Genomic DNA, 54574 nt, shown 5'->3' with positions numbered 1-54574 from the left:
ATGGGGAATGTGGCGGATCAGCGAGCCGAGGCGCGAAAGCCCGATCAGCGTCAGCATCGCGCCCGACAGCATCACGGTCACGAGCAGCCCGTTCAGACCGAACTTCGTCGTCGTGGCAGCCACCAGAACGATGAAGGCCCCCGCGGGTCCCCCGATCTGGTAGCGGCTCCCACCCAGCGCCGAGACGAGGAACCCGCCGATGATCGCTGTATATAGCCCTCGCTCGGGCGACACGCCGGAGGCTACGGCGATCGCCATCGACAGAGGCAGCGCCACGATCGCCACCGTCACCGCAGCGAGCACGTCCTTGCGCAACGACGAGAGGGAATAGCCTTCGCTCAGGGCCGTGACGAGCTTCGGCCGGAAGAGATGGGCTGTCGCCGTACCGTCAGGCATGCCTACGCCGCCGATGCATTGTCCTGCGTGCGCCGCACGGGCTCGCGCAAGGTCGGGCTGGTGGGATCGCGCAGCCGGACACCCCGCCCGCCGCTCGCGCTGATGCTATTCTCCCGGATCAGCTCGATCCCCTCGCGCTCAAGCGCATCGACCACCTTGGTCAGCGTATCCACCACGCCCCGGACATAGCCATCGCTGGTCGCTTCCATGCGCTGGATCGTTGGCAGCGAGACGCCGGCGCGCTCGGCGAGCGTGCGCTGGTCGATTCCGAGGAGCGCGCGCGCCGCGCGAAGCTGAGCTGGGGTGAGCATCGCCATGATGTAAAATACATCAGGAATGACGTCAAGGATTGCTCAGAAGCGAGGCTGACTATCTGAATAGCGATCCTAAACTTGCATCTGGCGTCCTCAAACTGCTAACGAACCGGGCATCAACCCCCTCGCAAACCGCGCGCGCTTGCCGCGACGCCCCAGTTATTCGGAGAGTTTCGATGTCGGACGCCCTTATCGCTGAAACGCTGGCGGCTCCGACTCGCCATCGCCGCCTCGCTGCCTGGGTCGACGAGATCGCCGCCCTCACCAAACCCGACCATATCCACTGGTGCGATGGCTCCGAGGCCGAATGGCATGCCCTGACCGAGCAGCTGGTCGCGGCCGGAACCCTGCGCCGCCTCGATCCCGCGAAGCGCCCCAACTCCTTCTGGGCCGCCTCGGACCCGCGCGATGTCGCGCGCGTCGAAAGCCGCACCTTCATCTGCGCCGAAAACGAGGCCGACGCCGGACCGACCAACAACTGGCGCGCGCCGGACGAGATGCGCGGCACGCTCAAGGACCTGTTCGACGGCTGCATGCGCGGGCGCACCATGTATGTCGTGCCCTTCTCCATGGGCCCGATCGGCTCGCCGATCAGCGCGCTCGGAGTGGAGATCACCGACAGCCCCTATGTCGTCCTCTCCATGCGCGTGATGACGCGGATGGGCACGCCCGCGCTCGACGCCTTGGGCGAGGACGGCGAATTCGTGCCCGCGGTCCATTCGGTCGGCGCGCCGCTCGCGCCCGGCGAGGCCGACGCCGCCTGGCCCTGCAACGAGACCAAATATATCGTCCACTTCCCCGAGACGCGCGAAATCTGGTCCTATGGATCGGGCTATGGCGGGAACGCCCTGCTCGGCAAGAAATGCTACGCCCTGCGCATCGCCTCGGTCATGGCCCGCGACGATGGCTGGCTTGCCGAGCATATGCTCATCCTCAAGCTGACCTCACCCGAGGGCCGCGTGCATTATGTCGCCGCCGCCTTCCCTTCGGCCTGCGGCAAGACCAACCTCGCCATGCTGCAGCCGACCATTCCGGGCTGGAAGGCCGAGACCATCGGCGACGACATCGCCTGGATGCGCTTCGGTGACGACGGCCGGCTCTACGCGATCAATCCCGAGGCCGGATTCTTCGGCGTCGCGCCGGGCACGAGCGCGACCACCAACGCCAATGCGCTCGCCAGCCTCGACGCGAACACCATCTTCACCAACACAGCGCTCACCGCCGATGGCGATGTCTGGTGGGAGGGCCTCACCAAGGAGCCGCCCGCCGGGCTGACCGACTGGCGCGGCCAGGCCTGGTCTCCCGATCTCGGCACGCCGGCTGCCCATCCCAATGCGCGCTTCGCCTGCCCCGCGGGGCAATGCCCGGCAATCGCGCCCGAATGGGAGGACCCCAGGGGCGTTCCGATCTCGGCCATTCTCTTCGGCGGCCGCCGAGCGACGACCGCTCCGCTCGTCACCGAGGCCTTCGACTGGCAGCACGGCGTGTTCCTGGCCTCCAACGTCGCGTCCGAGGGCACGGCCGCGGCCGAGACCAAGATCGGCGACGTGCGCCGCGATCCCTTCGCGATGCTGCCCTTCTGCGGCTATAATATGGGCGACTATTTCGCCCACTGGCTAAAGCTGGGCGCGGAGGCGTCGGACGCGGCCAAGCTGCCGCGCATCTTCTACGTCAACTGGTTCCGCAAGGATGTCGACGGCCGTTTCCTCTGGCCCGGCTTCGGCGACAATGCCCGCGTCCTCAAATGGATCGCCGATCGCCTGGACGGGCGCGTCGAGGCCGAGGACAAGGCCATCGGCCGCCTTCCCAGGATGGACGACCTCGATCTGGCGGGACTCGATCTCTCCGACGCAGCCGTGGCAGCCCTCCTCGCCGTCGATCACGACGAATGGCGCGCCGAGGCCGAGCGCATCCGCCGCGACTATGCACGCTTCGGCGACCGCCTGCCCGCGGCGCTGACCGCCGAACTCGGCGCGCTCGAAGCGCGTCTGGCCTGAAGGGCGCGACCGACCATGACCGATACCAGCGACGACTATGTCTATGACGAAGCCTCCGGCGAATGGATCAGTCCGGCCGAGGCCGCCGCGAATGCCCACGCCGCCGAGGCGATCGAAGTGCGCGATTCCGTCGGCAACCTTCTCGCCGATGGTGATAGCGTCATCACGATCAAGGATCTCAAAGTGAAGGGCGCAGGCCAGACCCTGCGCAAGGGCACCGTGATCAAATCGATCCGACTCACCGGCGACGCCCAGGAGATCGACTGTCGATACGATGGAATCAAGGGGCTGGTCTTGCGCGCAGAATTCGTCCGCAAGCATTGAACGGACGAGTACCGTTTGCCTTGGACAATTTGCCCCGCAATGCGGGACATTCTGTCGTTCGCCTGCGTTGAGCATCGCCGCATGTCGCTGACTATGCACGTGCATCGCTGGATCATGCCGGTGGCATGAGAGTTGCTTCGCGACCTCCGCCAATCAAGGAGAAACTAGCGATGGCTCACGACATCAAGGAAGGCATGGAAATCATCGGCGCCGATGGCGTCCATGTCGGCACCGTCGATCGTCTCGAGGGCGACCGGATCTAGCTCGGGAAACATGACAGCCACGGCGCCCACAGCGGCCACCACCACTATATCAGCATCGGCCTGGTCGCCGGTGTCGAAGGCGACCGCGTCCGCCTCTCCGCCAACGCCGACGTCGCGCTCTCCTTCGAAGAAGAAAAGTCCGGAAAGCCCGTCCAGGACTAGACCCGTTGTTGCACGCCCGCACGGGCGCTAGTCTTCAAGAAGCCCGCCCGGGTAGACGCACGACCTTTCCGTGCGTCCTCCTGTCATGGCGAGGCCGATCACAGGGGGATGCTCATGAACGACCGAGGGCTATTTCTCGCACGATTGTTCCTTGGCATCCCCTTCATCGTATGGGGTGCGATGAAGCTCATGGGCGGCGCGGCCGCCCTCGTTCCCGGACTTGCAGCCATCGGCCTGCCCGACCCCCTGATCTTCGCCTATCTGATCGGCCTTTGCGAGCTTGTCGGCGGGATCGCGATCGTCCTGGGTTATCCCGTCCGCACGGTTGGCATCCTGCTCGGGCTCTGGTGTCTCGCCACGGCCAAGCAGGCGCACATGGGCAATCTCACCGAAATCCTGAAGAACGCGACCATGGCGGGCGGCTTCTTCCTGATCGCCGCGACCGGCGCGGGCTCCCTCTCCCTGTTCCGCGGGATACCGCCAGGCCGGCTCGCCCGTCTGCGGTAGATAGCCTCGCCGTCCTTCCCGGCTTTCCTCGCCGATAGGCCGCATCGAGCCACCATCTTGGCGACAGGCGGGCCGGCCCGACCGCAGGAAGCGTCGCCGAGGTCTCTGCCTGCCGACCGCTGATATCGCTCGAGCCGGAGCACCCGTCGCCGTGCCGCGGTGCGCTGTCCTCTTGCCGGACGATCCAGCGCCATGCCCTTCCTCGTGCATGGCACTCGCCGACCGCTGGCCGGCATGACCTGATGGCATCTCGCCGTCCCGGACGCCGCGCCCTGTCGATCCCGCACACGAGGCCGTCCCCAGACCGCTCGGGCGAGGCCGACAATCCGACGCGCCGCCGCCGTGCAGGGCAGGTGTCTCGCTTTGGCTGACCCCGAGTGAAGACCGTCCATGGCGAGGGCCTTCGCGATATCGCCGGTGGGCCATCCGCTTGAGTGGATGAACGCTACGCCCGTGCGGGGCCTCCGCAACCCGCCATTTTCCGACCGTGTTGAGGCCTGGCGGCCTCTGCCCGCACCACTCGAAAAATGGGGGTTTCCCCTCGCTGGCGCTCGGGTGCGGTGTCCCCTCGATCACGGGCCTTCGGACAAGTTCATCCCAGCGGGATCGGCCCGCTGGCGTGAGACGCGAAAGGCATCAGGCCATGAACAAGGTTTTTCTCTCGGGCCGCATCACCTCGGACATCAGCCGCTTCGGCACGGACAGCAAGGGCGGCGTCAGCTTCAGCCTCGTCACCTCCAAGCCGGTCATCAAGGACGGCCAGGTCCAGAAGGACGACAACGGCTACACCGAGACCTACGACGAGTTCCACACGGTCAAGGCCTTCAACGGCCTCGGCAAGTCGGTCGCCAACCACAAGAAGAAGGGCGACAAGCTCCTGGTGGTCGGCGAGATCCGCTACAGCCGCAACGAGCGCGACGGTCGCACCTACTACAACACCGACATCGTCGCCGAGGAAATCGAATTCCTCTGACCGTCCTTCCGGGCGGTCGCGCGCGGCCGCCCTCCACCTTTCGATGGAGAGCACAAATGTTCACCCTCACCAGCTTCGACGACATCGCCGGCATCGCCCACGGCATCGAGACCACCAACCCCTGCATGGTCGAGCGCATCCGCCGCGCGGCCGACAGCATGGGCCGCCACGAGATCGCCGCCCGCCTTGGCCAGGCGATCACCGAGGCGACCGACGCCGCCCACGCCCGCGACTTCGAGCAGGCGCAGTTCGGCGAAGCCAGCGCCGACGCGATCGTCGACTGCGAATATTATGACGATCTTGCCGCGGCCTGGTCGCTGGTCGCCAGCGAGCACCAACTGATCGTCCCCCATTCCATCTTCGCGCACGACGGGTCGGTCCATTGACCCGTCGGCCTTCCAACAGGACAACGCTCATGCACGCACAATCCACGCCCGCCCGGTCCGCCGACCATTGCTTCGGCATCATCATGCACCACCGCCTCGCCTGGTGGCTGGTCGAATTTCCCGATCTCGATGCGACCCCGCTGCGCGCCCGCAAGCTTTCAGGCCGGCTCACGCCGGCCCTTGCCGACTGGCTACGCTGCGAGACCGGCGATCCGCGCCTCGGCGACGATATCGCCGCGCTCAATCCGGACAGCCGCTGCTGGTCCGGCGAATTCTCCTATGTGCCCGCGGCCGGCGCCGCCGATCTGTTCGACATCGATGCCCATCCCTGGGGCAGCGAGGCCAGCGAACTGGAGACCCGGCTCGCGCGCGCGATGATCGATGCGACACTGCACCCGATCCCCTCGGGCTTCATCTCGATCTTCGGTGCTTTGCCGCCCGAGAACCAGCCGGTGCTTGCGATCCGGTTGAGCGGCTATACCTGCTCCACATTCGAGCTGATGACGGTACGGTATATGCCGACCTACCGGCCGCGTTCGCCCTGGCGCGACATCTCCGGCGATGCCGTCGGTGACAGCGGCAGCGATATCCTTGGATGGCAGCTCGCCGCCGACTGGATCAGGCCGACCTGATGCCGGCGGCGAGGTCGGCACACGCCGGCCTCGCCCCGTGCCTAGGGCGAGCTTGCCACCCGCCCAGCATCCCCTGAAACTCGCGGCGCGGCGCCCTCGATGGCGGCGCGGGCATTTGCCGTGCTCACCCGCCTCTGACCGGACCGGGTTCAAAGCGAATGTCGCCTCGCGTCACGTCTGCGTGCCGCGCGGTGCTGCGTGCTGGCTGCGGCGTAAGTTGCTCGTGCTGCGGGATCTCACCGATCGATCAGACTTCGTCTGAAAACCGGGCTGTGTGGGGCCGGCGAGGTCCAGGTCATCGGTCCTGCGATAGGGCTGGCCAAGAAGGGTTGGCGCATCCCGCCCTTCGCTCGGGCGAAGGACGGGACCGGGGCTCTATTCGCTAAGCCGCCGCCCGCGCGTGCCGCGCGAGCCCCGGCTAAGCTCACGGAGCCGAAGCGGAGCTTCGTCTCCGCCCTGCCGGGTCACGATCCCACTTGCGGTTGACGAGCGGGGAAGGATTTTCATTCCTATTCCTCTCTTGTGTCTGCCTAGTGTGGCATGCGGGGTTGGCGGTCCGTCGAGCATGAGCGGTCCCCCCAATTTTTGCGTGCGCCCGCTGGCGCGGCCCCCCGAAAAAATCGGCTCCCCCGCTCCCCGCGCGGCGGCGTTAACCCGGGTCCGGCCGCGAGCGGCCGGCTTCCCGGTTAACGTGCCCGACCTCCCTGACCACCGCATGCCCTGAGCCAGGCCTCATCCCGAGGATGAGACATCCAGAACCCATGGAGGCTCACATGACCAAGTCTTTCTCGAACTTCGCAGATCTCGCCAGCTTCATCGCCAGCGAGACGGACAGCCACGACCGCGCCGCCACTTACGAACACGCTTTCATCGAGCATGACGAACGCGCGAAGCTCTCGCCGGTCGACGAGGCCGAGCAGCTCGACATGCCCGACCCGGAGCAGGCCCGTGTGGCCGTTGAGATGGTGATGGCGACGCTGTTCGATGTGTTCCGCGACACGCGCCTCGAACCCTATGCAGCCGATCTCGCCTGGGGCTTCGTGAACAGCTTCCACGTCGTCGCGAAGCGCATCAACGACCGAGAAGACGATGCCGCGAAGGAGCTTGGCGAACTCGCCCGCAACTTTGACCCGAGCGAGATCTACGCCGCGCAGCTCGAAGACGCCCAGCTTCTCTGCCAGACGCTGCAAGGGTGCCGCGATGCGATGGAGTGCATGCGCGACCACGCCTCCGAAGTCTATCGCGTCGAGACCGGACGGCCCTATTCGCCGACCCGCGGCAGCCGGGTGTCCCGAGGCGTCACCGCGTCGATGATCGATGCCCGCGACTATCTCGCTTCCCGAATTCGAGAGCGCCGCGAGCAGTTCGCGCCCGAAGGTCCGGTTGTCGCATTCTCCGGCGGGCAGGTCTGGGAAGACCATGAGGGTCTCTGGCGCGGGCTCGACTCGATCAAGGCGCGCATCCCGGAAATGATCCTCGCAACGACCGCCCAGACCAAGGGCTGCGATGCGATTGCGCAGGCATGGGCGGCAGCGCGCGGCGTGAAGGTCATTCTGTTCAAGCTCGACCGCCGGTTGGGCGCCAAGGCCGCCTTCGTCCGCAACGACCGGCTGCTGGCCCTGAGGCCGGTGGAAGCCGTCGTCTGCGAAGGCTCGGGCATCCAGATGAACCTCGCCCAGAAGCTGCGGCAGGCAGGCGTGCCTCTCCATGTCGTGAAGCTCGATGAGACCGTGAAGGCGCGGCTCGCCCAGCCCAAGACCGATCTCCCGAAGTCCCGCGACGAGTTCGATCCCTGGACGCAGGATGACTACTACCGCGACATGGTGAACGGCGGTCGCCAGCGTCGTCGCTGACGCACCCTCGAGAGGCTCCGGCATCCGCCGGAGCCTCTCTTCTTTCTTGCTGCGAGGAAGCGGCGCACGCGGGCATCGAACCCCCGTGCGCCGCGACTGCAGCGTCCCGCCAAGACGGGCCCGACAAGCTGACCGTGGGCGGCCGCCAGAAAGAGGAGAGGGGAGGGGCAAAGCGCCTTCAGTCGAGGAGACCAAGCCCGTGTCCATCCTGTTTCGCATCACCGAACCGGCCGACGATGCTCTCTCGCCCAGCGCTATCATCACGGCGCGGAAACTCGCGGCGCTCCGGCGGTTCCTCCGCTCCGAGGGAGACCGCATCGGCGTCGCGCTGCTTGAACCCGACGAGTATCTCGGCGACAGCTTCGAGGCGCGCGTCTGTCCGCTCGCGCTCGCCGCCATCACCAGCATCTTCGACCATGACGCCGCCGTGATCGCGGTCATCGAGGAAGCCCAGTTCAGAGGACGGCGCATCGCCATCCATCACTGCCCCGCCAGCGCCGAGATCACGCTGTGCGTCGCCCTCACATCGGATCAGGGCCTCGAACTCGATCTCGCCTATGGCAATGCCTATGCGCTGCTCGAAGCCCTCGCAATCGAGGCGGAAAGCGTCGGCGACATTCCCGTCGAGCTCCTCCGCGCCCGGCTGTCCGATCCGGCCACGCCGAGCCGGGCGGCACTGCGCGGCGTCGATCATTATCTGCCCCGGCTCGAGCGTCTCGTCGCGAGCGCGCCGGCGCATGATGACGCTCGGTTTGCGTGGGCCTGAACGGTCAGTTCGTCGCCGACGGAACGCCATCGACATAACGCTCGAGAAGGCTGTCGATCGCGGCCTGCAGATGACAACAGGCCCTGTCTTCTTCGGCCTCTTCGAGCGCCTTCATCGCCTGCCGCATCAGGACCAGAGCCAGCGCGCGCCGGATCTCCGGATCGTTTCTCAGATGGTCGATCGCGTCCGACGCTTCAGCCGCTCGCGATGCCATCTCCGGCGGACGAGACTCCACCTTCTGCCCTGACTTGCTCATCCCACGCTCCCCGGATGCGCAAGGGCCAAACCCTTGCCGAAACTCCCGCGCTCTGGGCGCGGGAGCCGGGGCTGGTAACACGTCGAGACATGCGCCTACGCTTTTAGCACCGAGGCACCTGGACATATGCGCAGGCACCCCGGCGTGAAACCACACCGAGCTGCCTTTCTCGACGGGATTACCAGTCCCGGCGCCACGGCCTTGGTGGCGCAAGCGCTCGCCTATCACAGAGATGGAACGACACCAAGTTGCCTCTGTGCGAGCCGCTCCTAGACGTGCGATGCGGTCCATCCGGACGCCCGCACGACGCTCGGGGGCAAAGCCAAACCACTCTCACATCTCGGCATCAGACGGAGCTTCATCGCCACAGTTTGACGCTGGGTGTCTCTCGGCCGTCAAGGATCAGCGGTCCCCCCAATTTTGCCGCCGATCCGCTCCGCTACCCGGCAACAAAATCGGCTCCCCCGCTGCCCGCTTCGCGGCGGCCATGCCGTCCCTGACCGCCTCAACACCGCGTCCCGATGAGCCCATCCTCATCGATGAGAGATGGGGAGCACGGCATCATCCTGATGGAGGCTCTTATGGACAACCTTTCCGACGATCTCCGGGCGCTGTTCAACGCTCCGATCTGCCCGTACTGCGCGACGCTCTACGATCCTGAGCATTATGACGAAGTCGATGAATGCGCCCGCTGTTCGAACTGCGGCAGGACATACCAGGTCGCAGCCGAACACCGCCCACAACAGGCGCACACTCCGCAGGACGATCCGCTATCCGCAGCCGCCCAATCGGATAGTCTGGCGCAGTTTCGGGAGGAGGCGGACCGCGTCTCGAAAGCGATGATGCACCAGACCGCCGGCGGCAGCTACGAGATGTATGAGCGGTGGTTCACGGAGGCGCTGGAGCCGACCATCGACAAGCTCGATCCGGCGCTCCGGTCACAGGCAATCGCGATCGCCACCGAGCTTGGCTATATCGACGATCCCGAGATCATGGCCGCCGGTTTCGGACCAGGCCTCTGCTCGATCAGCGGCATCGACGAGAACTACTGCCACTGCGGTCGTCATCCCTGACGCCATCCGGGACCGGGCCTCGCGCTCGGTCCCTTTTCTTTTGCCGCTGGCATCAAGTCCCGGCTCGCTCGCGTGCCGCGCGGACCCGTCGGTCCGCACGCCGCTACGCCTTGCCGGGGTCTCCCGACGAGAGGAAACATCTCTCACAGACTTCCCATTCTGTCGGACGCCCGAGACCGCCTCAAGGACGGCGGGGCCCCACCATTTTCTCCGGCGGATCAGGCGCGGCGCTTCTCCTTCGGCGTCCTGGCCGCCGAAGAAAATCGTGACCCCCACCGCCGCTTCGCGGTCGCTTCGCGATCCTTGACCCGGCCTCGGCCGCCCGACGCGCCGCTCCTGTCATTCAAGACAGACAGGAGCCTATCATGCAGATGATCTCGACCAGCGCCGCCGCCGACAACGCCGCCTTCTTCGCCGCCATCGCGAACGCCGAACGTCGCGCGCTTCACAGCTACTTCGACCAGCATGTCGTGGCGGACGAGGAGGCCGGCTACATCACCATCGACGAGGGGGATTACGGCGCGCTGCCGATGACGATCATCGACCGGATCGTCCATAGCGTGCCGGGCGGGCGGCTTGACGAATTCTGAGACAGACGGGGAGGGGCGCGGGCGCCTCTCCCCTTTTTTTGTGTGGCGATGTTACGGGCATGAGGGGCATCGAGCCCCCCATGCCCGTGCCGCGACAAGGGTCGCGGCGGGGGCTGTTCAGGCCGTCAGGCGCTTTTCCACTTCCTCGATTCCCAGCGACTTTATGCGGGCGACCAGCCCACTCAATCGCTTGCCGTCGAGCTTGAGAAGACCGGTCTTCTCGATCGCCTGTATCGCGGCCTCGCGTTCCTTCTCTTCCAGTCGTTGCCGCCGCTCTTCCAGCTTGCGGCCTTCTTCTTCAAGCGCGGCTCTTTCCTGTTCCAATGTGCGTGCCATGATGGGCCTCTTGGTTCACGCTGATCGGGCTATGAACGGTCCGACTATAGGCGCTCATCGAGCCTGCCGAAAGCGCTGAAACGCACCCGCGATCGCGTGGTCCGTCAATCGCCAGCCGGCATTTCCTTCCGACCGCAGGCCGGCACGGAGCCCCGCCGGAGGCGCTATCCCAACCATTCCGAACGCGTCCTGGACGCTCCGAGGGTCTGGACTCAGCCCTGGTGCAGAGAAGCACACCGAACGCACCTTCGGTGCATAGGTTCTGGAACAATTCCAACCGGTTATGGCGTTTCCGCTCGGTGGGACACTGTGGGACATGGTTTCGCCGTTCCCGAAACCCACGGAAATCCGCCATTTTCGCGTGTTACAGGCGCACACGCTTGCTGCGGGGAAGCCGATTTCCTTGCTCCACCACAGCGATTGCGCTATAACCCGGACCGGTTTCTGAGACCCCACCAGCCTCCCTGCTAGGAGGCTCGGTTTGACCATCCCCTACAAGCACTGCTCGGTCCGGCTCGACCGCGGCAAATATGATCGCCTCGTCGCGCTCGCGGCGGAACGCGGATGCACGCCATCGGACCTGCTGCGCGCGGCCGTCGATGCCTTCCTGGGATCGGGCCAGTTGCTGAGCTCCAGCCATCGCCGGATCGCCCGCATCAGCGAGTTCCAGCAGCTCGCGCTCGACATCATCATCCGCGAGCAATTCCCCGAATATCGCGATCGCATCATCGCCGAAACCGACAAGCGATTGGAGCAATATCATGGCGCGTGAGGACATCCGCACGGACGGGCGTCCCGTCCCGCTCACCCATCATTCCGCGCGCGGCCGCGTCCAGCGCAATGCCGGTAATTTCACCCGCGGCAGCCAGCTTCTTACCCACGAAATGCTGATGTGGTTCTCGGGCACGAAACTCCCCTTCATCCTGTGGTTCTTCGCCTTCCTCGCAGCCTGGTTCATCATCATGTCGATCAAGCTCGATGAGCATGGCTTCCAGCTCGTTTGCATGAAGATCTACGCGACGCTCTGGAACTGGGTCGATCTCAATCCGAGCAAGCGCGTCAACGTCACGCTTCCCAATGGCGAGATCCTGCGCACCGTGATGAAAGCGGTGCCCTATGTGCCCGAGGTCATCACCGCCTGGGCCGTCGCGATGCGCGGCCTCATCGGCGCCTTCCTCGTCTCGATCTTCATCACCATTCCGGCGGCCATCTGGTTCGTCGACATCTCGCACCGGCGGGGGCGTTCGATCCTTCAGGAACGCCATGAACGCGGGGCCATGCTGGTCGACCGCACCGTCCTCCTTGCAGAGATCAATGAGCACAACCGGATCAAGTTCGAAGAGGAAGCCGCCGACCTCTTCCCCAGCCTGTCCCCGCGGCAGGTTCTGGCGCTCCCGTTCCGCGCGCGCAAGGAAGCCGGCATCCATCATCCCTACACGCTCGCCGGCATCCCCTTTCCGCACCGCACCGAGCAGTCGCATGCCATGCTCATCGGCACCACCGGCTCGGGCAAGACGACGGAGCTGAGGAGCCTCGTCACCCAGATGCGGGAGCGTCAGGACACGGCGGTGATCTTCGACCTGACAGGGGCCTATGTCGAAGCCTTCTACGATCCCACGCGCGACACGATCCTCAATCCGATGGACGCGCGCTGCCCGGCCTGGTCGATCTTCAACGACTGCCGCACGCACAGCGAGTTCACCGCCGCCGCGGCGGCGCTGATCCCGTCTGACGGCGGCTCCTCCGAACCCTTCTGGGCGCTCGCCGCGCGCACGCTCTTCATCGAGATGTGCATCCGCCTCATGGAGCGGGGACAGACCAGCAACCTCGCGCTGTCCGAGAACCTGATGACGGCCGACCTGAAGCGCGTTCACCGCTTCCTCGCCAACACCATCGCCGATCCGCTGACCGCCCCAGAAGCGGCCCGCATGGCGGAATCGATCCGCGCCGTCTTCAACACCAACGCGCAGGTCCTGCGCTTCCTGCCGGACGAAGGTGAGCCCTTCTCGATCCGCGACTGGATCACCCGCGACAAGAAGCCCGGCTCGATCCTGTTCGTGACCTCGAACTATGTCGATCTGCCGATGAACCGGGCGCTGCTGACGCTCTGGATGGACCTCGCCATCAACCGGCTGATGACGCTGCCGCGCACGCGCAGCCTGCGCACATGGTTCATGTTCGACGAGCTCGGCGCTCTCCACCGCCTGCCCGCCATCGAGAATGGTCTTCAGACCGCCCGCGCGTTCGGCGGTGCTATGATCCTCGGCATCCATAGCTTCGAGAAACTGGTCGAAGTCTATGGCGAGCAAGGAGCGCGCAATCTCGCCTCGCTTGCCCGCTCCAAGCTTATCCTCGCGACCGCCGATCTCGACACGGCCGAGCAGTGCGCCCGCTACATCGGCAACCGCGAGGTTCGGCAGATGGATGAGGCCTATAGCTATGGCTACAACAACACCCGCGACGCCTCGACCCTGACCCCGCGCAAACAGGTCGAGCCGCTCGTCATCGCCGACGACATCACCAACCTGCCCTCGATGCACGGCTTCGTGAAGTTCCCCGACGGCTTTCCCGCGGCGCGGATCCTGCTCGAGTGGAAAGACTATCCCCAGGTCGCCCAGGGCTTCGTCCAACGGCCCGATGTCGGGCCGGTGCGGTCAAAGCGCGGAGAGGAAGCGTTCGACGAGGATGGGGCAGGGGAGGCAGGCGGGCGCGACGGCTCGTTGCAGGTGGTGGAAGAGGTGGCCGAGACCACCAATCTCGCCCGCGATCTGGCCGCGCGCATCCTGTCGGCCGAGGTCGAGGAGGAGGACGATGCCGCCCGGCGCGCGGCCCAGCGCGCCGACGATCGTGACGAACAGGCGACGCCCGGCACCCATGCGGCGGACAAGGCGGCAGCGGCGCGCACCGGCGGCGAAGAACAGCCGGTCTCCGCGCGCGACAGGGATGACCGCCGCGATGGTCATCGGCACGGCGAGACCAGCCCGCAGGTCGAGGATCTGACGCTGGTTGAGCTGCGCCAGGCTTTCGCCAGCGGCCGCGACGATGACGGCATGGATATGGGCATCTGATGCTCTCGGTCGCCGGCGTCCGCTCCGCTTCCGGTGCCGCGAACTATTTCGCGAAGGACGACTATTATACGGTCGAGGGATCCTCAGAGATCAGCCTGTGGGCGGGGGAGGGGTCGGAAGACCTCGGTCTGTCCGGCGAGGTGTCCAAGGACGCGTTCGAGGGCGTGCTCAATGGCATCCTTCCGAGCGGGGAAGCGGTCGCCCAGGTCGAGAACCGGCGCGCGGGCTACGACCTCACCTTCTCGATGCCGAAGTCGGCCTCGATCATGGCCTATGTCGCCGGCGACAAGCGCGTGCTTGAGGCCAATATGGCGGCCGTCAAGCAGACCATGGCGTGGGTCGAGAAGAACCTCGCCGAGGGGCGGCGCGACATCGAAGGCCGCAAGGTGCCGGTCCAGACCGGCAATCTCGTCTATGCGCTGTTCCAGCACGACACCAGCCGGGCGCTCGATCCCCAGGCGCATATCCATGCGGTGATCGCCAATCTCACGCGCATGCCCGACGGCAAATGGCAGGCGCTCCATGCCGACAAGCTCTGGAGCCACAACAGCATAATCGGCTCGATCTACCACGCCTTCCTGCGCGCCGGGCTCGAGCGGATCGGCTATCAGGTTGAGCTCAAGGGCAAGCATGGCACGTTCGAGATATCGGGTGTCCCCAAGGCTGTCATCGGCGAGTTCAGTCAGCGCCGCGAAGAGATCCTCGATCACGCGACGCGGTTGGGCATCAAGTCGCCCGAGGGCCTGCGCGAAATCACCAAGCGCTCGCGCGATCCCAAACTCGATGTCGAGGATCGCGCGGCGCTCAAGCAGGGCTGGATCGACCAGGCTGCGGCCCACGGCTTCGACGGCAAGGACCTGCGGGCGGCGGCCGAGGCGCGCGCAGGGCTAGCGGCTCCGGAAAGCGCCCTGGAGCGCGGCTACCGCGCCATCGTCGATGCCGTGGATGGCGCCCGCCAGACCCTGGGTGCGCTGCTTCGTCCCCAGGATCCTCTGGTGGACAACGCGCTCGCCCGGGCGGTCAAGTCGCCGGGAGAAGCACGCGCGCAGCTTGCGGTCGCGTCTGCCGTGCGCATGCTCTCCGAACGCGAAGCCGCCTGGCCCGTCAATCTGCTGAGCAAGACCGCGCTCGATCTCGGCCTCAAAGGCGTCACCGTCGACATGATCGAGAAGCGGATCGATCGGCTGGTGCAGAACCGTCAGCTCATCCCCGGCGTTGCGACCGCCGCGGATCGGACGGGCCGCATGGGCACCACGCAGGAGGCTCTGCGGACCGAAGAAAAGATCCTCGGTGCTGTCGAAGAAGGCAAAGGGAAAGCGGAGCCGATCGTGGCGGCAGCAGACGCGCCGCAGCGCTTGCAGGAAGCGGTGGCTCTGCCCCTCAATCCGGGTCAGCTTGCAGCGGCGACAATGATCCTGTCGTCGACAGATCGGACCGTGTCGGTCCAGGGCGTTGCGGGCGCGGGCAAGTCGACCATGCTCCAGGCGGTCGCCCGGGTCGCCGAAGCCGAAGGCCGATCGATCACCGGCCTCGCATTTCAGAACAAAATGGTGGCGGACCTCGGTGAAGGGGCGGGCATCAAGGCGCAGACGATCGCCTCCTTCGTCCTCGCCAATGAGCGTTTCATCACCGAGCGTGACACGCCCCGATATGACGCCGCGCGCGAGAAGCTCGCCGGCACCATGTTGCTGGTCGACGAGACGTCGATGGTCTCGAGCAACGACATGCTCAAGCTCCACCAGATCACGGCGGCCCTGGGTGTCGACAAGCTGGTGCTGGTCGGCGATCGCCAGCAGCTCTCCTCGATCGATGCCGGCAAGGCCTTCGCCATGATCCAGGTCGGCGGTGGCACCGTGGCGCGCATGGACCAGAATATCCGTCAGCGCACCGACCAGCTGCGCACGGTCGCCGCGCTCGCCAATATCGGCAAGGCCGGCGCGGCGATGAAGGTGCTGGGGGAGCGTGTCGTCGAGGCAGCCGACCCGGCGGCCGCTGCCGCCGACATGTGGCTCGGACTTGACCCGCAAGAGCGCGAGGCAACCGCCGTGTTCGCGTCGGGCCGCGATGCGCGCGCCATCATCAATCAGCGCATTCAGGACGGACTGATCGCCGAAGGCAGCGTCAAGGGCGAGGCGATCCACCTCACCGTATACGAGCGCGTCAATACGACCCGCGAGGAGCTGCGCTATGCGTCGACCTACTGGCCGGGCCAGACGCTGGAGGTCGGCCGCGGCGGTGCGCAGGACGTCGGCATCAAGGCGGGCCGCTACGACGTCCTGAAAGTCCATGCCAACGGAAAGGTTGAACTGTCGGACGGTCGCCGCAGGATCCGGTTCGATCCCCAGAAGCTTTCCCCGACCGAGCAGCGCGACCGGCTGCAGCTCTCCGAGAAGAAGGACCTTCAACTCCGCGAAGGCGACCGCATCCGCTGGACCGCCAACGACAAGGAACGCGGTATGCTCAACGCCGCTCTCGCCCGTGTCGTCGGCGTCGATGCCGATGGCGTGAAAGTAGAGACTGCAGACAAGGCGCTCGTGACGCTCGGCCTCGGTGACCCGATGCTGTCTCGGCTCGACCTTGCCTACAGCCTTAACATGCACATGGCGCAGGGGATCACCACCGACAAGGCGATCGGTGTGATGTCGTCATTCGAGCGTTTCCTGTCCAATCAGCGTCTGTTCAACGTCCTCGTCACCCGCGTGCGCGATGCCCTCACGATGGTGGTCGACGACAAGGAGAAGCTTGGCCGCCAGCTCGACATGAACCCCGGTGACAAGACCTCCTCCCTCGAGACGCTCGGTCGCCTCGACATCGACGGGAAGAAGGGACCGGGCGCTCAGACCCTCGAGAAATTCGACCCGGGCCCGATCGATGGTATCGACCTTTCGGACCTTCCACCGATTCCGACCGACCTCCCGCCGCTGCCCGATGGCGCCGCGCCCATGCCGGCCGCGAAGGCCCCGCCAGCGCCGTCCGATCTGAAGCCGGATCGCGGCGATCCATTGCCGCCGCTGCCCGAACGCAGCCTCGGCCTCGACTTGTGAATGGAGAAGCCGCCGGCGCGGTGCCGGCGGCCAAGAGAAGGAGATGAACAATGGGTTGGGAATTCGAGGAAGCCGGCAAGTTCGGCAGCGAGAAGGCGGCAAACGACTATGCCCGGCGAAACGGCCTCGATCCGCGCGACGTCCAGATCACCCGCAAGGGCGAAGAGGTCGAGCTCAACATCCGCCGCTCGGCGCTCGATGGCCGGAATCTGCGGGACAACGGGGAAGGTCGGCGCGACGGCTGGGGCTGAAGGAGAGAGCTGTGAACATGTTTCAACTTCTGGCCTCGCTCCTGCTGGTGAGCGGGCTCGTGGCGCTCGGCTGGTCGCGGCTGTCGGGCAATATTACCCCTCAGCAGCCTCTGGCGCCTGTCGCCAGGCCGTTCATGACGCAACGAGAACAGGCCATGCTGGCGGCGCTCGAACATGTGCTGCCCATGTACCGCATCCATGCACAGGTCGCGATGGGTGCGCTCCTCAAGGTGCCTTCCGTGCCTGGCCGGCGGGTCATCCCGGCAGACTGGAATCCCTTCGCGCGCAAGATCGTCGATTTCGTGGTGGAGGATCCCACCACAGGCAGGGTCATCGCTTTGATCGAGATCGACGACCGCTCGCATGATGCCGAAAAGGATCGGGAGCGCGACGCCATGACAGCCCGGGCCGGCTACCGGACCTTTCGGATTCCCGCCGGTACGGGACCGACCGTCCAGGCCGTATTCGGGGTGATCGGGCATCTTCGCGACGCGGCGCCGACCGCCGCGATCAACGGGTAGCCCGGCCATGGGACTCGATGATCGCGACTATATGCGCGAGCGCTATCGCGACCGTGCGAAGAAAACCCCGACCGGGCGGATGGAAGGCGCCTGGTTCGATTCCGTCAACCGCGGCTTCGACTATCAGCGTAGCCGGTACTGGAGCCTGCGCGGTAATGCCGGCGGGACACTGCGCTGGTTGCCCTTCGCGTTGAGCCTGCTCCTCATTGCCATTCCCTTTTTAGGGGAAGCCCAAAGGGCGGGATGGCTGCCTGACGGCGCGGCGGCAATGCCTTTCCCGGAATCGGGTTCGGTCACCGTCGAAAACGGGGTCACGCGCAAGCGCATTTCCAGCTTCCTCACCATCGAAACCGCGGATGCGAACGCGGTCGTGCAGCTCTTCGATCCGGCATCAGGCCGGCACATCATCTCGGTCTATGTCTCAAAAAACGACCGCATTCGCGTTCCGGTCCCGCAAGGCACCTTCAGGATGCGGCTGATCGAGGGCCAGAAATGGCATGGCCCGGCGCACTTTTTCGGATCGAACACATCCTATGAGACGGTTGCGGAGCTCATGAGCTTCGAGCCGCGGACCGGGCATATCATCGACCTGCATCGCCGGCCCGATGGCAATCTCAAGACGCGCATCATGCTTACCCGGCCTGAGAGCCTCTGATGGAGGCAGCAGAAGCCATACCCGTGTGTCGGGCATCCTTGTTCCGCTCCTGCCGCAGGCGCGACGAGATGGCCGGACTCCGCGAGGCGGGCCTTGCCCGAGGCATTCAAAAATTGTCGGCGCCCTTCAGGAGAAACAGAAATGACCAGACAACCACGCGCCTATGACGCACTGGCCGCCCATCTGGCTCCGGACGATCCGGGCGAGGGGGAGCGCCAGATCGACACGGCGATCCTCACCCTGCAACGCGCGCGCTATGGCCCGCTGAATCGCAGCCGCGCGCTATTCTGGCTTGGCCAGCTCCTGCTTGGGCTCAGCACGGTCATTCTGGGAGCGCGTTTTCTCTGCTGGTTCGAACCACAACTTTGGCAGACCTTCTTTGGGGTTCTTGCCGGCGCCGTTCCGACCGTGGTCGCCAAGGTCGTGTTCGTCGGCGCCTTCCTCCACTTCGTTTATCATTGCACCTTTGGGGCAGTGACGGATTACGGTCCGGCACCCACGCCGCCAGAACCGATTTACGAGTGGCTGGCCGCTCAAGGCAAATCGAACCTGACCTACTGGCACGAAATCTACTGGCCGTACCGCAAGCGTCAGGCGAACCGGAAAGAGATTCTGGGCTTTGTCATCTGGCGAAAGACGCCGTGTCCGCCGGACCGGTATCCGCCAACGCCGGTGCCGGTCGGGGCCGCGCCGGAGCCGGAGAACCCCCACATGGTGTATCTTGACAGCCCGCAGGGGCGTGCGGATCGGGAGGCCTTTCTGGTGACGTTCGAGCATCGGATGGATGACTGGTGGCGGCTCTCATTCAGGCTGACCCTCGCCGTGCTGATCATGCTGTTGGTCGTCATCTACCTCCCCGTCTATCCGGCGACACAGGCGGGCGATCTGATCCGCACCGGCGTGATGACGGCTTTCATTGCGGGGTGCATATTGGCGTTCTTCGGTTTCGGCAGAGTGCCGATGCGCTGGCTCCCTTACCCCGTCCGGCGCTACTGGTTTCGGGGGCTTCCACCCGAGGCAGCGCAATTTCGGGATCATATGATCGCGCGTTCGAACTGATTGCGTGGGCCGCGGCAGGAACAAGGTGCTGGCCACGAACAATGCCAGCCTGTTGAAACGCGCCATCGACGCCAAGTCGCGCGCGAAATTACTGTCTATCATTCATCCAATGAGGAGGGTCTACGACCGCCACGCAGGTACGGTGGCCCAGGAGCCGCAACTGGCATTTAGCCGGCTGTGCTGATGCTGTCCACGAAGTGCTGCTGTATGCTGGTTTCCCAAGGATCATCTTCTCTCGGGACAACGGCCTCAGACCATCCTTTGGGAAGCCGGTTCAGGGCTTTCAGCGCCCCAAGCGCGCGGGCCACGCGCTTGGGGCCGCCGGCACCGGTCATGTTTTTGATGGCCGTGCTCACGCGCTGGCTGCGCGCATGATGGCTCTGCTCTTTCGGATCGATGTCAGCCAGCACGCTACAGAAATCTCCCTCTTCGATTTTCAGTTGCGATAGTGCCCAGGACAGGATGCCCTCAAAGAAGTTCGCCTCCAGCTCGTGCCGCATTCGGACCTCGAGCGCGGCAATGTGTCTCTGCCCAGGGAGAAGATAGGCTGGAAGTCCCTTATTGCCGCTATCTTCCGGACGGGGCTTCCATCGACAGACAATCGTGTCTTCCCAGATCGGCCTGACGAACCAGGACAAGGTTCCGATGAGATTCTTGAGCAATGCCACGAGAGCTTCGCACTCAATGTCCAGAAGGAGCCGCTCCCTTGGCGACAGTTCCTCTGCTCGGTCCACGCGGTGCATCAGGCCGGCGAAATCCTCGATGAAATAGAGTTCATTGTCCGGCCGTTGCATAACCTGCGGGCCCAGGATCGGTGAACGGATCCAGTCCGTATCATCGTCCCCCTCGAAATCGAATCTGGCGATATTGCTATCGAAATCGCAACCGAATGGCTGCCATCGAACCGACAGATTCCCCGAGCGCAGGACGAGCGCATATACGCCGACGCGAGCCCTATCACGGTGAAGTTTCCGCAAATTCCAGTAAGGCATGCTGTGGGCCAGTGCCAAAGCCTGGGCAGAGGGTCCCGTCAGACATGCCTCGATCACCGGCGGTATATTCCAATCCCCCTTCACTCCAAGTTGGACGCGTTTCGCACAATAGAGGGCTGCGCAAGTACCGGCGGATTGTGCGTGGACCAAACCGTCATCGAGCGTGAACATTCCTTCCTCTATCCTTCGTCCGTTCGCTTCAGGCTGGGTTCGACACCGGGACCGTCTCAATCGCCGCCGCAAGACAGGCCCAGACCCGTTCTAGGTCATGTGATGGTCCTGTCAGGTATCCACTTGCCGCAACATGTGGCGCTGCGCTTCGGACGAGCCGTTCATTCGCTCTCGAGATCTTCGCCCCGCTTTTGGCGGGCGCGCTACACCTCATACCCGTGACCCGCGAGAAGTCGAGCCATGCCGGCACCTTCCCAGCTTCCGGGCCGGCGAATGACCATCGCCGCATCCTGCGCCAGCATCGTTAGAAGGTCCGCGGCACTCTCAAGTGGTCCATGAGTCGTTGCGCCATTTCGTGCTTGATCTGCATCGACACAACGCCGCGTAAGTTCGGCCAGGTTCGCCGAATCCTCTTTGCTCAATTCGATCGTGATGGTCGGCAAACTCATTCTCCTCGATTTCTTCGGAAACCGTCCTCGTCGGAGTCTCCAACAATATGAGAGTCTTTGCAAATCCGGCCTGGAAAGGCAGGGCTGGCAGCTCATTTACGGACCCGCGACAAGACGCGTGCGGCAACATTGCTGCGCACGGCGAGCTTGCGGCCATAGCGCAATGCGGTTGTTGGCGAACTCCAGCGCAGGGCCTGCGCGATGCCAGCGCCATCCTCTCCCGCCGCGAAGAGATCCTGGGTAAGGCCGACGCGCAGCGAATGTGTGGACAAGGCCTGGATCGCGTCGTCCAGCTTGCCAACAGCCAGCGTAACCAGTCCCTTGTCATAGGCCGTGAGCGCCACACGGCGGTAGATGCCGTTGACGCCCTGCCGGGTTAGAGATGTCGTTCCGATGGAATAGGTCGTTCGTGCGAGCGCAGTTTCCGGTACGGTTTCCCGTGCGCGACGTCGATCGACCCCGACCCTGCGGAACAGCGGGCCTTCTTCGATGCCGCTTGCAACCAGCCATGCGCCGACGCGCCGCATCGTCTCCGCGGAAAGCCATGCCCAGGCGCCTTCCTGTTCCTGGTCGGTCTTGGAGTAAGGGATGAAAAGCGTCGCCGAGCCATCCTCCTGTGGATCGATTTGTCTTGCCTCCACCATGGTGAGTTCGCTGACCCGCAGGCCGGCATCATAGCCGAGCGAAAGCAGGGCGGCATCCCGCAGCCCTTGCAAATCGCCGCCACAGGCATCGAGCAGCGCGGCAAGGGTAAAACCTTTGGCGGCATGAGGATCGAGTGCCTTGCCCAGCCGCAAGGGCGCTGCCTGGCGCTGGAGGGCACCTTTGCGCCTGCGGACGGCCTTGAGCGCTGCCCGCACCATCGGCGCGTCGGTGGGCGCGGCATCGCCCGTCAGTCCCATCATGCGGTGGACCGAACCGAGACTCGCGATACGTCGCGCGAGGGTCGCGGGCTTTTTCCCCCTGGCATCGAGCGCATTCACATAGCGCACCACATCTTCGGGATCGGCGGGCAGTGGTTTTCGGCTTTCCTCGCCGCACCAGTCACGCCAGCAATCGAGATCGGCGGCAATCGCCGCCTTGGTCGCGTCGGCCATGGCCGAAAGCGTCGTCTCGAGCCCGAGCTGGCTGATCGGCGGCAGATCTGTGGGAACGATGCCGCCGATCGTGCGGAGCAACCGCATATCGACCGTTTCGGCGTCCGCGTTCCGCGACCGCATCGGCAGTGCGGCGTCCTCGGTTCTGACGACGATGATTTCCATATCGGAGGATCTTGTGGAACTCTCAGCCATTGCTCGCTATATGTCATTCTGGAGGACATGATGCAGCTTAACTCGGCACAAGCCTTGAAACTGGGCCGCGAGGTCCATGAAACCTTCGGGAGCTGGAGGAAAGCGCGTGAGGCGGCCGTCCAGCGCAACGGCGTCTATGTCATCGACCGCGAGAAGATTCGCGCCGCCAGGGCCGAGAAGACCGCCGAAACGGCCTAAGCTGGCATGACCTTCGGATATGCGCTGCTCGGCGCGCTCGTTCTGCTGCTTCCGGGCTTCGCTGGTTATTTCGGACTTCGGATCGGGGAAGCGCGCGATTTTGTCTCGCCGCGACCGGATCGGCCGAACTCCAATCTCACTATCTTCCTGGTTGTGGCGCTGGCGCTGGGCGCGCATGTCTTCGGCGCTGGCATCTTCGCGCTCAACGAACTGATCGCGGCCTGGAAGCCACTCATCAGGCTGTCCTACGAACCCAACCCTTATAAGGCGCTGCTCAGCGGCCATGCGCCACAGGGGCTGTCCTCGCTTGCGATCGAACTGGAACTGCTGTTTTTCCTCGGACTGGCGGTGCTGATGGGCTGGATCTGTGAAACGATTGCCCGGACATCGCCGATTACGGCGAGGGCCGATCCGTTGCGCTTCGGATGGCTGTTGCCGATCGTCCAGAAGGTCGAGGCTGGCGGCCATGTCGCCGTCGGTTATGTGCGGACGACCAGCGGCCATGACGGAGCCTGGATCGCCTATGAAGGAAGCGTGCGTCGGCTGACGCTCGACGAGGATGACGGGATTCGCATGGTCGTGCTCGAGCAATGCGACCGCTTCCTGGTCCAGATGAAGGACGGGAAGATCGAGCGCGTTGATATGGAGAGCGCGCCGATCGCCATGATGCACCTGGCCGCCGACCAGATCGCGGATTTCGCGGTCGAACTGTTCGAGGTTCCTGAGTCCGACGCCGAGTGACGCCAGCCGCTCGGTCGCCTGCGGCACAATGCGCGGCACATTTGTGCCGCGTGATTGCTGCAATTTCTTCATCTGCGGAACTTGCCCCTTCCCTGCCGGTTTCGCGCTCCTATACTTACCATAATCTCCCATTATGGTAAGTGAGAAAATCACGCGGGGAGGGCGGTTTACGCGGAGAATCGGCCTTGCACATCCCGCCTGGCCGGATAGCGGATTGGCGCCGTTCTTGTTTTGATAACGCCGAAGCGCTATATGCGCTGAACGATCCACGAGATCATGGTACAGGTTAGAAATGGCAAAGGCGGTAAGCTTGGTGTTGGCGACGGTGAACGCTCCTTATGGGGCGAACCTTTCCGCGCATCAACTCGCTGCGCTGATCGCCGACCCAAAGAGCGCGAGCGATTTCAACGCGCCCGTGTTTTCCTTCTTCTCGGAAGTAAGCCCGGCTCTGCAGCTGCAGTTCGTCGAGGAAATGGGTGTCGACGCCGACAAGGTCTGCGCGGTCGCCGACCAGTTCTCCCACCTCTCGGGCTACGCGCTCCCGCTGGCGGCGTAACGCATGGTCGAGCGCGGCCCAAGCCAGTGGCCGGTCCTGTTCGATCTTGCGATGGAAATCTTCGCCCAATTCGAGGAGAACGTCGGCTTCGTGCCCTCGTGGAGCTTCGGCGGCGGGACGGCGCTCATGCTCCAGATCGATCATCGTGAAAGCCACGACATCGATATCTTCCTTGATGATCCGCAAATCCTGCCTTTTCTCAATCCAGAGATCCAGGATTTCGCAATGACCCGTCGGCCGGACGAATATAAGAGCGACGGGACGCAGGCGCTCAAACTCGCCTTTGACGAACTGGGTGAGATCGACTTCATTTGTTCGTCCGCCATCCTCGATGTTTCCAGTGAGCGCCACGATGTGAGGGGGCGGACGGTCGACCTTGAAACTCCGGCCGAGATTGCAGCGAAGAAAGTTTACTTCCGGGGCTGGAACTTGCAGCCACGCGACATGTTCGATCTTGCTGCCATCGCCGAGCACCATGGTGACGACTATGTCGTGTCAGCATTGCGTGAATGCGGCCATGAGCGATGCCGCAAGGCGCTGGAAGTCGTCGAGAAGGTCAACCCGAAGGCTGTCGAGACGGTGATTGGCCAGCTGCTGTACAGGGAAAAGAACAGCCATCTGGTCGCAGAGGCGCAGGCGATTACGCACCGAATTTTAGGGGCTTCACTTTCCGATTAAGACGGTCGCAGCACGGGCGCGAGGAGCCGTTCGGCACGAGCCGAACCGTATTCCTTCACCGCACGCGCGAGCTGCGCGCTATTCATCTCCCCTGCCTTGGCAAGCGCACGCGGCAGGATGGCCACCTTGTCCTCGGGCAGCCTGTCGATGTTATGGAGGAGGTCGACAAGCAGGACTTCCTTGGACAGCCGCCTGGGCACCGACGGCCGCATCCGGAAATCGTACATCCGGCCATCCAGTTTGAACCGGCCATGGCGTTTGCGATTATAGACCACGGGCTCGTTGTGGAGCTGGGTCGTGCACACGCCAAGCCCATTGAATGCGCTTGGAGAGACCAGCAGGAACCGATCGTCGCCGAGAAATGTGAAGCTGCGATCCTACCGCGCCGCAGCCGCTCGAGGCTGAGCGTGTGCGCCTCGTACATAAGGCTGCCGCCGGTTTTCGCTGGTCACGATGCTCGGCTGAAGCGCGGCGCGGACCGCATCCGTGACCGTATAGACCGCATGACGCTGCGCACCGCGGTTCTCATGGTCCACGAAAAAGCCCTGGTAATGCCGTCTGATCAGTCCTGCCTTCACCAACTCCGACACCGCCCGGCTGATCGCCGTCATGCCGGTTTCGCGGATGCGCTCGCTGAGTTCCGCGTCGACGCGGCGCGCGGCCTCCACCGGATCGCCCGGCAATTCTCCTTTGGCTGCGAGCGCAGCCCGGACCTTATCGGCGGTGGCCCGGCGCTGGTGGTGACGCGCGCCGCTCGGCGCAATCGCCGCGGCCAGCCATTCGCGGATGGGCACCAGAACCTCGCCTTCTCGAACCAGAGGCCCCGCCTCCCCGTTCGTCCGGGCGGCCCTGGCGATGAGATCGAGCACCATGAAGGTGTAGCGCGGCCGACCCGAGTGCTCCGCGATGATGCGCACGATATCCGGCAGGCCAACTACTGGTGCTGGCGCCGGGGTTGGGATCGATGGCGCGAAGAGATCGAACTGAAGCATGGAACGAATCAAGCACAAAGCACGACTCTTGTGAATCCCCCAATCGCTCACAGAAACGACCGAAAGACGTTTTGCCATCCGTGTCACTTTACCCGACCGGTACCTGAAGGGTAAAGTGACGCAGCCGTCATTGATCGATGCATCTGCCCCGTGGCCACAATCATTGACATTTTGTGGCCACGCCCTATAACCATCGTCATTGGCAGCGAAGGTTGGTTGGTATGGACGTGCAGCTTCTAGCCGGAATCGAGAGGATCTGCTCCCTTCCAGAGCATCAGCTAGAGGTTGAACTCGGCAAACTGCTCGAAGGTCGGGCTCCGATGGCCACTATCACCATTCGCGCCGCGCGTGACAGCTTCACCAAGCTGCTTGCGCGTGCGCGTGACGGATCGGTTCAGCTTGTCGGCAAAGACAAGGGAGAGCAGACCGTGATCCTCTCGGTTGCGGCTTTGGCGAATGTCATTAAGGCAGCCGCTGGCGGTATTTCCGCCGGAGAATTTCTTGCCGCCACGCAGTTCCAGCCGTCACGCGGAAAGCTCGTCCATGTCGAGAGCGACGACGACAGCAGCCAGGAATTCACTGTCCGATCCGGAGAAGCTTCCTGGCAGCAGGCCAGCGCCTAAGCGGCCATGTATCTTCTTTCGACCCAATGCCTGCTTGACCGGATCACGGGTCAGGCGCCGGCCTCGATCGATGCGCTGCCTGCCCGAGAGATCCACCTGAGCGCGGTTTCCCTCGGGCAGGCGCTGCTGGCCATCGAGCAAAGCCCGGCGGGTGAACGCCAAGGCCACCGCGATGCGCTGCGCGGCTATGTCGGCATGGTGCGCAGCTTCGATAATATCGTGCCGTTCGACGAAAAGGCCGCCATGCTGTGGCCTGGTCTGCGGGCTCAGAAGCTGATCGCCACCAACCCGGCCGGTGCCGTGATCCCGGTCAGCGAGGCGACGACGATGGTCGTTGCCTCGGCTCTCGCTACCAATCTTGTCTTCGTCGACTATCCGCAGCCCTACCATAGCGGCGTCAGCGGGCTGACGGTGGTGAACCCTTGATATGACCGAGAGCGACGTCGGGATCAGGGAAGGTGCGCGCGCGCAGCCGGCCAAACGGTTCCGCATTCTGGCGCTGACCGGAGGTGGGTATCGTGGCCTCTTTACCGTTCGGATCCTCGAACAGATCGAGCGGACGATCGGAAAGCCGATCAAAGACCATTTCGATATCATCGCCGGCACTTCGATCGGCGGCATCGTGGCCATCGGCCTGGCCCAAGGCATTCGCCCAGCCGTGATCGGCGCCGCGTTTGAGAAGCACGGCCAGGCGATCTTCCCGAAGCGGGGTTTACTCGGTCGCTGGGGGCTGGCGCGCTCGCGCTATGACGCGGCTGGCCTCGCGCAGACGATCGACGCCGTTCTTGGCGAAGCGGGAAAGACGCCCCTGTCCGGCCTGAAGACACCCCTGATCGTGACCGCGGTCGATTTCGGCGCCTGGGCGCCGGCAATATACGAAACCACTGGCATGTCACCGAAGCTCGAAGGAACCTCGCTACGGGACATTGCCCTCGCCACCTCCGCGGCGCCAACCTATTTCCCCGACCATGTGATCGACGGGCATTCCTATGTCGACGGCGGACTGATCGCGAACGCTCCGGATAGTATCGCCCTGATGCGGGCGCTTGGGCGCTATGGGCGCACGCCCCAGGAAATCGACCTCATCAGCGTCGGGACCGCAGGAGAGCTGCGATGGGATGTGCCGCGTGCGCCCAGGCGCCGCGGCGGTGTGATGCTGATCGCAAAAGACGAGCTCGTGTCGAGGACGATGAAGGCGCAGGAGAGCCTGTCGCTCGACCTCGTGCAGTCCGTCCTGGGCTCGAGCTACGTCCGCATCGATAGGGTGCCTTCGCTCCAGCAGCAGAAGGAACTTGCGCTCGATCGGGCAACCGACAAAGCGGCCGAGATCCTGGGACAGCTCGCGCGCGACGCCTATGCGGGAGCCTCGGCGAGCAGCACGTTCAAAGCGATGCTTCGATAGGGGACGGGTGGCGGACTGACCAAGCCTTACGTTCCAGAAAATGCTGCCTGTCCGTCAAGCATCTGCCCAACATGACCTCAACACGGATCTACTCTGACGATGGCGAAGAAAACGACCAAAAGAACGCCGAAGGTCTTCCTGGATGCGAACATCGTCATCAGTGCCGGCAAACCACCAGGCGGGCCTGAAATCGCCCGTGTCGTCGATCTTGTCGATGCCGGTCTGATAACGGTGTTGACCACCGATCTCACCATCACCGAGGTTGCCAAAAAGTACATCCAGAGTGATTTCGACGCGATCAAGGAGATCAGCCAGCCGCATTTCCGGAAGATTGTCGAGGGAGCGACCGGCGTTGCGCTTCCCGCGCTCAAGCGGCCGGAGCTTCGCGCAAAGCTGAAATCGATCTACGATGAGTCGACTACGCAGATGTTCGATGCGCTGGAGGCCAAGACGCTCCAGATCGACGAGGTGAAGCCGTCGGCAGTGTTCAGCGCCTATGCGGCAGGGGAAGGTTTCTTCTCAGGCGACGGCAAGAAGGACCAGTTCCCCGACGCCTTTGCCTTCGAGTGCCTCAAGAAGGAGGCGTCGAGAAATAGCCCGGTGATCATCGTTTCGAACGATGGCGACTTTGATGGCCCGGTCGGGTCTGCGAAGCATATTTCGCTGGTGAAGTCGTTGCCCGAACTGTTCGCGGCGCTTGGCCTCGAGATGGCCGCGCCGCAACTCGATCCCTTCCTGGAGACGCAGGAGGAACAGATCGTCGACCTCGTCAGTCAGGAACTTACGAATTGGGGACTGCACAGTAGCGACGTCATGGATGCGGAGATCGACGAGATCACCGTCAATTCGGTCGAAGTGAAAAAACTCACCGCCTTCAAACCAAGTGAGGCAGGTAAATCAATCCTTGTGGTCGGCACGATCGAGGTCGCAGCATTGGTGTCTTTCACTCATCCCAACTGGGATGAAGCGATGTATGATTCCGAGGACAAGGTGCTTATCCCGTTCGAGGATGAGAGCGGGGAGACCGAGATCGAGCTTACCATCGACGTCGCCATGTCGATCGCGGTCGACGAGGCAGGCAATCCCGAGGAGATTGAAGCCTTGCGGTTTCGCAACAGCGATTTTCAGTATGTGACGCTCTATCCACCCGACATGTACAAATAGGGTCCGTGGATGAGACGATTCGAGGTCGAGAAGCAGTTCTGCGACATGGTCAGCCGGATCACATCGTTCAGGTCGAGTCGGCGACTCTGTTTCGGGTAGAAAAAAGCCGCCCACAAGGAGGCGGCTTGATAGTTGGGAGAGGATGCCTGAAAGGCCCGTCTCTTGTGCATTGCATCATAGAATATTGCAACTGCGAAATTCGCAACTATGGACACGCCTGATACCGGCGTTTGCCACTAGGTGCCGGCAAAAACTATCGCTCATGGCCTGTCCGGCCAATAAGCCGGAATCCTTCAATAAGGTCGAGCATTGAGATAGCGCCGCACGCTCCTCGCCACTATTAGAGGAATCCCGAAAAATTGCAGAAGGAACAGCATGATGAACAATAGCGACCTTGCCGATCATCTCGCCGGTGCGACCGGGGCCACCAAGGCTGATGCCCGCAAGGCGGTCGATCTCGTCTTCGCCGCAATAGCTGACGCCGCCGCCAAAGGCGAAGAGGTGAGCCTCAACGGCTTCGGCAAGTTCAAGGTCAAGGACGTTCTCGCCCGCGAAGGCCGGAACCCGGCCACCGGCGAAACCATCAAGATCGCAGCGTCGAAAAAACTCTCCTTCAGCGTGGCGAAGGCCGTCAAGGACCGGCTCAACAGCTAAAGCGGGCTTGACGCCTCGATACCAAGAGATCGAGGCGTCCCCCTTCCCCGCAAGAGGCTTCCCGCAAGACCGCCACTCGCGGCTTTAATGATCGAACGACGCGATAATCTCCGGGAAGAACATTGCAACGGCCTGTATCGGCGAACGGCGTGACCTGCCTGGACCTGCTGACACGACAGATCGCCATCCATGTTCCAGCATTGCAGGATTGGTCGTTCGTAGCGGTCGATGTCGAGCTGGCGGTACATGACATTGCCCCTCGCGAGCAAGGTACGCAAATTCTCGCGGCTATCGTAGGGATTGTCCCGCACGCAGAGCAAGTGCTGAATTCGGGCACGTCGATACCGTAAAGCCGGGAGTGACCAAACGCCTCGCACCGGATTATAGTCGCCGTCGTAGATGTAGGGGCGGATGCACGGCACGGGCTTGGTCTGCGCGGTCGAGAAATGACCACATCCTGAGTCCTGAAGTAGTTTGCCGGTGCTCTAGCACCGACATTTGGTAACGAGTCTTTGCAATGACTGTTGACAAAACACGTCCTCTATCTGTTGGCGCCATCGCGCAACGTAGCGGAGTCGCGGTTTCGACGATCCATTTCTACGAGGCGAAAGGCCTCATCAAGGGCGAGCGCACAGCCGGCAATCAAAGGCGGTATCCTCGATCCGTATTGAGACGGATCGCCATTATCAGAACCGCCCAATATGTCGGGCTTTCGCTCTCCGAACTAAAGGATTTTCTTGACCGGATTCCAGAGGGGCCGGTTACGTCAACGGATTGGCGTCGGCTCAGTGCCGAGTGGAGTACGCTATTGAACGAGCGGATAGCTAGTCTCATGAGGCTGCGTGACCGCCTCGAAACCTGCATTGGATGCGGCTGTATGTCCCTCACCGACTGCCCCTTGCGAAACCCCGAAGACAGGTTGGGCGCAGTTGGGTCAGGCCCTCAGCTCCTCTTGGTGAATTTCGCTCGTGAACCTCGTGATGATGAAGATAGCCCCGTTCATTTTCGCACCAAACGTCGCTCCTTGGCGGCGGTCAAATCCACTCTTGACGTTAACCAAGACACAAAAGGGAACGATGACTCATAGCTTGGTGCCCTTCCCCGGTCGTTCGGGGCGGTGCTTCAAAAATCATCCTTCCGGCATCACTCTTCGCATGAATGCATCGAACAGGGGCACGGTGAACGCTGTATCTCCATGCGCGGGACTATAGAGCATTCCTTTCGCGATCAGGCTGTTTCGCGTCGGCGCCACGCTTGAAACCTTCACGTGCAAGGCATCGGCAACATCTCCCGACCTGTGCGGTCCAGTGCCCAAAGTGGCCATGGCGCGCAGATAGCGCTTCTCGGCAGGGGTCAGACGATCGAACCGAACGCGGAAAAAGCTGGCGTCAAGTTCCGCGAGCGCGCTACGCGTTGCCGCCGCAACATCGTCTTGGGTGATCGGCGACGCCTCAGCTGCATCCCAGCTATGCTTTCCCCACTCCTGGAGGAAATAAGGGTAACCTTGGGTCTGCTCGCAGATCGCGTCCAACGCCGCATCATCGACAGCTTCGCCTTCCCGCTCGATTGGAAGCCGAATGGCATCGCGCGCGGCGTGATCATCGAGCGGTCCGACGGAGACGAACTCGAAAAGTCGCTCCGCATAGGACTTGGCCCGGCCCATCTGCCCAACGAGTTGCGGCAAGCCAGCGGCGATCATTGTAATGGGAAGCTGCTTCTGGCTGGCCCGGTGGAGCGCACTGATCAATGCGGCCAATTGCTCTTCAGGCACATATTGGAGCTCGTCGATGACGAGTACCACAGCTGACCCCTTCTCTCGCGCCGCCTCGCCGATTGCAACCAACAGATCGGCGAGATCAGCTTCAAGGTCGCCGCTGTCGGCCAGGCCCGGCTCGACGTCGAAATCGAGTCCCACTTCGAGATCGTCATATTTGACCTTGAGCTTTGCGAACCCGGCCAGCGCGCGAAGCGCGCGCTTAACGCCGTCCGAAGCTTGCTTCATGCGATCGAGCCTCAGCAGCGTCGCCCGAAGGGCAGGCACGAGGATGCCGGGGAGCGAACGGTTCTCGGGAGCCTCGATGGCGACGATAGCCATGCCCTCCCCCTCGGCTGCGTCACGCATCGTCGTGAGCAGAACGGTCTTGCCTACACCGCGCAGTCCATAGAGGACGCTCGGGCGTGCCGCGCGCCCCGCGCGGATTCGGTCGAGCGCGACCGCGTTGCGTTCAAGCAACGCATCTCGCCCCGCCAACTCTGGAGGGCGAGTGCCGGCGCCAGGCGCGAAGGGGTTACGACGAGCATCCATAGCGAGGTTATGGTGGTTTATCGTTTTTTTGTAAACTTGATAATCTCGCTATAAGTCGCGTCTCAAGGGTTGCGGAAAAGCGCCCCAACCGCTATTCTCCGTCACAGGAGAAAGCATGCGCTTCCCAAAATTCGACCTCGACACATATAATCGAACGAAGGATTTGTCCGGCGGTCCCATCTACGCGATTGTCGAGGAAGAGATTCCTGAGATCGAAATGATCACCGACGAAAACGGGAACCCCACTCGTGGCGGTCTAATAGGCTACGCCCTCGCCTACGTTTGCATGGCCGGCCTCGTGGGAGCGATGTTCTACATCCTCTAAGCTCTATTCGCGAAGCTTGGGGTCTTGGAAGAATCCGCGATCGTGGTCGCGGTTCACCTCCTGCTCAAGATCAGCGGCCCCTTGAACCCGCTGCCCTCGCATCGTCTGCGCCGCAGCGCGGTCGCCCCCCAGCTCTGCCTTGCCGGCCTCGATGATCGCAGCGGCGCCGACATCCCCGCCGCCGCCAGGACCGGCGGGCAGCCGCCCAGGACCATGCGGCCGGTAGGAGGCCCTGACATCCGCCTCGTTCCCCACGCTCGGCCGATTGACATCGACCAGGTCCGGATCGTGGAGGCGCCCCGCAATCTCCGCCCGGATGCCATCCTGCTTGTCATGCATCCAGCGCGTGATCATCTCCTGGCGCACAAGCCGCTGCTGGTCTGTGAGATCGGTTGCCCAAAGCTCGGGCGCGTCAAGCCCCGGATTTTCGACCTGTTGGCGGCGATACCATTGCGCAAGATCCTGGCTCAGATTCTCGCTGAGCTGCATGCCATGCGTCTCGGCATAGCTGGCGTCGCGTGACAGCTGCTGGGAAAGCTCCTCAAGGCGCCGGGCCGTCTCAGAGTACGACTTTGCCAGCGCCAGAGAATCCTCCGTACTCGCCGACGCCGATGATGTGGCGGATGCCCGGCTGAAGCTACCGCTGCGCGAATAGGTCCCATCGGACATCGAGGCGCCGCTTCCGCTCGAATGTTCGTCACGCACGCCACTCGAGGATGTGTTGGCGCTGTCGCTGCCGCGGGTTTCGTCAGTCGCATGCCTTAGCGCATCTGTCTGAGACCCTGATTTCGATACGCTGCCGCCAATGCCGGGAAGGCGGCCCAAAATTCCTCCGCGACCGCCCGACCCTCCAGCCGTCTGCCGTCCCGTTCCTGCGGACACCACCCCGGAGATCTGGTCGCTCGTCTGCGCCTGACGATCATGGCCCTGAGATATTCGCTGACCTTGAGAGATCGTATCCCGTTCCTCCAGACCCTGCGTGCTGCTCCCGGTCCGCCGGTCGAATTGATCGACGGACGTGTTCGCCTGCCGGCCGCTGCTCGAATCCCAGCCGGACGACCGCTCGGTCGAGGTGCCGAATGCACTGCGGTTGGCATGCGTAGCGGTCAGGACCTCGGCCGCGGCATTCTCATAAGCCTGCGACTGTCGGTGCGCCTCGCTCGCCATCTCCCGCCATTCCGCGACCGACCCGGTCGTCATGGTAGGGGTGAAGCCGAGGCGCGAAATGGCCCCCGACGTGTCGAAGACGTCCTGACCATTGCCAAAGCCGTTGATCATCGCGCCATTATCCTGGCGCCAGCCCATGCTCGGGGCGCCGCTCATATAGCTCGGCGCCGTGGTCCACTGATCGGCCTGCCGCATATTCGAAGTCGAGTTCGCCCAGCTCACATTGCCATAGGAGTAGTTTCCGGTGGTCTGCTCGAGCGCGGCGGCCTCCGCCGCGTTCTGCGCCGGCGCCAGCATCGACATGGACTGGCCAGCAATCGACATCGCGCCGCGAGCAAGACCGGCCGCGAGGAAAGGCACGCTCATCAGCATGAAGCCGGCGATCGTCGCCGTCTCGCCGTTGACCGCGCCGATGCCGGCATAACTTCCAAGCGTCACGCCTCCCCCGGCCACGCCGTTCGCCGCGGATTCCGCCCTTGTCATGCAGATCATGTGGAGGATGACATAGAGCGGGCCCCAGGCAGCCAGGTAGAAGAAGCCCATGGCATAGCCCTTGAGCGTGCCAACCCCCGTCTGGGGCATGAGGAACAGCGGGAAGATGACTGGGAACATCGCGAAGAAGACGACGGTCAGGACGATGTTGAGGATCGGCACCCAGGCCATCGCCTGCTGGGCAATCGAATTATAGGTGTTGCGCGCCTGGATGTCGGCGCGCGTCTGGGCGAAGGTGTCTATCGCGGCCGCGCCTGCCCCACCAGCCATGCTGTTGCGTGCTTGCATGAAGGCGTTGATCGCTGTGTTCTGCCGCATCGTTTCGGTGAAATTGCTCCCCGATCCGGTGAACGCCGTGTTCGCGATCGGCACGTCATGCTTGAGCTTGTCGGCGGCCAGGGCGTTGCTGAGCCTGGGATAGACCTCCTTACCCCAGATCGGAGCATTGGCCTCGATCATCGGCGCCCATTGCGCGTCGAGCGCCTGGTAGGCCTGGCGGCAGGTGATGATGAAGTTCTGAACGGTGCCGTCGCCCTGGCGCTCCAGCCATTCCTGCGAGCGCGCTTCCGAGCCCGGCCCGATCGCGGCCCACAGGTCGGGCGCCTTGGCGAGGTTCGTGAGCGACTTCTGATAGAGCATCACGTCGCCGAACACGCAGTTCTTGAAATGGTTTTCGAGGTTGGTCGAGAACTCCGCGTCGCGAACAACGAAATTGCGGGTCGCGTCGAACAGGCGCGCGCCATAGACCATGCCATTGCTCGAATAATTGAGCTCGCTGGGCATGACGAACACCGTCTCGGCCGTCCGCGTCAGCCAATCCCCGACCTGCGTCGTAAAGCTCGCCAGCACACCCAGGCCCATCGGCACATTGTCGATAGTCGATGGCGCGAGGCTCGGGTTGATCCGGTCGGTCACCTTGATGCTCACCGTGGGCACCATCAGGCAAAGATAGATCGCCGTCGCCTGGAGGAACCAGTTCATCCACGCCTTGTAGTTAAGCGTGAAGGCGACAACGAGCAGCGAGTAGATGAGGCCCATCACCATCACGACCCGCAGGAGCGAGCGGTAGCCCCCTCCCCCTGACCAGGCAGCGACGGCGTTGAACACGTTTACGAGATACTCGCCGCCCCCGACCGTGAAGACCTCCAGCATCGACGCGCTCCCGCTTCAGTTCAGCCGCACTAATTCAGACCTTGGGCGTTCAGCCCGCGCGAGAAGTTGAGCGCGGACGCCATCCCCGGCGTCATCGAGTTCTGCAGGGTAGACTCCAGCATGATGCTGCGGTTGATGATCTGCATCGTCACCTGCAGTTTGTTGTTGAGACGGACATCCCGCTGGCTGAACTTGGCGCGCGTGGCCGCGATCTGTTGCTTCCACTGCGTCGCGGTCTCCTGGTCGAAGGTCTGGTAGTGAACCTTCGCCTGCTCGACCCGGTCCAGCATATTGTCGAGCATGGCAGAGAGCAGGTCGACGGCCACAATCTCGGACAGCGTCTGGATCTCGCCGTCGGTCAGCGCATAGTGGGCATAGGCCTGCACGGCGAGGATCTTGTAGATCGGCACGGTCGCGAGGTTGAGGAGCTGCTTTTCGGCGGCGTTGAGCGGCGTGTCCGACCGGATCTTGTCGCTCATCGACTTGATCATCGTGGCGATCCGCGGGCGCAGCGCCGACGATGCCGGGACCGACAGGGTCTGTTCGCCGACATCGTAGCAATTCTCGTCGTTGCACTTCAGCATCTTGACCGGCGGCGCGTCCGCCGTGCCGTCGAGCAGCGCAGTGACGACGGCGTCTTCCGCCGGACCGAACATCACCACCTTGCCGCCAACGCTCGGGTCCGTCGACGGCGTCGTCACGACCGTACCAACGAGCGTCATGATATATTCGGAGAAGGACTGGTCGAACGCCCCGAACTTGGCGGACTTCTTCAGCGCCTCCCAGGTATAGTTGTGCGGTTCGCCGACCAGCTGGTCCTTCATCGACGCATCGGTGTTCCCGGCGATTGTCGAATCCCGCCGATTGCCGTTGTTGCAGCCCTGACGCGAGGCGGCCCAGTCGGAAAAGACGCCCTGGCTGTTGCCGACCGCCTCGCAAATGGTCGCCCGGGTCGAATCCATCTGGGGCCAGATTCCGCCGACCAGCGCCTGAGCGGTCTCGCAGCTGGAGATGTTCATCTGGTTGAGGAGCTGCGCCTTCTGGCTGAACTCGTCCATGACCTTACCGATCTCGGGCGAGACGGAATCGATGGCCAGCTTGAAGGCGAACCCAAGCGCGTTGTTGGCCGTCGCCTTCAGCATCGCCACGATCTCGGACGCATTGATGAAGGAGAAGCTTCCAGAAAACAGGTCGATGCCGCCGCAGCCCGCACGGGCGCTCGGAAGCTGAAGATTGAACGGCTGCACGCTCTTCTGCGGGAAACGCGTCCAGACATTGCCGAGAGAGTAATAGCCGGCCGACTGACCCTGATAGGCCGAGGGGCCGGTCACGTTGGCAGCGCCGCCCGCGTCGGAGAAGAAGTTGTTCATCTCGGACGCGACGTCGGCGCGCGCGACCCCGACGATGGAAAAATTGAGCGCGGCCATCATGGCCATCGAGCCGGCGGCCGAGCGGAAGAAGCGGCGGGCGCGCCCTTTGCGATGATCCTGTCCCATCAGTAATCGCTCCCCACTTTCGTGTTCGTGAGCGTGAAGATGCGATCCATGATCTCATCGGCGCTCAGGATGCCGTATCCAACCGGAATGGTCCGTTTGGTCACCGTGTCGAAGAGGACCAGCGCCGGTGTCTCATTGCCCGGCACGCCCATGCGCGCCCGCTGCCCGGAATCGACGACATGTTCCGGAAAATCGCGGCTCGGCCCCCCGTCCATCGATACGGCCATGACCGCCATCCGGTGGCTGTCGGTCACCGAGCGAAGGATCGGGGCGAACAGCTCACAGGCGCCGCAGCTCTGCGCGAAGAAGTAGAACAGCCCGTAGCGCTGCCCCAGGTTGGTCAGGACCGCGTCGCGATCGGCCTTTCGATTGTCGAGCCAGGCACGCTTGCCGACCGTCGAGACGGGCCTTTGCAACGTGTAGTCGATGTCGGGGTTCTGCCAGAGCGCGCGCTGCCACACGTCGGAGAAAGTCGAGGCGCGGTCGAGCTGCTCGCGCTGGAAGCGGACGTAGGCGATGACGTTCTCTTCGGTCGGCTCCAGGATCGCCTTGGCCTTCAATTCGTCGAGCTGCTTCGTGATCGCCGCCATCCGGTCGACCGCGCTCGGCGGCGGCGACGGTTGCGCCTCGCGCGGCAAGGGTCTGGGCTTGTCGCAATAGAACCATTGTCCGAGCTTCCGCTCGCCGCAGTAGAAAGCATCCGGCCGGTTCTGCTCGATCGTGTCGCGTGACGGCGGCGCATCCTGCGCCAACAGGGGAGCAGCAGTCCCAATCGACAGGGCGAGCAGCATCGAGAGTTTAGCGACGGGGGACATCACGCTTCGTCCTTTCATCGGCTGAGGCGGTTTGCGCGGAAGGGAGTGCGAGCGGTGGGTTGGGTGTCAGACTGTCCCAGGCTGCGGGGTGGACGCAGCAATCGGCCACGGTCGCGGGAGAGCCACCGCAACGATGGTGGGGCGTTGGGGCCGACGGTTGCAGCGCCAGGGATGCCAGGACGAGGGGCAGCTCGAGAACAGGGATAGGCATGGTCACTTTCCTTGGGTTTGCGCTGCGGCCCCTGCGGCAAGGAGATCGGATCGGCCCATCTCACTTGCCGTGGAGGTCGTAGTAGTTCTGAATTTTCTGCTGGATTTCGGTCATGGTCTGGACTTCGTCCGGCAGCTTGGCCGCATCCATGAAGTCCGCATAAACCTCGGTGAAATCCATTACCGACAGGTCGAGCCGCGAGAACTCGTCGATCGTGAAGCCAATGCACTGTTCCTTTTTCGGCGCCCCCCACGGCTTGCCGAGCTGCACACGGCCCTGCTCCTGGAGGATGCGGGAGAGCTTGCTCTCGAAGCAGCAATAAGCGGTGCGCCGCGTGCTGCAGATGCCGAGGAAACTCGACGAGCAATAGGTGCCGAGATTATGGCACAGGCCCATCCGGTCCTTGATGTCGAGCCTCATCTCGTCCTGTGAACATGCGAAAAGGACCAGGAAGGGGGTCGCGAGCGCGGCGATCGCCGCGGGACCGCCCGCCAGCGCAGCCGCGCCAGCGCCGACCGTCAACAAACCCGACGTCTTGCCCGCACAGCAGTTGATAAGGCCGAACACCGGCTTGTGGCAGGTCTCGCGCGTGCCGCTGAAGACCCGGAGATCGGCTTCGTTGAACTCCTTGCCCGCCTGGTCGATCGCATGCAGCGCAACGAGCGCGTCCTTGAACTCGGTCGACGCTTCGCGAACGATCGGCTCGCAGTCGCCGTTGATGCAATAGACGTCGTCGCCGCAGATATATTGCGGCGCATCGCTCGTGCCTCCGGAAGGCGTCGGGCACCTGTAGACGCGGTTCTCGACTTTGCAGGGCCCGCCATCAGGCTCCTCGTCAAGGCATTCTGTGCGCAGATAGGTGCAGCTCCCGTTCGCCTCGAGATCACCGCAGTCATTGGCTGTTGAGATCCGGTGGCATTGATAGGTCCGCTGCCAGGCCCAGCAGGGCTGGGTGACAGGAACGCCGTCGACGATCCGGGTGACCGGGTCGCTCGACGTGCACACTTCGGTCTCGAGCGTGCAGTTCGGGTCGCCGGCATTGGCGGCGCATAGCCCCTCGTTGCGCGTGATGACCGGCACGGCCGGTTCTTCCTGCTTCGTGAGCCAGTAATTGCCGGTCGAGAGCACATAGCCCGGATGATACTCGCCCGGCGTGATCCCCTGGGCCTCGGCGGTGCATTTGACCTCGACGGCGGTGTGGCCAAGGCTTTTGCAGGTCGGCGCCGCAGTATATCCATAGGCGCTCATATTGTCGCAATAGTCGATCGGGCGGCTTTCCCAGCAGATGCCGGTGGCGATCTCGTCGTCAAAAGCCGCGCGGGCGGGATAGGGCCCGCCATCTGTCGGCAGGAAGCTCAACCGACCCGTGTAATAGGTGTAGATCGTCCGCTTCTCGGTGTGAACGTCAAGGCTGACGTTGCAGGTCCGGGCTTCCGTGGTGACCTTGCTGCCGGCGTTGCAACTCGCCTCATAATAGCCCGCGCTCCCCGGCGCGGCGGGCAGCGGCACGCATGTGCCCTTGGTGCCGCCCATTTCCTCGCCAGCGAGATAGGTCGAGGGATCGTTTTCGACCGATGTCGCGCGCGCCGTGGTCGCGAGGATCTCGGAATTGCTGAACGTGGCCCGGCTGTGATCGGCATCGGTGGTGATGCGATATTGCTCGTTGGACGACTTGGCCGCCTGGGCGTCGGACTCAAGCTTACCGGGATCGTCGAAATAGGATCCTTCGGGCAAGCTCGTGCCGGAATAGCCGGGGACCGCGGCGGCTTGCGCATCGCTGGACGGCACCAGCGTGGAATCGTTGCGCTTCTCCGTACCCAGCGCCTTCCCCTCCTGGCGCGCCTCGTCGAGCGTCATCTGGGCAAGCGCGGGCGAACTCGCCATAACGACGCCGAAGAGCGCAGCCAGGACGAGATACGCCCTCATGGATGGGCCTTGCGCATGTTGGCGAGGCCAACCGCTGCGACCCGTGCGCCCGGGCCATTACCGTCCGCGAACTGCTCGAGCGCATATTCGACCGAGACGTTGCCGACGAGCCGATCATAGGGCGGCAGCTTGGTCTGGCAGGAGAAGCCGGCGCAAAGATCGAAGTCCGACGAGACACTGACGTATGTCGGCACTGCCTGGACATCGAAAGCGCGGAACAGCCGCGGATCGATGCCGACATTGGCGAAATCGTCCTGCCGGTCGATGATCTTGCCAAGGCTCGTGGCGAACTCCTTCATCGAATTGTTGGGGAAGCCGCGGAACACGACCACCCCGCCGGCCCTGGCCGTGTCGCCGATCAGCTTCTGCAGCGACTGCGGTGGCATCGACAGGCTCGCGAAGACGATGAACTGGGGCGCCTCGCCCTTCCCTGCCGTCGCGTTCGACGCGGCACCGGCCACGATCTCGTCGAAATCGACGGGGCCTGCCGGTCCCTTGGGCAGATCGCTCTTGGCGACCCGCTGCATGTTCTCCATGCCAGCGTCGCGAACGGTCTGCGCGTCCTCGCGGAAGGCGTCGCCCCTATCCTTCACATGGTTGACGAAAGCCTCGGCATCCGCCTGTAGGTCCGCCGAACGCTGCTTGATCGCCTGGACGTCGATCCCGTCGACGGTCTGCGCGAGCAAGGCCGTCACGCTCGCCAAGCCAAGGATCGCTGCGAAGCCCCAGAGGTATTTGCGCATTGGACGGCCCCCTACAGCACGCAGCAATTGCGTTTGCGCCAGACGAGGTAGCCCATGTCCTCGCCGGCGGCGGGATAGGCGCGACCTGCGTCAGGCGGCATGGTGGATGCCCCGATCGTGGAGCAGGCGAAGCGGCCGCTCACGGTGGGGATCGGATTGACCATCTGGAAGCGGTATTGCTGCTTGCGCATGATCGGCATGAGGTACTTCTTGCAGAGCCCGGCCGAGCCCATCGTCCCCCAGGCAAGAGCTTCGCGGTGCATCTTGTAGGCGAAGCGCGACAGTGCGAGCCGCGAGGACTGAACATGGCCGATCGAGGACGGCACGTTGCCGTTGAGCGGATACATGCTGCCCTGGCACCCCGCACACCAGAACAGCGGATCGAGCGGCAGGTGGACGGTCCCGGCGATGCAGTCGCCGGCGCAGGCGACCTGGGCGATCGGGTTAGCGAAGACGACGGCTTCCGGATTGATCAGCGCCGTCAGACTATCGTCCTGCCAGAGCGGATCGACCTCGGTCATATAGGCGATGTCGAAGCTCGCCTGCTCGAAGCAGACGAAGTCGGTCAGGATCTCCATCCAGTAGAGCAGCGGATAGACGTACCAGTGCACGTGCCATTTGGCCGTGCTCTGCGAGCGGCCGCCCACCATCGAGGGGCCGGCCAGATAGCCCTGGCCGATGTCGAACCCCGGCGCGATGCGCACACCCCCGAGATTAGGAAAGCACCAGGGCTTCATTGTGACGTCCGCGAGCCGCACCGGCTCCCAGAAGCCGACCGAGATGCCGATCCTGGGAAGCGGGCTGCCACAAAAGCAGATCGGGGAAGCGGGATTGCTCGTATCCGGCCGGCCGCTCGGCCAGATCTTGAGGCCGCCGACCGAGAGTGGGAACAGGCAAGACCAACACACGTCGGTGATCGGATTGACGAACTTCCCGTGACAGGTCGGCCCTGCCGCCTGTGCGCTCGGCGCCAGAAAGAAGGCTGCCAGCGCCATGACGAGAAGCCGCAGAGCTGATCGAAAGCCGCGCATCACTGATCCTCCCCGGCAGGTTCGAGAAAGGCGGTGTCCGCGCGATGCTTGCGCGCGAGGTAAAGCGCCGTGGTCAACAGCGTGGCCGCCAGCAGCGACGCGATCGCACAGGGCGCCGCCTGACCGCTGATCCGCATCAACGGCTGCAAGCCCGCGACACTGGCGGCCAGTAGCAGGCAAAGAACCTGCCAGATCCGGCGCAGCCGCCGAAGATCGCGAGTCTCGGGTGCCGCCATCGGCGTTCGGAGCATGTCGAGCCACAGCGGCATCAGCCCGGGCTCCCGGACTTCAACACCACCTCGGAGACGCGCATCACCTTGCCAGCCTGGGTGACCACGGCTGGCGTATGCTCGATGCCGAAGCGGGAAGTGAGCTTGCCTTGCTGATCGAAGTAGAAACGCCGCTTCTTCGCGGTCATCTGCTCGACCGGCGATCCACGCACGAAGATTATCTTCGCCTTGAGGTCCGTGTAGCGCGTCGTGGCCCAAGCGAGCTGCTCGCTATCGTCACCGTCGATGAAGACAAGGTCCTGACGGATCGAGACGAAGTCGAGCGGGTTGATCCGCTGTCCCGCTGGGGCGATCAGGTTGCCCTTCTGGTCGCGGATGTCGCGTTCCATCGTGACCGACGGATCGAAGTCCCAGCTCCGGGCGGTCCGGGCCGGGGTGACCCCCGTGACGGGATCGGGTCGACGAACTTTCGCCTCGACGCGCTTGGCGAACATCTCGTTGGTCCGGGCGAGCTCGCCGCTTGCCTCTGCGCGGCGCAGGCGGTTTTCAATGGTGGAGAGCAGATCGGGCTCGATGACCGGGAACGCCTGCGCGGCCTGGCCATAGTCCTTGGCCTCCGACCGCATCGGCCCAACGACGATCAACCCGCCGACCGTTGCGGCGATGGCCAGCCCGCCTGAGATGAGCACCCTCATAGGATCGGCTCCCCGGTTCCTATGACCTGGCGCGCGCATACGAAGCCGATTTCGGCATAGCGGCTGTCGAAGCCATCCTTGTGCGGCGTAGCCGCGAAATAGCATCCCTGCGGCACCGGGCCGGTTGCGCCCGGCGTCAGGCGTTCACCAAAGCGTGTGAGCGGTTTCATCTGCGCGACGAGGTGGCCGTTCACCGCAACCTGGCGGCCAACGTGGCTGATCGTGTCGCCCGGCATGCCGTAGACGATCTTGCCGAACATCCGCGGCTTCGCGCCGAAGTGGCGACGCAGGAGCGTGCTTGGCGGCGGGTCGAAGAAAACATAGTCTCCGCGCGCCGGCAGCTTGTGGCGCTGGATGAGGAAGGCCCAGTTCGGAAGCGAACCCGTCGTGTTGATCAGCAGCAGATGATCGTCGCGCCATGCGCTGATCGCGCTGAGCAGAACGCTGCCCGCGATGAACAGGCCGAACAACAGCCATAGCCGCGTGCGTGGCCGCCAGCTTGGGCGCGCCTCACTGGCCGCCGATGCCATCGGAGCCTCCGAAGGTCGAAACTTGCGCAGCTGGCGGAGCATATTGCGGAACCGGCTGCTGCTGCCCTGAAGACACCATTCCTGGCGCCGCCATGCCCTGTGCGGCCATCATGGGATCGATCGGAGGAGCAGCCCCGGGCATCTGGCCCGGCATCTGAGCCGGGGCTGCAAGTTGGGGTCTCGCGGCCGCCATCGCCTGGGCATTCATCTGCTGCAGCTCCTCGGCCGAAGCTTGGCGCGGCCGCGGGACGCCCGAGGCGTAGACCGATTGTCTGAGGCTGTCGGTTATATCGGGCACGTTCTTCGTGAGCACGGCTTCGCCGACGAGCACGATCTGGCCGCCAGCACTGCGCCGCTGCAGTTCCTTGTCGAGCGACGCCATGAAGCCCCGCATCTCGGCCTCGACCTGCGCCGGAGGCGATGTCGAGCGCGCCTGCGCCTGCACATATTCCCCGACGATCGAGGAGAGCCGCGCCGAGACGATATGATCCTGCTTGGGCGTCACCAGTGTCTTGGTGACCCACATGCCCCAGACCACAGTGGCCAGAAGGATCAGCCCGGCGAGGATCTGCATACGGCTGAAGCCAGCGAAGAATGTTCGTCTGGGCTTCGCTGGCGCTGCTGGCGATACCGGTGGCGCGGGAAGGTCGAGTTCGGGTTGCTCAGCCATGGCGGGGGTCTCCCTGCGATCGGGCCGAAGGCAGGATCCTGCCTCTCCGCAGGACCATGAGCCCCACGGAAAGGATGAGATGTGCGACGGCGAAGATGGTCTTGAACGATGCGACCCGATCCGGGGTCGCGATGACGTAGCGGGTGCTGAGGTTGTTGAGCTGGTTCATCAGGCCATCGAGCGAGAAGCCGCCAAGGGCGAGAAAAAACAGCGCGAACAGGCCCCAGGTCATGAGCAGCGTTGATGCGAGGAAGCCGCCGAAATACAGGGTGAAATGAAGCATCGCGCGCGCGTCGATCGACGGCGGCGCGGATGGCTGTACCCTCGGCTCTGTGCTGCTGGCCATGGCTCACTCCGCCGCTTGCGCGAGCTCGGGATCCTCGTGAGAGGCCCATTTTTCCGGGTTGTCCGGGAAGGCGATCCGCTCGATCGCCTCATCCATGGTGAGGCCCTGCGTGACGAGATCCTCAATGGCGGCGTAGACGGCCGGACTGGAGGAATAGACCGTGGACGAGAAGGGATCGAGCACCAGGCGGCCGACCGCCAACGTCTCTGGCCCCTTGATCAGAATGTCGGAATATTCGCGGCCGTTGATCTTCAGCGAGCGCAGCAGCGCGTCGGTATAGTCGTCCATCTCGAAACGATCATGCTTCTTGAAGTCGGCGATGGTCTCCGGCTTCTGCTGGAGAATGACGAACCAGTCGCTGTTCTCAAGGGCGGCGATCGAACCCGCAGACTTGTAATAGTCGTTGAGCGACTGGGTCGCGGTGATGAGCGACGCATAATATTTACGGCAGGTACGCGCAAAGGCCTCGATGAACTCGGCCATCGCCCCGCCGCGCATCATCTGCCACGCTTCATCCAGGAATAGCGCCTTGGGGATCGAACGGTCGACCTTACGCATCATTTGCTGTGACATGAACATGATCGCGGCCAGCACTACGCTGCGCAGTTCCTCACGTGACGAAAGATCGGAGAGTTCGAAAACGGTGAGCTGGGCCGACAACTCGAAGGACACTTCGCCCTGGAAGAAGCGGCCATAAGTGCCGGCGGAGGAGAATGGCCGCATAGCTATGCCAAGATCGGTGGCCTGCTGGTTGCCGGTCGCATCCAGGGCGGTGATGATATCATCGATCGAACCAGCCCGCCCCTTCTCCGCCCAGACCGTGTTGACTGCGCCGTCGATCAGGCCGCGCTCGGTATCGTTGAGCCGATCCATGTGGCGCGACATCTGGTTCACGATGGCCTTGAGCATTGCCATGCAGTCGAGGAGATAGTCCTCATCGGTCGCCGCGAGTTCCTCGTCGATCATGCTGAACGGGTTGAGACAAAAGCCCGAAGCCATCGTGAACTCGACGAAAGCGCCGCCCTGGAGCTTGGCGGAATGCTCGAACGAGCGTCCGTCGTCGATGACGACAACGCGGGCGCCGGCGCCACAGAATGACGCGCACAGCTCCTGCAGCGTCACCGATTTGCCGGAGCCCGACTTGCCGAAGACAGCGACATTGTGGTTGCCGGCCGCATTCTCGAACGGGCTCCAGAAGAAGGGCTGACCACGTCTGCCGATCAGCATCAGATGGGGCACCTGGCTCCCGAGGAACTCGCCCTGAATGGGGGCGAGATTAGCGGCGGTCGTGGTCAGCAATGTGCGCATCCGCTTCATGCGCTCGAGATCGCGCGCGAGACCGTTGGCCATCGTCATCGGCATCGCGCAGAGCAGACCCATGATCTGCAGGTAGCGATCGTCGAGAAGATCCCAGCCCGCTGCCCGGTACACGGATTTGAGTACCCGTTCGTTCGCGTCCCCCCGGCCCTTCGGGGAGAAGGCGGTGACACTGAAGAAGACGCGCACGAGCTTGCGGCCCTGGCGCAGCTCGTCGTTCACATAGCGCCATTCCTGGCTCTGATCGCGCAGCTGCGGCAGGAAGCGCGACGATTTTGAATCGGCCAGGCTCGTTGTGCGCATGAACTTGAAGCTGGCCTTGTTGCTCGCGGCCATCGGATCGGGGAATTCGACACAGAGATTGGTCGCGACCGGGCACGGCATGCGCAGCTTGTCGGTAAACATGTCGCCGATCAGCCGGGCGACGTCCCATGGCGCCCAGCGTGCCGGCAGGTTGCGCACCGAGAACGAGCGGACGTCGAAGACGTCCGGCAGAATTTCACCGATCTCCGGCGCTTCGTCGATGGTCTTGCCGGTGGGCCGGAATCGCTCGGTGCGAAGCAGCATCCGGTCAGACTCGATATGCAATTCGACGTCCCGGCGGATTGCCTGGTCCGCGATCGGATCGAGCGGATTATAGCTGACCACGTCCTCGCCGGCAGCAGTAGTCGGCGAGGTAATGTCGTCGATCCAGGCAATGAGTGCCTGCGGATCCATCGTCCTGGCCGACACATTGATCGAGGCAAGCGCCGAGATGATGCCGTCCATGACGGCGACGATCTCCTCTGCCGTCACGCTCGAGCTCTCGGGCGTCGAATAGGAGATCGCCACGCGGTGATTGCGAAGCGAAAAGGGCGCGTCGGCCGAAAGCGACTTCCAGACCCCGTCGGTCAGGAAGTCGACCCGGTGCTTGGCCATGCGCTCATAGACGCCGCGCGCGGAATAGCGCGGGAGATACCATTTGGAGAGGCGCTCGCCGATCCGCGGACTCATCCATTGGTGGAACTGCAGACAGCCGGGGGCAGGAATCGCCTCCGAGAGAAACTGGGTCAGGATCTCGCCCGTGCGTTCGTCCGCGCCGACGAGCGGCGCTGCTTCGATCACGAAGCCGCGCGATGCGCTGTTGTAGAATATCCCGGTCTTGGGATCATAGCTGCGATAGGGCAGCCAATGCGCCAGCATCGGCACGCCAAACTCCGGCCGCTCGGCGTCGGGCCGCTTGGCGTCGCCCAGGATCCCGGACAGCAGGCTCTCGAAGAAGCTCCCCGCCATCTCACTTGTCCTCCGGCACGGCAGCAGGGAAGTTCGCGGCCTTCACCGTCGCGCCGATCGCCGCCGGCGCGGCTGCCGCTCCGGTCTGCGCAACGCCGGCATCCCGGGCATCCTTAGCCGCGCCATTGGCGACCTCCTGATAGTGGGGATCGGCCTTCACGCGCGCGACCGCCGCCGCGCCGGTCGCGCTCATAGGCTGCGGAGCGGGTGCCGAGGCCGCCTTGGCTTCGGGACTGCCGCTCGCCGGTGCATCAGAGGGGGGATGAGGCACCGTCGAAGCGGCAGCCGGCGGAGTATGGCTCAAAGCCGCCGCCGTTCCCGAACCGGATGTCGCTGGCGCCCTGGGAGCGAGACGCGCCCTGACATCCGCTTTGATCGCACTGACCGGATCGGGGGCCGGATCAGGCTTGCGCGCCCGGGCAGCCGCAACGGCCGCCGGGTCCGGTCCGTTCGGATCGCTGTCGGCGAAGCCTGTCAGCGGCGGATCGATGCGGTCGACCGCATCACCAAGCGATTCCTGGATGTCTGGTGCCACCGCCGACGCCCGCGCCGGCATGGACGCCTGCATCAGAGCCTGCTGCCGCCATTCCCCGCTCGCGACGACCGCATGGACCGCACTGGCCTCGTGGAGCCGGCCACGCTCGTCGATATAGGGCTGAAAGACGATCCGCAGCACCTTCTCTTGGCTGCGTCCGGCATCGGTCGAGGCAAGGCGCGCGGATTGGCCCATCGCCACGCGATTGGTTTTCCCGCGCATCGGCTGCCGCATATTGCCGGTGGGCAGAGCATCGCCGTCCGAAGGGTCCGCCGAGATGAGCGCAAGCGCCCTGTCGTCGATCGTCGAACTCGGCGCGCAGATGCCGTCGGGCGCCGCGCAGGAAAAGCTGCCGCGCACATTGCCGCCGAAACTGGCGCAGCCATTGAGCGCCAGGAGACTGGTCAACCCGAGCACACCCGGCAGCCACAGACGACGGCGGCCGCCGCCATGCCCAACCAAGGACCGCCGGATCACGACTGGCCTCCCTTGAGCCAATTCTCGAGGAAGGCGCGCGGCCGGTAGCCCTCGATCACCGCACCGTCGCCGCGCACGATGACCGGCGTGCCGCTGAGACCATGGCGGTGGGCGAAGGCCTCGTTCGCATCGAGCCCCGAGGTGTTGCAGGAAGGTCCTGCCTTGATTTCCTCTCCGGCATAGGCTGCATGCAGCGCGGCCTCCCGGTTCCTGGCGCAGTAGACGCGGTCGGCGACATCGCGGCTTCCGAGCACCGAGATCGGCCGTTCGACGACCCGCACGTTCATGTCCTTCAGGACACTGGTGAGCGCCCGGCAATAGCCACAGCGGAAATCGGTGAAGACCGTGATCGTCTGGCCCGAAGGATTGCCCCAGACGATCGCACCGTCTCGGGGCAGCTCGGCGAGCGAGAGCTTCTGCGGCGTCGCAGGGCGGACTGGCTTCTCCACCCGGCCCGGCGTTGCCGCAGCGAGCTGTGAAGTATCGTCTTCGCCGCCCGCATTTGCCGCCGCATTGGCCTTCGCGGCTGCGCCGACGAGCATGTCGGGGTTCATCTCGAGCAGACGGGCGGCCGTGATGTCCTGCCGGGTCTGCATGTCATAGACGCGGCCGATGACGAGGAAACGCGCGCCCGTATCGACGTAGAACAGGTTGGCGCCCGCGGTAATCTCGCAAAGGCCGCTGATCTTGCCGCAATCGATAGCGGTGACCGGTGTCTTGGGCAGCCGCGTCTTTAGGAGCAACCGGACCCGGTCTTCCGGGCTGTTCGTGTCGGCCGCGAGCGCGATGCCGGCGACGCTCAGCCCGAGGAGCGTGGTGAGGACGAGGCGCGACGGGCGGCCCAGCGCGCGCAGACGATCAATTGCGAACATAGACACCCTCCAGGAAGACAATCTCAACATCGATGCCGGTCGGCATCTCAATCACGGGCTGGTATTGCTCGGCGCGTTCGATCAGATATTTGGAGACCATGTCGCCAGTCTGGGCGACGCCCTCGCCGAAACCGCCCTCGAGGATGTCGCCCGTCGAGAGCTTCTGGCGCTGGCCGTTGGTCGTGATGTTGGTGCCCTGGAAGACCGAGTTGGCATTCGCCGAGAAGCCACGGCCGAAGCCGCCAGCAAGGCCCGCCAGGAAGGCCTGGGTCACGAGCGAGCCTTCGCGGGACACCACCCGGCCACGCACGCCCGTCTTACCCCCGAAGGCGATGAAGCCCTTGACCTCGGAGACCGCGTAGCGGCCGCCGGGCTGCGGGCAGGTCATCTTCTGAAGCTTGACGTAGACCTTCTCGCTCGAGAGGTCGCCGCGCGCCGCGCCGTTGATGAGGCAGCCCTCTATCTTGGTCGTGAGCAGGCGGCCGTTCTGGTAGACCGAGCGCGCCGGACCCGTCACACGCAGCACGACGGGCAAGGGATCGCTCTGGCTGTTGACCCCCGCGCTCGCATCCACGCCCACGATCACCTTCGCACGCGCGAAGCTGTTGGGCGGCAGATAGTTGACGCTGTCGGTATAGACCGTGTTGCCCTTGGCAATGCGGGAGGCGTTGCCGCTATCCGTCGTCGTGAAGTTGACGAGCTTCACTTCCGCGGCCGAAGCGATCGGAGCCGCCGCTTGCGTTCCGCCCTGCGCGCCCGGTCGCTGATAGGCCTGCGGACCATAGGGCCCGTACATTGCGGCCGGGCCGGGCGCCGGTGCTGCGGCAGTCCGGCGATCAGCGACCTGCCGGCGAAGTTGCTCGTTTTCGGCCTGGTAGGCGGACAGGACCCGCTGGCCATCGGCCTGCATCGCCTGATTCTGGCCCTTCAGCGCCTCGACCTGCGCGGTCAGCGCCTCGAGCCGGCTATTCTGCCCGTCGATCGACTTGAGTTGGTTTTCTGTCGACTGAAAGCGGTTCTCCGAAAGCGCCATCCATTCCTGCTGGGAGAGGTTGCGGTTGACGAGATCCTTGGTGGAGACGTCGACCTCGCTGACGCCGTCGTCGGTCTCCTTCGATTTGTCGCCGTCGCCGCCGAAGATCCAGAAGGACGAAAGGACCAGGCCCACGCCCGCGACGCCGGCGAGGAGCAGACGCTGGCGGCGGCGGACTGCGTCATTGGCACCGAGATCGCCCGACAGCGGGGAAACTCCCTCTTCGGTGCCGCCCTCGCTGCCGCCGTCGAGAGGACGGCGACTGCGCTTCAGGAAATCGGAAAGAGCCATATCCTCACCTTCCCGTAGGAGTATTTTGGCCAGCCAAGGGGCTCGGACCATTTTGCGAGACGAGGTAGGCCGTGGTGACCTTGCCCGGTGCGAGCTTGGTGTCGGCGATCGAGACGGCGAGCGCGCTCGAAGGAGCGACCATGCTTGTGGTAAGCTCGACGCTCTGGTCACCCTTGTTCTCGATCCGAAGCACCCGGCCGGTCAGCTCGGAACCCCGATATTCGGCGATCATCTGGACCTTGAGAGTGCCAACATAGACGGGGCGCAGGGTGCGCTGGCGCATCTCGTAGCCATCGGCGACGGCATTCGAATACATGGCCTGGACAAGCTCGACGGCGGCATCCTGGGGTCCCAGCTGATTGGCGGGACCATTCTCGGCCGCCTTTTCGTTGGCGATCGCAGGGTTCGAAACAAAGACCTGGGCGGCCTGGTCCCCGCTGATCCGGCACACGAACTTGTAGACGTAGCCGCGCTTGCTGGTCGCGAAGAAGGAAAGCGCGGGTCGGCCAAACCCGTCTGGCACAGACAGGTAGATGTCACCGCGGACCGGCTCGTTGACGACCGAGAAGTCGTCCTGCGGATTGCCGGTCGAGATCTTCGACACGCTCGCGAACTCGTCCTCGACGAGGCTGATGCGGGTCAGATCCTTGGCCGACGCGGTGCAATCAACCTGCGCGCTGTCGCTCGCCATGATCGTCTGATCGGCGAAGGCCGGCTCGGCGATGAGGAAGACCGCCAGGGCGACGAGGCTTGCGCCGATGAAGCGGCTCGCGTGGCAAGTCACGCGCGAGAGGAAGGCAGTGCCGAGCGCGGCACTCCCGATAGCATAGACCGGCATCATGATGAGCTCCCCTGTTGGTCTTTCGCGGAGCCGGTCTTCACCATCCCGAAGCCCACCAGCTTCAGCGACAGGCCGGAATATTCCCAGTCGTAGCGGAAGGTGCGGTTCTCGCTGGAGATGACCTTGTTGCCGACGATCGTGTGCAGTTCGCCGGTCACCTCCGAGCGGAGGTTCCTGGTGTCGATCTCCATCTTCTGGATGGTGAAGAACTGCGAGATCGAGGAGCCGCGCTGCTCGCTGACGATCTTGAGCAGGTCGGCCTTGATCTTGCCCTGCGTGCGCGGGCTCGCAATGTCGAGCACCGCATTCATCCAGTATTCGAGGTTCTGCGGGCTGCGATCGAGCGTCAGCACGACCGTGTCGCGCGTGATCATCTCCAGATATTCGCGGCTGACGCCGGCAGAGCTGACCGTCAGCGGAGAACGCAGCACTGGTTGCAGCACCACCTCGCGGTCGCGCGACAGGCTGACCGTGCAGAGCAGCAGGGTGATCACGGCGAGCGCCACCGCGGCGACGGCCAGAATGTTGCGCTGGCGCAGGATCCGCTGGCTGTTCGTATGGCTGTAGGAAAGTTCCATATCACCCCGCCATCAGTCGAAGATATGAGGGTGGCGTGGCTCTCAGGCCGGTGAAGCCGGCCGGAAGATGCCAATAGGCCAGGTGAAGCAGCCAGGACGTCGCCCGGCCTGCCTTAGCTTTTCTGAGACCCCACCAGCCCGCCCCCGAAAGAAGCATGCCGATAAGGATGTGCTGAGACAGGATCCCCCAGACGAATGGGATAACCATCGCCAGGAACTCATCCAGCGTCCACAGCCCGATCAGCTCGGGATCGTCGAGATGAGTTGGAATGACGTACTTGTCTGCGGCCATTGCACCACCCCCTCCTGGACCTGGGCGGAGCTGCTACTCCGCACAGGCCTGGGATCGGTTCAGATCGTCGCGGTCACGGTGGACGTGACGATCGGCACGCCGGTTCCGGCACCGACGCCGACGCCGACCGGGATCGCGATCTGCCCCATCGAGAAGCGACCCGAAGCGAGGGCGACCACGCCGCCGGCGAGGCTGAGCACCGTGATGATCTTGCCGCCGGATCCCTCGAGGAAGTCGGTGAACTTAGTGAGCGCGGTGTTGAACGTCGTGTCGGCGCCGGCGAAGGCGGGACCGGCGAAGAAGAGAAAAGCGAACAGGAGTACGGCGAGGGCGAGGATCGCCAGCTCCGCGTGTCCGCTCTTTTGGAGGACAGACTGCATGTGGATTTCCTTCGATTGGAGACGCGACGGAACCGCGCCCAAACAAAGCTGGCCAATCACATCGCCGCACCGCAACGACGTATGGGATCAGCCCCCTCCCGAATCGGGAAAATTTTCGATCATGTTCGATGTCGGTGATGAAAATGGGGCACCGTGTCCCGGTGATCAGGGCATCCTGCCCCGTCATATGGGGCAAATTGGCCGGGTTGACGGGGCGTTATGCCCTGCAATTGCGGACAGGCTTCATTCGCGGTAGATTCGCGGCGCAAGACTCGTCAGATATTAACCATTGCCTGTTCATAATCCCGGCAAGGCAACCGACCATCGATCGGGCTCTAATGGATGAGGGCAGTTCAGGACGTGGGCACTATGGGCGCTGACTCACGAGACTTTACACTGGATATCTCCGAACGCTTCTTTCATCTCACGACTGAGAGCCTTCGCCTTCATTCTAATAGTACTAAGTGCTATCAGACGCTCGAAAATCTCGTGAACAGCCGCGTTCCAGGAATAGAAAAGATAGATGATGAGGATGCGGAGAACCTAAAGCGCCATCTGGTGGCTGTCCCTACAGGCGGAAGCATTCAGATCCATTTAGAGATTACGGAGACGAGTGCCAAAAATCTTGAGAGAATAAAAGAATTGCTCGAAACAAGACTCGAAACCAACATTTCTGTTGGGGACGCTCTTTCTGCCCTTTTATTCAACTATATAGTCGAGCAGCGGGCAGCTCGCGTGATTTCCAAGCTCCAGTTGGACGAGTTCGATCAACCTCGCGAGACCGGCCCATTCAAGGGGTCCCGGCACTAACAAGCGCGGTCACCAATGCGTTAGCCTTTCGGTTCGGACAAATCTGGTCGAAACCACGCTTGCATTGGCTTTTCTGCTATGATTGTCTTCCCCATCCGAACGGCATTGGGGGATCGATATGACATCTCTTGCCAAGTTAGGGGCGTAAGTTGTGGAGCTCGCCCAAGGCGACGAGCTGCAGAGGGACTATGTGCCTCTGATCCTGCGGGCGATGGCTTGCAAGAAAGCAACTCAACGCAAACTCGCCCACCTGACCGGTATCAGCAAATCGAGGCTGGGCGTTTTGCTGCACAGCAAGCCCGAAAAACGCGTCACCATGACGCTTCCTGAATTTGAAACAATATTGCACGCGCTCGGCATGAATCTAGTGCACGCATATGTGTGCCTGAAAACCTTCAAAGGTCTCGATGAATATTATCAGAAATGTTATTCGACGGCTGTCTTCATGCTCTGCGACATATGCGTGCGCGCGCCTGAGCGAATGATTGATGTGCTCGAGGAATTGGGTGGCTTCGATGGAACCGAGATCAGGCTGGCCTGGAGCCCGTCGCTCCAAAACGCATTGATCAAGAAGGTGACCGAGGAGGTCCAAGCTATTCATGAGCGCAGAAATCGCCTCACCCATGGCGACGATTTCGACCTCTAGCCGAACTGTTCGTGGACATGGATCAGCAAACCATGCGGCTAGAATGTCGAGACGGACGCCTTCCTTCCGATTGTTGGGCGCAGCTGCGTGTTAGGGCCGGCTGTCGTCGAAATGATTGTCGCCTGGCGCCCGATCCCGCTCAATCGCGACCAGTTGAGCAGAACATTGTCCACATAGGCTTGCGTTTCAGGGATCTGCGGGACCAGGCCATTCCGAATCCGCCCCGGTCCTGCATTGTAGGCGGCGAGCGCGAGATGATAGTGGCCGAAACGGTCGAGCTGCTGGCGCAGATATTTCGCGCCCCCGCGCAGGTTCTCATTGATGCTGTAACGGTTGACGCCCAGTGCAACTGCCGTGTCGGGCATCAACTGTGTGAGCCCGAATGCGTTCTTGCGCGAGAAAGCGTCGGGCCGATACCGGCTTTCCCGGATGATCATGGCATCGAACAGGCCAACCGGAATGCCATATTGGCATGCGATGTTGCTCATCATGTCGTAGTAACTAGCCCGGCGCATCTCGGCATCGGACGTCAGAAATCCGGTCGGCCGGTAACCCGGCGAAGAGCAGCCAGGCACATAATGATAAGCCGCCGACGCGAACATGGCGCCGCCTCGCATCCAGAGCGGGACAGGCACGCTGGATGCAGGCGGGAGCTGTGCTTCGACCGCCATCGCGCCCAACTGCGCGACGCCCACATGGGCGAACGGATCTTCGGCATCGGCAGGCGCCGACCGGGGATTTGTGTCCATGAAATTGTTCGCCATCTGGAATTCCACCCATTGCCGACTGAGGTCATGCACCCGAAAGTCCCCAACCGGCGGCAACAGTGTCGCATCTGGCAGATCCCGAACTGGCGCAGCCGGCGCCGCGACGTCTTGCTTCACCGGGGCGCCCATCGCGATGAGCTGGACGCTTCGGACCGCGTGTTCAGGCCTCGAGACGGCGGGCGCTTCGACGGAACAGATCAGGCCGACGGTGGCGACACCCAAGAAAAAAGCACGCATGACGACCTCCCCATTCTTGAACCGAGGAAAATGGACGCCAGCCGAGTCCATCTTGTCAATCCGCCCCGAGACACTCTGACGGCCGGCCGCACAGCTCTTGCGAGAGCGAAATGTGGCTGATCGCGCGATACAGCAATGGCTGCGGAAAGGGCCGAATTCCTCTTCCAGAGGCCGTTCGGAATGCCCTGGTTCGCTGGTACATCGGCCAAGGTGCCCGGGCCGATGAAGAAGCGGGGATCATGCTCGTCCAGCAAGCGCGCATCGGCGAAAAGTGGATCGCCTGTGACTGCTTGCCGCCAGGTGAACCGCCGCCCATCCTGACTCCCGCCTTCCTCTCGGAAGCTGAAACCTACTACCTGCGGCGTCTTACGAGCACTGATCGGCCCGAGCATCAACCCGATTGCCCGTTTTTCCGCGAACAGGCAACAAACCGCATCACCGAAGTGTGGACACAGGTGTGGATCGGCGTGGAAAAAGGACCCCGGTAGCGGGGTGATCGGCGTCGAAAAAAGACCCCTCATCCCGGTGGTCTAGGCTGCACGCTTGGCGGTGTGTCAGGCGGCGAGATCGGGATGTTGGTATTGGAGACGGTGTTGAGGATCCGACGCGAGCACGCGTCGGGGAAGGCCATCAAGGCGATAGCGCGCGACCTGCATCTGTCGCGTGGTGTGGTGCGTAAGGCGGTTCGGGCGCCGGAGGCGGACATGGCCTACCGGCGAGAGGTTCAGCCGTTACCGAAGTTGGGACCGTTCCA

Annotated in this window: 61 protein-coding genes and 3 pseudogenes (1 of these 64 cut by a window edge); 34 read left to right on the top strand and 30 right to left on the bottom strand. The window is 63.5% G+C overall.

Annotation, left to right across the window (positions count from 1 at the left end):
- On the bottom strand, nucleotides 1–396 hold the 5' end (the start) of the coding sequence (locus tag HJG53_RS16660; RefSeq protein WP_019054552.1) for a SulP family inorganic anion transporter. It extends 885 nt beyond the left edge of the window; 396 of the gene's 1281 nt are visible here — the first part of the coding sequence; its start codon is at nucleotides 394–396; its stop codon lies beyond the left edge, outside the window.
- Between the two features lie 2 nt (nucleotides 397–398).
- Nucleotides 399–707 (bottom strand): helix-turn-helix domain-containing protein, encoded by a 309-nt coding sequence (locus tag HJG53_RS16655; RefSeq protein WP_043146178.1) that lies wholly within the window; start codon nucleotides 705–707, stop codon nucleotides 399–401.
- Nucleotides 708–886: 179 nt separating this feature from the next.
- On the opposite strand from HJG53_RS16655, the gene HJG53_RS16650 reads away from it, so the two are divergent.
- From HJG53_RS16650 to HJG53_RS16610, 9 genes and pseudogenes are all read left to right on the top strand, one after another.
- On the top strand, nucleotides 887–2707 hold the full coding sequence (locus tag HJG53_RS16650; protein ID WP_019054550.1) for a phosphoenolpyruvate carboxykinase (GTP): 1821 nt from the start codon (nucleotides 887–889) through the stop codon (nucleotides 2705–2707).
- Nucleotides 2708–2722: 15 nt separating this feature from the next.
- Nucleotides 2723–3031, top strand: coding sequence for an alkylphosphonate utilization protein (locus tag HJG53_RS16645; RefSeq protein WP_019054549.1), 309 nt, complete (start codon nucleotides 2723–2725; stop codon nucleotides 3029–3031).
- Between the two features lie 170 nt (nucleotides 3032–3201).
- Nucleotides 3202–3456 (top strand): annotated as a pseudogene (locus HJG53_RS16640) (DUF2171 domain-containing protein).
- Between the two features lie 108 nt (nucleotides 3457–3564).
- Nucleotides 3565–3963: a DoxX family membrane protein gene (locus tag HJG53_RS16635; protein ID WP_019054546.1), complete on the top strand. Its 399-nt coding sequence runs from the start codon at nucleotides 3565–3567 to the stop codon at nucleotides 3961–3963.
- 643 nt (nucleotides 3964–4606) lie between these two features.
- Nucleotides 4607–4936 (top strand): single-stranded DNA-binding protein, encoded by a 330-nt coding sequence (locus tag HJG53_RS16630; RefSeq protein ID WP_171132328.1) that lies wholly within the window; start codon nucleotides 4607–4609, stop codon nucleotides 4934–4936.
- Nucleotides 4937–4992: 56 nt separating this feature from the next.
- Nucleotides 4993–5322, top strand: coding sequence for a hypothetical protein (locus HJG53_RS16625; protein WP_019054544.1), 330 nt, complete (start codon nucleotides 4993–4995; stop codon nucleotides 5320–5322).
- Between the two features lie 29 nt (nucleotides 5323–5351).
- A complete protein-coding gene (locus HJG53_RS16620; RefSeq protein WP_019054543.1) occupies nucleotides 5352–5954 on the top strand; it encodes a hypothetical protein in 603 nt (200 codons plus the stop codon).
- A 773-nt stretch (nucleotides 5955–6727) separates the two neighbouring features.
- The gene (locus HJG53_RS16615; RefSeq protein ID WP_019054542.1) at nucleotides 6728–7807 is read left to right on the top strand and encodes a DUF2493 domain-containing protein; all 1080 of its coding nucleotides are present in this window, start codon (nucleotides 6728–6730) and stop codon (nucleotides 7805–7807) included.
- Between the two features lie 199 nt (nucleotides 7808–8006).
- Nucleotides 8007–8573 (top strand): hypothetical protein, encoded by a 567-nt coding sequence (locus tag HJG53_RS16610; RefSeq protein WP_019054541.1) that lies wholly within the window; start codon nucleotides 8007–8009, stop codon nucleotides 8571–8573.
- A gap of 4 nt (nucleotides 8574–8577) precedes the next feature.
- Here HJG53_RS16610 and HJG53_RS16605 read toward each other — a convergent pair whose 3' ends face one another.
- Nucleotides 8578–8829, bottom strand: a complete 252-nt coding sequence (locus HJG53_RS16605) for a hypothetical protein (RefSeq protein WP_019054540.1) — start codon at nucleotides 8827–8829, stop codon at nucleotides 8578–8580.
- Between the two features lie 581 nt (nucleotides 8830–9410).
- Here HJG53_RS16605 and HJG53_RS16600 point away from each other — a divergent pair.
- Entirely contained in the window at nucleotides 9411–9902 is a 492-nt protein-coding gene (locus tag HJG53_RS16600; protein WP_254447843.1) for a hypothetical protein, read from the top strand.
- 365 nt (nucleotides 9903–10267) lie between these two features.
- On the top strand, nucleotides 10268–10492 hold the full coding sequence (locus tag HJG53_RS16595; protein WP_019054538.1) for a hypothetical protein: 225 nt from the start codon (nucleotides 10268–10270) through the stop codon (nucleotides 10490–10492).
- Nucleotides 10493–10609: 117 nt separating this feature from the next.
- Here HJG53_RS16595 and HJG53_RS16590 read toward each other — a convergent pair whose 3' ends face one another.
- Nucleotides 10610–10828, bottom strand: coding sequence for a hypothetical protein (locus tag HJG53_RS16590; protein ID WP_019054537.1), 219 nt, complete (start codon nucleotides 10826–10828; stop codon nucleotides 10610–10612).
- Between the two features lie 481 nt (nucleotides 10829–11309).
- On the opposite strand from HJG53_RS16590, the gene HJG53_RS16585 reads away from it, so the two are divergent.
- From HJG53_RS16585 to HJG53_RS16555, 7 genes are all read left to right on the top strand, one after another.
- Nucleotides 11310–11600 carry a hypothetical protein gene (locus HJG53_RS16585; RefSeq protein WP_019054536.1) on the top strand — a complete coding sequence of 97 codons (291 nt, stop codon included), beginning with the start codon at nucleotides 11310–11312 and terminating at the stop codon, nucleotides 11598–11600.
- On the top strand, nucleotides 11590–13896 hold the full coding sequence (locus tag HJG53_RS16580) for a type IV secretion system DNA-binding domain-containing protein (RefSeq protein ID WP_024020798.1): 2307 nt from the start codon (nucleotides 11590–11592) through the stop codon (nucleotides 13894–13896). The genes HJG53_RS16585 and HJG53_RS16580 overlap by 11 nt, the downstream gene beginning before the upstream one ends.
- A complete protein-coding gene (gene mobF, locus HJG53_RS16575; RefSeq protein ID WP_019054787.1) occupies nucleotides 13896–16940 on the top strand; it encodes a MobF family relaxase in 3045 nt (1014 codons plus the stop codon). Before HJG53_RS16580 ends, mobF begins: the two co-directional genes overlap by 1 nt.
- Nucleotides 16941–16990: 50 nt before the next feature.
- A complete protein-coding gene (locus tag HJG53_RS16570; protein WP_019054788.1) occupies nucleotides 16991–17191 on the top strand; it encodes a hypothetical protein in 201 nt (66 codons plus the stop codon).
- Between the two features lie 17 nt (nucleotides 17192–17208).
- Entirely contained in the window at nucleotides 17209–17712 is a 504-nt protein-coding gene (locus HJG53_RS16565) for a DUF2726 domain-containing protein (RefSeq protein ID WP_019054789.1), read from the top strand.
- A 7-nt stretch (nucleotides 17713–17719) separates the two neighbouring features.
- Nucleotides 17720–18367 (top strand): hypothetical protein, encoded by a 648-nt coding sequence (locus tag HJG53_RS16560; protein ID WP_024020800.1) that lies wholly within the window; start codon nucleotides 17720–17722, stop codon nucleotides 18365–18367.
- 141 nt (nucleotides 18368–18508) lie between these two features.
- Entirely contained in the window at nucleotides 18509–19426 is a 918-nt protein-coding gene (locus tag HJG53_RS16555) for a hypothetical protein (RefSeq protein ID WP_019054626.1), read from the top strand.
- A gap of 167 nt (nucleotides 19427–19593) precedes the next feature.
- On the opposite strand, the gene HJG53_RS16550 is transcribed toward HJG53_RS16555, so the two are convergent.
- The 3 genes from HJG53_RS16550 to HJG53_RS16540 all read right to left on the bottom strand — a co-directional run bounded on the left by HJG53_RS16550 (nucleotide 19594) and on the right by HJG53_RS16540 (nucleotide 22300).
- Nucleotides 19594–20589: a hypothetical protein gene (locus HJG53_RS16550; protein ID WP_026150008.1), complete on the bottom strand. Its 996-nt coding sequence runs from the start codon at nucleotides 20587–20589 to the stop codon at nucleotides 19594–19596.
- A 203-nt stretch (nucleotides 20590–20792) separates the two neighbouring features.
- Nucleotides 20793–21032: a hypothetical protein gene (locus tag HJG53_RS16545; protein WP_157410331.1), complete on the bottom strand. Its 240-nt coding sequence runs from the start codon at nucleotides 21030–21032 to the stop codon at nucleotides 20793–20795.
- Between the two features lie 98 nt (nucleotides 21033–21130).
- Nucleotides 21131–22300 carry a tyrosine-type recombinase/integrase gene (locus HJG53_RS16540; RefSeq protein ID WP_019054629.1) on the bottom strand — a complete coding sequence of 390 codons (1170 nt, stop codon included), beginning with the start codon at nucleotides 22298–22300 and terminating at the stop codon, nucleotides 21131–21133.
- 57 nt (nucleotides 22301–22357) lie between these two features.
- Here HJG53_RS16540 and HJG53_RS16535 point away from each other — a divergent pair, with 57 nt between their 5' ends.
- The 4 genes from HJG53_RS16535 (at nucleotide 22358) to HJG53_RS16520 (ending at nucleotide 24503) form a co-directional block, all read left to right on the top strand.
- Nucleotides 22358–22528, top strand: a complete 171-nt coding sequence (locus tag HJG53_RS16535) for a hypothetical protein (protein WP_019054630.1) — start codon at nucleotides 22358–22360, stop codon at nucleotides 22526–22528.
- Nucleotides 22529–22534: 6 nt separating this feature from the next.
- Entirely contained in the window at nucleotides 22535–23269 is a 735-nt protein-coding gene (locus HJG53_RS16530) for a hypothetical protein (protein WP_019054631.1), read from the top strand.
- A 313-nt stretch (nucleotides 23270–23582) separates the two neighbouring features.
- A complete protein-coding gene (locus HJG53_RS16525) occupies nucleotides 23583–23825 on the top strand; it encodes a hypothetical protein (RefSeq protein ID WP_242496070.1) in 243 nt (80 codons plus the stop codon).
- A 3-nt stretch (nucleotides 23826–23828) separates the two neighbouring features.
- Nucleotides 23829–24503 (top strand): nucleotidyl transferase AbiEii/AbiGii toxin family protein, encoded by a 675-nt coding sequence (locus tag HJG53_RS16520; protein WP_011950417.1) that lies wholly within the window; start codon nucleotides 23829–23831, stop codon nucleotides 24501–24503.
- Here the strand turns inward: HJG53_RS16520 and HJG53_RS16515 are convergent.
- Together HJG53_RS16515 and HJG53_RS16510 are read right to left on the bottom strand one after the other, a co-directional pair.
- Nucleotides 24500–24808 (bottom strand): hypothetical protein, encoded by a 309-nt coding sequence (locus HJG53_RS16515; protein WP_011950416.1) that lies wholly within the window; start codon nucleotides 24806–24808, stop codon nucleotides 24500–24502. The genes HJG53_RS16520 and HJG53_RS16515 overlap by 4 nt on opposite strands.
- A gap of 72 nt (nucleotides 24809–24880) precedes the next feature.
- Nucleotides 24881–25495, bottom strand: coding sequence for a hypothetical protein (locus tag HJG53_RS16510; RefSeq protein ID WP_017184756.1), 615 nt, complete (start codon nucleotides 25493–25495; stop codon nucleotides 24881–24883).
- Between the two features lie 221 nt (nucleotides 25496–25716).
- On the opposite strand from HJG53_RS16510, the gene HJG53_RS16505 reads away from it, so the two are divergent.
- From HJG53_RS16505 to soxR, 7 genes are all read left to right on the top strand, one after another.
- Nucleotides 25717–26118: a hypothetical protein gene (locus HJG53_RS16505; protein ID WP_017184757.1), complete on the top strand. Its 402-nt coding sequence runs from the start codon at nucleotides 25717–25719 to the stop codon at nucleotides 26116–26118.
- Between the two features lie 6 nt (nucleotides 26119–26124).
- Nucleotides 26125–26544: a hypothetical protein gene (locus HJG53_RS16500; RefSeq protein ID WP_011950414.1), complete on the top strand. Its 420-nt coding sequence runs from the start codon at nucleotides 26125–26127 to the stop codon at nucleotides 26542–26544.
- Nucleotide 26545: 1 nt separating this feature from the next.
- Nucleotides 26546–27520, top strand: coding sequence for a CBASS cGAMP-activated phospholipase (locus HJG53_RS16495; protein ID WP_011950413.1), 975 nt, complete (start codon nucleotides 26546–26548; stop codon nucleotides 27518–27520).
- Nucleotides 27521–27619: 99 nt separating this feature from the next.
- Nucleotides 27620–28684, top strand: a complete 1065-nt coding sequence (locus HJG53_RS16490; protein ID WP_011950412.1) for a PIN domain-containing protein — start codon at nucleotides 27620–27622, stop codon at nucleotides 28682–28684.
- A 378-nt stretch (nucleotides 28685–29062) separates the two neighbouring features.
- Entirely contained in the window at nucleotides 29063–29338 is a 276-nt protein-coding gene (locus HJG53_RS16485) for an HU family DNA-binding protein (protein WP_017184758.1), read from the top strand.
- Nucleotides 29339–29487: 149 nt separating this feature from the next.
- Nucleotides 29488–29688, top strand: coding sequence for a hypothetical protein (locus tag HJG53_RS16480; protein WP_017184759.1), 201 nt, complete (start codon nucleotides 29488–29490; stop codon nucleotides 29686–29688).
- Between the two features lie 167 nt (nucleotides 29689–29855).
- The gene (gene soxR / locus HJG53_RS16475; RefSeq protein ID WP_081095122.1) at nucleotides 29856–30425 is read left to right on the top strand and encodes a redox-sensitive transcriptional activator SoxR; all 570 of its coding nucleotides are present in this window, start codon (nucleotides 29856–29858) and stop codon (nucleotides 30423–30425) included.
- Between the two features lie 42 nt (nucleotides 30426–30467).
- Here the strand turns inward: soxR and HJG53_RS16470 are convergent, their stop codons facing one another.
- Entirely contained in the window at nucleotides 30468–31643 is a 1176-nt protein-coding gene (locus HJG53_RS16470; protein ID WP_026002697.1) for an AAA family ATPase, read from the bottom strand.
- A gap of 115 nt (nucleotides 31644–31758) precedes the next feature.
- On the opposite strand from HJG53_RS16470, the gene HJG53_RS16465 reads away from it, so the two are divergent.
- Nucleotides 31759–31968 (top strand): hypothetical protein, encoded by a 210-nt coding sequence (locus HJG53_RS16465; protein WP_017184762.1) that lies wholly within the window; start codon nucleotides 31759–31761, stop codon nucleotides 31966–31968.
- Nucleotides 31969–31971: 3 nt separating this feature from the next.
- Here the strand turns inward: HJG53_RS16465 and HJG53_RS16460 are convergent, their stop codons facing one another.
- The 19 genes from HJG53_RS16460 to HJG53_RS16370 form a co-directional block, all read right to left on the bottom strand.
- Nucleotides 31972–34779: a conjugal transfer protein TraG N-terminal domain-containing protein gene (locus HJG53_RS16460; RefSeq protein WP_017184763.1), complete on the bottom strand. Its 2808-nt coding sequence runs from the start codon at nucleotides 34777–34779 to the stop codon at nucleotides 31972–31974.
- A gap of 29 nt (nucleotides 34780–34808) precedes the next feature.
- Nucleotides 34809–36209 (bottom strand): conjugal transfer protein TraH, encoded by a 1401-nt coding sequence (locus HJG53_RS16455; RefSeq protein WP_037515325.1) that lies wholly within the window; start codon nucleotides 36207–36209, stop codon nucleotides 34809–34811.
- A gap of 65 nt (nucleotides 36210–36274) precedes the next feature.
- Entirely contained in the window at nucleotides 36275–37090 is an 816-nt protein-coding gene (locus tag HJG53_RS16450; RefSeq protein WP_026002698.1) for a conjugal transfer protein TraF, read from the bottom strand.
- A gap of 271 nt (nucleotides 37091–37361) precedes the next feature.
- Complete coding sequence (locus HJG53_RS16445; protein ID WP_017184766.1) at nucleotides 37362–39227, bottom strand: conjugal transfer protein TraN; 1866 nt, start codon at nucleotides 39225–39227, stop codon at nucleotides 37362–37364.
- The gene (gene trbC, locus HJG53_RS16440; protein ID WP_017184767.1) at nucleotides 39224–39970 is read right to left on the bottom strand and encodes a type-F conjugative transfer system pilin assembly protein TrbC; all 747 of its coding nucleotides are present in this window, start codon (nucleotides 39968–39970) and stop codon (nucleotides 39224–39226) included. Before trbC ends, HJG53_RS16445 begins: the two co-directional genes overlap by 4 nt.
- 11 nt (nucleotides 39971–39981) lie before the next feature.
- Nucleotides 39982–41001 (bottom strand): conjugal transfer pilus assembly protein TraU, encoded by a 1020-nt coding sequence (gene traU, locus HJG53_RS16435; RefSeq protein ID WP_026002699.1) that lies wholly within the window; start codon nucleotides 40999–41001, stop codon nucleotides 39982–39984.
- The gene (locus HJG53_RS16430; RefSeq protein ID WP_017184770.1) at nucleotides 41001–41270 is read right to left on the bottom strand and encodes a hypothetical protein; all 270 of its coding nucleotides are present in this window, start codon (nucleotides 41268–41270) and stop codon (nucleotides 41001–41003) included. The genes traU and HJG53_RS16430 overlap by 1 nt, the downstream gene beginning before the upstream one ends.
- Nucleotides 41270–41926, bottom strand: coding sequence for a type-F conjugative transfer system protein TraW (gene traW / locus HJG53_RS16425; RefSeq protein WP_017184771.1), 657 nt, complete (start codon nucleotides 41924–41926; stop codon nucleotides 41270–41272). The genes HJG53_RS16430 and traW overlap by 1 nt, the downstream gene beginning before the upstream one ends.
- Nucleotides 41923–42456: a S26 family signal peptidase gene (locus HJG53_RS16420; RefSeq protein WP_017184772.1), complete on the bottom strand. Its 534-nt coding sequence runs from the start codon at nucleotides 42454–42456 to the stop codon at nucleotides 41923–41925. The genes traW and HJG53_RS16420 overlap by 4 nt, the downstream gene beginning before the upstream one ends.
- Nucleotides 42437–43126: a type-F conjugative transfer system protein TrbI gene (locus HJG53_RS16415; RefSeq protein ID WP_026002700.1), complete on the bottom strand. Its 690-nt coding sequence runs from the start codon at nucleotides 43124–43126 to the stop codon at nucleotides 42437–42439. Before HJG53_RS16415 ends, HJG53_RS16420 begins: the two co-directional genes overlap by 20 nt.
- Nucleotides 43119–43472 (bottom strand): hypothetical protein, encoded by a 354-nt coding sequence (locus tag HJG53_RS16410; RefSeq protein ID WP_017184774.1) that lies wholly within the window; start codon nucleotides 43470–43472, stop codon nucleotides 43119–43121. Before HJG53_RS16410 ends, HJG53_RS16415 begins: the two co-directional genes overlap by 8 nt.
- Nucleotides 43473–43475: 3 nt before the next feature.
- Nucleotides 43476–46061: a type IV secretion system protein TraC gene (gene traC, locus HJG53_RS16405; RefSeq protein ID WP_017184775.1), complete on the bottom strand. Its 2586-nt coding sequence runs from the start codon at nucleotides 46059–46061 to the stop codon at nucleotides 43476–43478.
- A gap of 1 nt (nucleotide 46062) precedes the next feature.
- The gene (locus HJG53_RS16400; RefSeq protein WP_017184776.1) at nucleotides 46063–47073 is read right to left on the bottom strand and encodes a TraV family lipoprotein; all 1011 of its coding nucleotides are present in this window, start codon (nucleotides 47071–47073) and stop codon (nucleotides 46063–46065) included.
- A complete protein-coding gene (locus HJG53_RS16395; RefSeq protein WP_017184777.1) occupies nucleotides 47070–47945 on the bottom strand; it encodes a DsbC family protein in 876 nt (291 codons plus the stop codon). The genes HJG53_RS16400 and HJG53_RS16395 overlap by 4 nt, the downstream gene beginning before the upstream one ends.
- On the bottom strand, nucleotides 47932–49269 hold the full coding sequence (locus HJG53_RS16390) for a TraB/VirB10 family protein (RefSeq protein WP_017184778.1): 1338 nt from the start codon (nucleotides 49267–49269) through the stop codon (nucleotides 47932–47934). Before HJG53_RS16390 ends, HJG53_RS16395 begins: the two co-directional genes overlap by 14 nt.
- A 4-nt stretch (nucleotides 49270–49273) precedes the next feature.
- Nucleotides 49274–50110, bottom strand: coding sequence for a type-F conjugative transfer system secretin TraK (locus HJG53_RS16385; RefSeq protein WP_017184779.1), 837 nt, complete (start codon nucleotides 50108–50110; stop codon nucleotides 49274–49276).
- Nucleotides 50107–50688, bottom strand: a complete 582-nt coding sequence (locus tag HJG53_RS16380) for a type IV conjugative transfer system protein TraE (RefSeq protein ID WP_017184780.1) — start codon at nucleotides 50686–50688, stop codon at nucleotides 50107–50109. Before HJG53_RS16380 ends, HJG53_RS16385 begins: the two co-directional genes overlap by 4 nt.
- Nucleotide 50689: 1 nt before the next feature.
- Nucleotides 50690–50980 (bottom strand): type IV conjugative transfer system protein TraL, encoded by a 291-nt coding sequence (gene traL, locus HJG53_RS16375; protein ID WP_017184781.1) that lies wholly within the window; start codon nucleotides 50978–50980, stop codon nucleotides 50690–50692.
- A gap of 59 nt (nucleotides 50981–51039) precedes the next feature.
- Nucleotides 51040–51360 carry a TrbC/VirB2 family protein gene (locus HJG53_RS16370; RefSeq protein WP_017184782.1) on the bottom strand — a complete coding sequence of 107 codons (321 nt, stop codon included), beginning with the start codon at nucleotides 51358–51360 and terminating at the stop codon, nucleotides 51040–51042.
- Between the two features lie 489 nt (nucleotides 51361–51849).
- On the opposite strand from HJG53_RS16370, the gene HJG53_RS16365 reads away from it, so the two are divergent.
- Together HJG53_RS16365 and HJG53_RS16360 are read left to right on the top strand one after the other, a co-directional pair.
- The gene (locus HJG53_RS16365; protein WP_230461512.1) at nucleotides 51850–52170 is read left to right on the top strand and encodes a hypothetical protein; all 321 of its coding nucleotides are present in this window, start codon (nucleotides 51850–51852) and stop codon (nucleotides 52168–52170) included.
- 151 nt (nucleotides 52171–52321) lie between these two features.
- Entirely contained in the window at nucleotides 52322–52816 is a 495-nt protein-coding gene (locus HJG53_RS16360) for a hypothetical protein (RefSeq protein WP_017184784.1), read from the top strand.
- A 38-nt stretch (nucleotides 52817–52854) separates the two neighbouring features.
- Here the strand turns inward: HJG53_RS16360 and HJG53_RS16355 are convergent, their stop codons facing one another.
- On the bottom strand, nucleotides 52855–53820 hold the full coding sequence (locus HJG53_RS16355; protein WP_037515329.1) for a lytic transglycosylase domain-containing protein: 966 nt from the start codon (nucleotides 53818–53820) through the stop codon (nucleotides 52855–52857).
- A gap of 110 nt (nucleotides 53821–53930) precedes the next feature.
- Here HJG53_RS16355 and HJG53_RS16350 point away from each other — a divergent pair.
- Nucleotides 53931–54275 (top strand): annotated as a pseudogene (locus HJG53_RS16350) (hypothetical protein); the annotation flags it as partial.
- Between the two features lie 117 nt (nucleotides 54276–54392).
- Nucleotides 54393–54574: pseudogene (locus HJG53_RS18425) on the top strand (IS21 family transposase); the annotation flags it as partial.

Origin of the sequence: Sphingomonas sp. ID1715, assembly GCF_013044515.1 — a bacterium.
GTDB lineage: Bacteria > Pseudomonadota > Alphaproteobacteria > Sphingomonadales > Sphingomonadaceae > Sphingomonas_B.
Note: the sequence above shows the minus strand (reverse complement) of the source record. Positions and strands in the feature narration are given on the sequence as shown.

Excerpts from the sequence above, each read along its gene's own strand:
- HJG53_RS16570 (WP_019054788.1), top strand. The coding sequence starts at position 16,991 with ATGGGTTGGGAATTCGAGGAAGCCGGCAAGTTCGGCAGCGAGAAGGCG.
- HJG53_RS16590 (WP_019054537.1), bottom strand. The coding sequence starts at position 10,828 with ATGGCACGCACATTGGAACAGGAAAGAGCCGCGCTTGAAGAAGAAGGC.
- HJG53_RS16550 (WP_026150008.1), bottom strand. The coding sequence starts at position 20,589 with ATGTTCACGCTCGATGACGGTTTGGTCCACGCACAATCCGCCGGTACT.
- HJG53_RS16430 (WP_017184770.1), bottom strand. The coding sequence starts at position 41,270 with ATGCCGCTGTGGCTCGACATGCTCCGAACGCCGATGGCGGCACCCGAG.
- HJG53_RS16635 (WP_019054546.1), top strand. The coding sequence starts at position 3,565 with ATGCTCATGAACGACCGAGGGCTATTTCTCGCACGATTGTTCCTTGGC.
- HJG53_RS16555 (WP_019054626.1), top strand. The coding sequence starts at position 18,509 with ATGACCAGACAACCACGCGCCTATGACGCACTGGCCGCCCATCTGGCT.
- trbC (WP_017184767.1), bottom strand. The coding sequence starts at position 39,970 with ATGCGCAAATACCTCTGGGGCTTCGCAGCGATCCTTGGCTTGGCGAGC.
- HJG53_RS16535 (WP_019054630.1), top strand. The coding sequence starts at position 22,358 with ATGATGCAGCTTAACTCGGCACAAGCCTTGAAACTGGGCCGCGAGGTC.
- mobF (WP_019054787.1), top strand. The coding sequence starts at position 13,896 with ATGCTCTCGGTCGCCGGCGTCCGCTCCGCTTCCGGTGCCGCGAACTAT.
- traU (WP_026002699.1), bottom strand. The coding sequence starts at position 41,001 with ATGCGCGGCTTTCGATCAGCTCTGCGGCTTCTCGTCATGGCGCTGGCA.
- HJG53_RS16505 (WP_017184757.1), top strand. The coding sequence starts at position 25,717 with ATGGACGTGCAGCTTCTAGCCGGAATCGAGAGGATCTGCTCCCTTCCA.
- HJG53_RS16490 (WP_011950412.1), top strand. The coding sequence starts at position 27,620 with ATGGCGAAGAAAACGACCAAAAGAACGCCGAAGGTCTTCCTGGATGCG.
- HJG53_RS16510 (WP_017184756.1), bottom strand. The coding sequence starts at position 25,495 with ATGCTTCAGTTCGATCTCTTCGCGCCATCGATCCCAACCCCGGCGCCA.
- HJG53_RS16530 (WP_019054631.1), top strand. The coding sequence starts at position 22,535 with ATGACCTTCGGATATGCGCTGCTCGGCGCGCTCGTTCTGCTGCTTCCG.
- HJG53_RS16470 (WP_026002697.1), bottom strand. The coding sequence starts at position 31,643 with ATGGATGCTCGTCGTAACCCCTTCGCGCCTGGCGCCGGCACTCGCCCT.
- HJG53_RS16595 (WP_019054538.1), top strand. The coding sequence starts at position 10,268 with ATGCAGATGATCTCGACCAGCGCCGCCGCCGACAACGCCGCCTTCTTC.
- HJG53_RS16620 (WP_019054543.1), top strand. The coding sequence starts at position 5,352 with ATGCACGCACAATCCACGCCCGCCCGGTCCGCCGACCATTGCTTCGGC.
- traC (WP_017184775.1), bottom strand. The coding sequence starts at position 46,061 with ATGGCGGGGAGCTTCTTCGAGAGCCTGCTGTCCGGGATCCTGGGCGAC.
- HJG53_RS16370 (WP_017184782.1), bottom strand. The coding sequence starts at position 51,360 with ATGCAGTCTGTCCTCCAAAAGAGCGGACACGCGGAGCTGGCGATCCTC.
- HJG53_RS16625 (WP_019054544.1), top strand. The coding sequence starts at position 4,993 with ATGTTCACCCTCACCAGCTTCGACGACATCGCCGGCATCGCCCACGGC.
- HJG53_RS16455 (WP_037515325.1), bottom strand. The coding sequence starts at position 36,209 with ATGATGGCCGCGCTCAATTTTTCCATCGTCGGGGTCGCGCGCGCCGAC.
- HJG53_RS16655 (WP_043146178.1), bottom strand. The coding sequence starts at position 707 with ATGCTCACCCCAGCTCAGCTTCGCGCGGCGCGCGCGCTCCTCGGAATC.
- HJG53_RS16495 (WP_011950413.1), top strand. The coding sequence starts at position 26,546 with ATGACCGAGAGCGACGTCGGGATCAGGGAAGGTGCGCGCGCGCAGCCG.
- HJG53_RS16650 (WP_019054550.1), top strand. The coding sequence starts at position 887 with ATGTCGGACGCCCTTATCGCTGAAACGCTGGCGGCTCCGACTCGCCAT.
- HJG53_RS16500 (WP_011950414.1), top strand. The coding sequence starts at position 26,125 with ATGTATCTTCTTTCGACCCAATGCCTGCTTGACCGGATCACGGGTCAG.
- HJG53_RS16615 (WP_019054542.1), top strand. The coding sequence starts at position 6,728 with ATGACCAAGTCTTTCTCGAACTTCGCAGATCTCGCCAGCTTCATCGCC.
- traL (WP_017184781.1), bottom strand. The coding sequence starts at position 50,980 with ATGGCCGCAGACAAGTACGTCATTCCAACTCATCTCGACGATCCCGAG.
- HJG53_RS16395 (WP_017184777.1), bottom strand. The coding sequence starts at position 47,945 with ATGTTCGCAATTGATCGTCTGCGCGCGCTGGGCCGCCCGTCGCGCCTC.
- HJG53_RS16605 (WP_019054540.1), bottom strand. The coding sequence starts at position 8,829 with ATGAGCAAGTCAGGGCAGAAGGTGGAGTCTCGTCCGCCGGAGATGGCA.
- HJG53_RS16450 (WP_026002698.1), bottom strand. The coding sequence starts at position 37,090 with ATGTCCCCCGTCGCTAAACTCTCGATGCTGCTCGCCCTGTCGATTGGG.
- HJG53_RS16420 (WP_017184772.1), bottom strand. The coding sequence starts at position 42,456 with ATGGCATCGGCGGCCAGTGAGGCGCGCCCAAGCTGGCGGCCACGCACG.
- HJG53_RS16390 (WP_017184778.1), bottom strand. The coding sequence starts at position 49,269 with ATGGCTCTTTCCGATTTCCTGAAGCGCAGTCGCCGTCCTCTCGACGGC.
- HJG53_RS16485 (WP_017184758.1), top strand. The coding sequence starts at position 29,063 with ATGAACAATAGCGACCTTGCCGATCATCTCGCCGGTGCGACCGGGGCC.
- HJG53_RS16520 (WP_011950417.1), top strand. The coding sequence starts at position 23,829 with ATGGTCGAGCGCGGCCCAAGCCAGTGGCCGGTCCTGTTCGATCTTGCG.
- HJG53_RS16580 (WP_024020798.1), top strand. The coding sequence starts at position 11,590 with ATGGCGCGTGAGGACATCCGCACGGACGGGCGTCCCGTCCCGCTCACC.
- HJG53_RS16460 (WP_017184763.1), bottom strand. The coding sequence starts at position 34,779 with ATGCTGGAGGTCTTCACGGTCGGGGGCGGCGAGTATCTCGTAAACGTG.
- HJG53_RS16410 (WP_017184774.1), bottom strand. The coding sequence starts at position 43,472 with ATGGCCAGCAGCACAGAGCCGAGGGTACAGCCATCCGCGCCGCCGTCG.
- HJG53_RS16445 (WP_017184766.1), bottom strand. The coding sequence starts at position 39,227 with ATGAGGGCGTATCTCGTCCTGGCTGCGCTCTTCGGCGTCGTTATGGCG.
- HJG53_RS16385 (WP_017184779.1), bottom strand. The coding sequence starts at position 50,110 with ATGATGCCGGTCTATGCTATCGGGAGTGCCGCGCTCGGCACTGCCTTC.
- HJG53_RS16415 (WP_026002700.1), bottom strand. The coding sequence starts at position 43,126 with ATGGCTGAGCAACCCGAACTCGACCTTCCCGCGCCACCGGTATCGCCA.
- HJG53_RS16355 (WP_037515329.1), bottom strand. The coding sequence starts at position 53,820 with ATGCGTGCTTTTTTCTTGGGTGTCGCCACCGTCGGCCTGATCTGTTCC.
- HJG53_RS16600 (WP_254447843.1), top strand. The coding sequence starts at position 9,411 with ATGGACAACCTTTCCGACGATCTCCGGGCGCTGTTCAACGCTCCGATC.
- HJG53_RS16630 (WP_171132328.1), top strand. The coding sequence starts at position 4,607 with ATGAACAAGGTTTTTCTCTCGGGCCGCATCACCTCGGACATCAGCCGC.
- HJG53_RS16565 (WP_019054789.1), top strand. The coding sequence starts at position 17,209 with ATGTTTCAACTTCTGGCCTCGCTCCTGCTGGTGAGCGGGCTCGTGGCG.
- HJG53_RS16645 (WP_019054549.1), top strand. The coding sequence starts at position 2,723 with ATGACCGATACCAGCGACGACTATGTCTATGACGAAGCCTCCGGCGAA.
- HJG53_RS16465 (WP_017184762.1), top strand. The coding sequence starts at position 31,759 with ATGCGCTTCCCAAAATTCGACCTCGACACATATAATCGAACGAAGGAT.
- HJG53_RS16380 (WP_017184780.1), bottom strand. The coding sequence starts at position 50,688 with ATGGAACTTTCCTACAGCCATACGAACAGCCAGCGGATCCTGCGCCAG.
- traW (WP_017184771.1), bottom strand. The coding sequence starts at position 41,926 with ATGAGGGTGCTCATCTCAGGCGGGCTGGCCATCGCCGCAACGGTCGGC.
- HJG53_RS16540 (WP_019054629.1), bottom strand. The coding sequence starts at position 22,300 with ATGGAAATCATCGTCGTCAGAACCGAGGACGCCGCACTGCCGATGCGG.
- HJG53_RS16560 (WP_024020800.1), top strand. The coding sequence starts at position 17,720 with ATGGGACTCGATGATCGCGACTATATGCGCGAGCGCTATCGCGACCGT.
- soxR (WP_081095122.1), top strand. The coding sequence starts at position 29,856 with ATGACTGTTGACAAAACACGTCCTCTATCTGTTGGCGCCATCGCGCAA.